This window comes from Methylobacterium sp. Leaf469 (assembly GCF_001424745.1).
GTDB lineage: Bacteria > Pseudomonadota > Alphaproteobacteria > Rhizobiales > Beijerinckiaceae > Methylobacterium.
This window is the reverse complement of record NZ_LMRE01000034.1, coordinates 1-56,866: the sequence shown is the minus strand read 5'-3', so window position 1 is coordinate 56,866 and position 56,866 is coordinate 1. Positions and strand designations below refer to the sequence as shown.

General features: G+C 70.2%; 48 protein-coding genes, 1 tRNA gene and 4 pseudogenes (1 of these 53 cut by a window edge). 33 read left to right on the top strand and 20 right to left on the bottom strand.

Annotated elements, in window-relative coordinates; genetic code table 11:
* From ASG60_RS14390 to ASG60_RS14370, 5 genes are all read left to right on the top strand, one after another.
* Positions 1-592, top strand: the 3' portion of a protein-coding gene (locus ASG60_RS14390; protein WP_056305639.1) for an anti-sigma factor. 185 nt of this gene lie to the left of the window's left edge; 592 of the gene's 777 nt are visible here — the last part of the coding sequence; its start codon lies off the left edge, out of view; it ends in the stop codon at positions 590-592.
* Between the two features lie 9 nt (positions 593-601).
* Entirely contained in the window at positions 602-1,714 is a 1,113-nt protein-coding gene (locus ASG60_RS14385; protein WP_056268160.1) for a catalase family peroxidase, read from the top strand.
* On the top strand, positions 1,711-2,256 hold the full coding sequence (locus ASG60_RS14380) for a cytochrome b (protein WP_056176837.1): 546 nt from the start codon (positions 1,711-1,713) through the stop codon (positions 2,254-2,256). Before ASG60_RS14385 ends, ASG60_RS14380 begins: the two co-directional genes overlap by 4 nt.
* Positions 2,257-2,285: 29 nt before the next feature.
* Positions 2,286-3,419, top strand: coding sequence for an NAD(P)/FAD-dependent oxidoreductase (locus tag ASG60_RS14375; RefSeq protein WP_056386314.1), 1,134 nt, complete (start codon positions 2,286-2,288; stop codon positions 3,417-3,419).
* Positions 3,420-3,744: 325 nt separating this feature from the next.
* Positions 3,745-5,037, top strand: a complete 1,293-nt coding sequence (locus tag ASG60_RS14370) for an MFS transporter (protein ID WP_082531767.1) — start codon at positions 3,745-3,747, stop codon at positions 5,035-5,037.
* Between the two features lie 56 nt (positions 5,038-5,093).
* On the opposite strand, the gene ASG60_RS14365 is transcribed toward ASG60_RS14370, so the two are convergent.
* Positions 5,094-5,537, bottom strand: a complete 444-nt coding sequence (locus ASG60_RS14365; RefSeq protein ID WP_056176846.1) for a DMT family transporter — start codon at positions 5,535-5,537, stop codon at positions 5,094-5,096.
* A 528-nt stretch (positions 5,538-6,065) separates the two neighbouring features.
* Between ASG60_RS14365 and ASG60_RS14360 the strand changes: the two genes are divergently transcribed.
* The 5 genes from ASG60_RS14360 (at position 6,066) to ASG60_RS14340 (ending at position 12,641) form a co-directional block, all read left to right on the top strand.
* Positions 6,066-6,449 (top strand): nuclear transport factor 2 family protein, encoded by a 384-nt coding sequence (locus tag ASG60_RS14360; RefSeq protein ID WP_056305645.1) that lies wholly within the window; start codon positions 6,066-6,068, stop codon positions 6,447-6,449.
* A 579-nt stretch (positions 6,450-7,028) separates the two neighbouring features.
* On the top strand, positions 7,029-7,844 hold the full coding sequence (locus tag ASG60_RS14355) for an FAD binding domain-containing protein (protein WP_056386310.1): 816 nt from the start codon (positions 7,029-7,031) through the stop codon (positions 7,842-7,844).
* Complete coding sequence (locus tag ASG60_RS14350; RefSeq protein ID WP_056386306.1) at positions 7,841-10,543, top strand: molybdopterin cofactor-binding domain-containing protein; 2,703 nt, start codon at positions 7,841-7,843, stop codon at positions 10,541-10,543. Before ASG60_RS14355 ends, ASG60_RS14350 begins: the two co-directional genes overlap by 4 nt.
* Complete coding sequence (locus tag ASG60_RS14345) at positions 10,540-11,496, top strand: antibiotic biosynthesis monooxygenase (protein WP_056386304.1); 957 nt, start codon at positions 10,540-10,542, stop codon at positions 11,494-11,496. Before ASG60_RS14350 ends, ASG60_RS14345 begins: the two co-directional genes overlap by 4 nt.
* A 122-nt stretch (positions 11,497-11,618) precedes the next feature.
* The gene (locus ASG60_RS14340; RefSeq protein ID WP_156398916.1) at positions 11,619-12,641 is read left to right on the top strand and encodes a hypothetical protein; all 1,023 of its coding nucleotides are present in this window, start codon (positions 11,619-11,621) and stop codon (positions 12,639-12,641) included.
* A gap of 41 nt (positions 12,642-12,682) precedes the next feature.
* On the opposite strand, the gene ASG60_RS14335 is transcribed toward ASG60_RS14340, so the two are convergent.
* Positions 12,683-13,639, bottom strand: coding sequence for a helix-turn-helix domain-containing protein (locus tag ASG60_RS14335; RefSeq protein WP_056386303.1), 957 nt, complete (start codon positions 13,637-13,639; stop codon positions 12,683-12,685).
* Positions 13,640-13,903: 264 nt separating this feature from the next.
* Between ASG60_RS14335 and ASG60_RS14330 the strand changes: the two genes are divergently transcribed.
* On the top strand, positions 13,904-14,233 hold the full coding sequence (locus tag ASG60_RS14330; RefSeq protein WP_056176867.1) for a multidrug efflux SMR transporter: 330 nt from the start codon (positions 13,904-13,906) through the stop codon (positions 14,231-14,233).
* Positions 14,234-14,366: 133 nt separating this feature from the next.
* Positions 14,367-15,650 (top strand): serine hydrolase, encoded by a 1,284-nt coding sequence (locus tag ASG60_RS14325; RefSeq protein ID WP_244476679.1) that lies wholly within the window; start codon positions 14,367-14,369, stop codon positions 15,648-15,650.
* A 155-nt stretch (positions 15,651-15,805) separates the two neighbouring features.
* Here ASG60_RS14325 and ASG60_RS14320 read toward each other — a convergent pair whose 3' ends face one another.
* Positions 15,806-16,318: a TetR-like C-terminal domain-containing protein gene (locus tag ASG60_RS14320; RefSeq protein WP_056360983.1), complete on the bottom strand. Its 513-nt coding sequence runs from the start codon at positions 16,316-16,318 to the stop codon at positions 15,806-15,808.
* A gap of 391 nt (positions 16,319-16,709) precedes the next feature.
* Between ASG60_RS14320 and ASG60_RS14315 the strand changes: the two genes are divergently transcribed.
* The 4 genes from ASG60_RS14315 to ASG60_RS14300 all read left to right on the top strand — a co-directional run bounded on the left by ASG60_RS14315 (position 16,710) and on the right by ASG60_RS14300 (position 24,372).
* On the top strand, positions 16,710-20,123 hold the full coding sequence (locus ASG60_RS14315; protein ID WP_056386301.1) for an acyl-[ACP]--phospholipid O-acyltransferase: 3,414 nt from the start codon (positions 16,710-16,712) through the stop codon (positions 20,121-20,123).
* Positions 20,124-20,198: 75 nt separating this feature from the next.
* A complete protein-coding gene (locus ASG60_RS14310) occupies positions 20,199-21,599 on the top strand; it encodes an MFS transporter (RefSeq protein WP_244476678.1) in 1,401 nt (466 codons plus the stop codon).
* A gap of 144 nt (positions 21,600-21,743) precedes the next feature.
* A complete protein-coding gene (locus tag ASG60_RS14305; RefSeq protein WP_056177033.1) occupies positions 21,744-22,601 on the top strand; it encodes a DUF4239 domain-containing protein in 858 nt (285 codons plus the stop codon).
* A 292-nt stretch (positions 22,602-22,893) separates the two neighbouring features.
* A complete protein-coding gene (locus ASG60_RS14300) occupies positions 22,894-24,372 on the top strand; it encodes a hypothetical protein (RefSeq protein WP_056386299.1) in 1,479 nt (492 codons plus the stop codon).
* A 75-nt stretch (positions 24,373-24,447) separates the two neighbouring features.
* On the opposite strand, the gene ASG60_RS14295 is transcribed toward ASG60_RS14300, so the two are convergent.
* Together ASG60_RS14295 and ASG60_RS14290 are read right to left on the bottom strand one after the other, a co-directional pair.
* Positions 24,448-25,692 (bottom strand): CaiB/BaiF CoA-transferase family protein, encoded by a 1,245-nt coding sequence (locus ASG60_RS14295; RefSeq protein WP_056386297.1) that lies wholly within the window; start codon positions 25,690-25,692, stop codon positions 24,448-24,450.
* A 156-nt stretch (positions 25,693-25,848) separates the two neighbouring features.
* Positions 25,849-26,850, bottom strand: coding sequence for a catalase family peroxidase (locus tag ASG60_RS14290; protein WP_082479034.1), 1,002 nt, complete (start codon positions 26,848-26,850; stop codon positions 25,849-25,851).
* Positions 26,851-27,194: 344 nt separating this feature from the next.
* On the opposite strand from ASG60_RS14290, the gene ASG60_RS14285 reads away from it, so the two are divergent.
* The 8 genes from ASG60_RS14285 to ASG60_RS14250 all read left to right on the top strand — a co-directional run bounded on the left by ASG60_RS14285 (position 27,195) and on the right by ASG60_RS14250 (position 35,467).
* Positions 27,195-27,398: a hemin uptake protein HemP gene (locus ASG60_RS14285; RefSeq protein WP_056386295.1), complete on the top strand. Its 204-nt coding sequence runs from the start codon at positions 27,195-27,197 to the stop codon at positions 27,396-27,398.
* Positions 27,395-28,282: an ABC transporter substrate-binding protein gene (locus ASG60_RS14280; protein ID WP_056386292.1), complete on the top strand. Its 888-nt coding sequence runs from the start codon at positions 27,395-27,397 to the stop codon at positions 28,280-28,282. Before ASG60_RS14285 ends, ASG60_RS14280 begins: the two co-directional genes overlap by 4 nt.
* Positions 28,275-29,324, top strand: a complete 1,050-nt coding sequence (locus ASG60_RS14275) for an iron ABC transporter permease (protein WP_056386290.1) — start codon at positions 28,275-28,277, stop codon at positions 29,322-29,324. Before ASG60_RS14280 ends, ASG60_RS14275 begins: the two co-directional genes overlap by 8 nt.
* Positions 29,311-30,147 carry a heme ABC transporter ATP-binding protein gene (locus ASG60_RS14270; RefSeq protein WP_056176887.1) on the top strand — a complete coding sequence of 279 codons (837 nt, stop codon included), beginning with the start codon at positions 29,311-29,313 and terminating at the stop codon, positions 30,145-30,147. The genes ASG60_RS14275 and ASG60_RS14270 overlap by 14 nt, the downstream gene beginning before the upstream one ends.
* Before the next feature lie 196 nt (positions 30,148-30,343).
* Positions 30,344-32,497, top strand: coding sequence for a TonB-dependent hemoglobin/transferrin/lactoferrin family receptor (locus tag ASG60_RS14265; protein WP_056386288.1), 2,154 nt, complete (start codon positions 30,344-30,346; stop codon positions 32,495-32,497).
* Positions 32,498-32,777: 280 nt separating this feature from the next.
* Complete coding sequence (locus ASG60_RS14260; RefSeq protein WP_056386699.1) at positions 32,778-34,100, top strand: dicarboxylate/amino acid:cation symporter; 1,323 nt, start codon at positions 32,778-32,780, stop codon at positions 34,098-34,100.
* Positions 34,101-34,133: 33 nt separating this feature from the next.
* Positions 34,134-34,970, top strand: a complete 837-nt coding sequence (locus ASG60_RS14255) for a bifunctional allantoicase/(S)-ureidoglycine aminohydrolase (RefSeq protein WP_056305663.1) — start codon at positions 34,134-34,136, stop codon at positions 34,968-34,970.
* Positions 34,967-35,467, top strand: coding sequence for an ureidoglycolate lyase (locus tag ASG60_RS14250; RefSeq protein WP_056268206.1), 501 nt, complete (start codon positions 34,967-34,969; stop codon positions 35,465-35,467). The genes ASG60_RS14255 and ASG60_RS14250 overlap by 4 nt, the downstream gene beginning before the upstream one ends.
* A 98-nt stretch (positions 35,468-35,565) precedes the next feature.
* Here ASG60_RS14250 and ASG60_RS14245 read toward each other — a convergent pair whose 3' ends face one another.
* Positions 35,566-36,135, bottom strand: a complete 570-nt coding sequence (locus tag ASG60_RS14245; RefSeq protein WP_056386285.1) for an AraC family transcriptional regulator — start codon at positions 36,133-36,135, stop codon at positions 35,566-35,568.
* Positions 36,132-36,515 (bottom strand): hypothetical protein, encoded by a 384-nt coding sequence (locus ASG60_RS23535; RefSeq protein ID WP_056386284.1) that lies wholly within the window; start codon positions 36,513-36,515, stop codon positions 36,132-36,134. The genes ASG60_RS14245 and ASG60_RS23535 overlap by 4 nt, the downstream gene beginning before the upstream one ends.
* Here ASG60_RS23535 and ASG60_RS14235 point away from each other — a divergent pair.
* Positions 36,472-38,712: pseudogene (locus ASG60_RS14235) on the top strand (efflux RND transporter permease subunit). The gene ASG60_RS23535 and the pseudogene ASG60_RS14235 overlap by 44 nt on opposite strands.
* Before the next feature lie 263 nt (positions 38,713-38,975).
* Here ASG60_RS14235 and ASG60_RS14225 read toward each other — a convergent pair.
* From ASG60_RS14225 to ASG60_RS14210, 4 genes are all read right to left on the bottom strand, one after another.
* On the bottom strand, positions 38,976-39,206 hold the full coding sequence (locus tag ASG60_RS14225; RefSeq protein ID WP_056360975.1) for a SlyX family protein: 231 nt from the start codon (positions 39,204-39,206) through the stop codon (positions 38,976-38,978).
* 41 nt (positions 39,207-39,247) lie between these two features.
* A complete protein-coding gene (locus ASG60_RS14220; protein WP_056268217.1) occupies positions 39,248-39,997 on the bottom strand; it encodes a rhodanese-like domain-containing protein in 750 nt (249 codons plus the stop codon).
* Positions 39,998-40,087: 90 nt separating this feature from the next.
* The gene (locus tag ASG60_RS14215) at positions 40,088-41,026 is read right to left on the bottom strand and encodes an AprI/Inh family metalloprotease inhibitor (protein WP_244476677.1); all 939 of its coding nucleotides are present in this window, start codon (positions 41,024-41,026) and stop codon (positions 40,088-40,090) included.
* Positions 41,023-42,033 carry a 2-hydroxyacid dehydrogenase gene (locus ASG60_RS14210; protein ID WP_056386278.1) on the bottom strand — a complete coding sequence of 337 codons (1,011 nt, stop codon included), beginning with the start codon at positions 42,031-42,033 and terminating at the stop codon, positions 41,023-41,025. The genes ASG60_RS14215 and ASG60_RS14210 overlap by 4 nt, the downstream gene beginning before the upstream one ends.
* A 297-nt stretch (positions 42,034-42,330) precedes the next feature.
* On the opposite strand from ASG60_RS14210, the gene leuC reads away from it, so the two are divergent.
* From leuC to ASG60_RS14185, 3 genes and pseudogenes are all read left to right on the top strand, one after another.
* A complete protein-coding gene (gene leuC, locus ASG60_RS14205; protein ID WP_056171123.1) occupies positions 42,331-43,743 on the top strand; it encodes a 3-isopropylmalate dehydratase large subunit in 1,413 nt (470 codons plus the stop codon).
* 151 nt (positions 43,744-43,894) lie between these two features.
* Positions 43,895-43,979, top strand: a tRNA-Leu gene (locus ASG60_RS14200).
* Positions 43,980-44,458: 479 nt separating this feature from the next.
* Positions 44,459-45,607: pseudogene (locus ASG60_RS14185) on the top strand (IS3 family transposase).
* Between the two features lie 10 nt (positions 45,608-45,617).
* On the opposite strand, the gene ASG60_RS14180 reads toward ASG60_RS14185, so the two are convergent.
* A complete protein-coding gene (locus ASG60_RS14180) occupies positions 45,618-46,274 on the bottom strand; it encodes a glutathione S-transferase family protein (protein WP_056171114.1) in 657 nt (218 codons plus the stop codon).
* A gap of 531 nt (positions 46,275-46,805) precedes the next feature.
* Between ASG60_RS14180 and phaZ the strand changes: the two genes are divergently transcribed.
* Both phaZ and rpsU read left to right on the top strand, forming a co-directional pair.
* A complete protein-coding gene (gene phaZ / locus ASG60_RS14175; protein ID WP_056171112.1) occupies positions 46,806-48,020 on the top strand; it encodes a polyhydroxyalkanoate depolymerase in 1,215 nt (404 codons plus the stop codon).
* Between the two features lie 229 nt (positions 48,021-48,249).
* Positions 48,250-48,570, top strand: coding sequence for a 30S ribosomal protein S21 (gene rpsU, locus ASG60_RS14170; RefSeq protein WP_056171108.1), 321 nt, complete (start codon positions 48,250-48,252; stop codon positions 48,568-48,570).
* A gap of 124 nt (positions 48,571-48,694) precedes the next feature.
* Here the strand turns inward: rpsU and ASG60_RS14165 are convergent, their stop codons facing one another.
* A complete protein-coding gene (locus tag ASG60_RS14165; RefSeq protein ID WP_056171103.1) occupies positions 48,695-49,087 on the bottom strand; it encodes a response regulator in 393 nt (130 codons plus the stop codon).
* 472 nt (positions 49,088-49,559) lie between these two features.
* Between ASG60_RS14165 and ASG60_RS14160 the strand changes: the two genes are divergently transcribed.
* Positions 49,560-50,354 carry a class II glutamine amidotransferase gene (locus tag ASG60_RS14160; RefSeq protein ID WP_056171100.1) on the top strand — a complete coding sequence of 265 codons (795 nt, stop codon included), beginning with the start codon at positions 49,560-49,562 and terminating at the stop codon, positions 50,352-50,354.
* An 83-nt stretch (positions 50,355-50,437) separates the two neighbouring features.
* Positions 50,438-51,880 carry an NAD-dependent succinate-semialdehyde dehydrogenase gene (locus tag ASG60_RS14155; protein WP_056386274.1) on the top strand — a complete coding sequence of 481 codons (1,443 nt, stop codon included), beginning with the start codon at positions 50,438-50,440 and terminating at the stop codon, positions 51,878-51,880.
* 71 nt (positions 51,881-51,951) lie between these two features.
* On the opposite strand, the pseudogene ASG60_RS22135 reads toward ASG60_RS14155, so the two are convergent.
* From ASG60_RS22135 to ASG60_RS14130, 7 genes and pseudogenes are all read right to left on the bottom strand, one after another.
* Positions 51,952-52,874: pseudogene (locus ASG60_RS22135) on the bottom strand (IS630 family transposase); the annotation flags it as partial.
* Between the two features lies 1 nt (position 52,875).
* A partial coding sequence (locus ASG60_RS23530) for a helix-turn-helix domain-containing protein (RefSeq protein WP_277996239.1) occupies positions 52,876-53,100 on the bottom strand: 225 nt, incomplete at its 3' end.
* A 181-nt stretch (positions 53,101-53,281) separates the two neighbouring features.
* Complete coding sequence (locus ASG60_RS14140) at positions 53,282-53,470, bottom strand: hypothetical protein (RefSeq protein ID WP_056267222.1); 189 nt, start codon at positions 53,468-53,470, stop codon at positions 53,282-53,284.
* A 279-nt stretch (positions 53,471-53,749) separates the two neighbouring features.
* Positions 53,750-54,403, bottom strand: a complete 654-nt coding sequence (locus ASG60_RS22130; RefSeq protein ID WP_277996238.1) for an IS5 family transposase — start codon at positions 54,401-54,403, stop codon at positions 53,750-53,752.
* Between the two features lie 58 nt (positions 54,404-54,461).
* Positions 54,462-54,530, bottom strand: a pseudogene (locus ASG60_RS23775) (hypothetical protein); the annotation flags it as partial.
* 394 nt (positions 54,531-54,924) lie between these two features.
* Positions 54,925-55,086: a hypothetical protein gene (locus ASG60_RS22870; RefSeq protein WP_156369022.1), complete on the bottom strand. Its 162-nt coding sequence runs from the start codon at positions 55,084-55,086 to the stop codon at positions 54,925-54,927.
* A gap of 8 nt (positions 55,087-55,094) precedes the next feature.
* Positions 55,095-56,012, bottom strand: coding sequence for a LysR family transcriptional regulator (locus tag ASG60_RS14130; RefSeq protein WP_056266314.1), 918 nt, complete (start codon positions 56,010-56,012; stop codon positions 55,095-55,097).
* A 91-nt stretch (positions 56,013-56,103) separates the two neighbouring features.
* Between ASG60_RS14130 and ASG60_RS14125 the strand changes: the two genes are divergently transcribed.
* Positions 56,104-56,772, top strand: coding sequence for an LLM class flavin-dependent oxidoreductase (locus ASG60_RS14125; RefSeq protein WP_056386270.1), 669 nt, complete (start codon positions 56,104-56,106; stop codon positions 56,770-56,772).
* Positions 56,773-56,866: the final 94 nt, after the last annotated feature.

The following is a 56,866-nucleotide window of genomic DNA, read 5'->3' as shown; positions in this document are numbered from 1 at the left end:
GGTTCCGGCGCGGCTGAACCTGACGCGGATCGTCGAGGCACGCCGTCGCCCGCAACGTCCAGTCTGGCAGGCGATGGCGGCCGGGCTGCTTCTTCTTCTCGGCGGGGCCGCAGGCTGGGGACTGCGCGACGTGGTCTCGCCGGTGCCGACCGGCATCGCGGCGCTGGCCCAGGCGGCGAGCATGAACTACGCGGTCTATGCCCCCGATCACACCCGGCCCGTCGAACTCGCTGCCGCCGACCGGAACGAACTCGCCGGCTGGTTCTCGGCCCGGCTGAAGCGAACGGTCGGCGTGCCGGACCTGAGCGGCGCCGGCTATCGCCTCATGGGCGGGCGCCTCGTCGCGACGCAGCAGGGGCCCGCCGGCCTCCTGATGTACGACGACGGGCACGGCGCCCGCTTCGTGATGCTCATGCGGCCCATGTCCGTGCCCGGGGACGCACCGATGCAGCCGCACACCTCCGGGACGTCGAACGGCTACGCCTGGGCCCAGGACGGGCTCGGCTACAGCCTGGTGGGAGCGGCCGACCCGGCCGTCCTGCACCCGCTCGCCGACGCGATCCGCCGCGCCACCAGCCCCAAAGCCATCTGAAGGCCCGCCATGTCCCTCCTCGACGACCTCGCCGGCGCCGGTCCGGCGATGAGACCGCGCGCCGTCATCCTGCGGCTCGGTGCCATCGCGGCTCTGGTCGCCGGCACCGCCGGGGCCTTCGCGTATGCCGGCGGCTGGCTCTCGCCGCATGACCTGACCCCGGCGCGGATCGTCGACCGCTTCGAGCGGGTCAACGGACCGCATCCGGGGTTCCGGCGCAACCACGCCAAGGGGCTCTGCCTCGCCGGCCGCTTCGAGAGCAGCGGCCGGGGCGAGCGCCTGTCGAAGGCGTCGCTGTTCGCCCCGGGCCAGATCACCCCGGTCACCGGGCGCATCGCCCTCGCGGGCGGGCGGCCCTACGCCGCCGATGCGGCCACCACGGTGCGCAGCCTCGCGCTCCGCTTCCACCTCCCAGACGGCGAGGAATGGCGCACCGGCAACAACGACATCCCGGTCTTCCCGGTGCGGACCCCGGAGGCGTTCTACGCCCAGCTCCTCGCCGCCAAACCCGATCCGGCCACGGGCAAGCCCGATCCCGAGGCGCTCGCAGCCTTCTTCGCCGCGAACCCCGACAGCGTGAAGGCGGCGGCCCTGATCAAGGCGCGGACCCTCACCGCCGGGTTCGCCGACGACACCTTCCGGGGCCTGAACGCGTTCCGGTTCGTCGCCAGGGACGGCAGGCAGACGCCGGTGCGCTGGGCGTTCGTGCCGGAGCACGCCGCAACGGCGGAGAGCCCGGCCCAGGGGGGCCGCGCGGACGAGAACTTTCTGTTCGACGGTTTCGCGTCCGCGGTCCGTCGCGCGCCCGTGCGCTGGCACCTCGTCGTCACGCTCGGCGAGCCTGGCGACCCCACGGCGGATGCGACACGGGCCTGGCCATCCGAGAGACCGAGCCTCGATGCCGGGACGGTGATCGTTTCGGAGACGGAGGCCGAGGCGGACGGCAATTGCCGCGACGTCAATTTCGATCCCCTGGTTCTGCCCGCCGGCATCGAAGGCGGGGACGACCCGCTGCTCGGCGCCCGCTCGGCGGCGTACGCGCAGTCCTTCACGCGCCGCGCCGGTGAACCGAAGTCGCCGAGCGCCGTCCACGATGCCCCCGTTGCAGGAGCCGGATTATGAGCAACACCACGCACTTCAACCGGCCGGCCCGGCTGCTGCACTGGACCATGGCCGGCATGATCCTGGCCATGCTGTTCATCGGCGTGGCGATGGTGACCTCCCTCGCGCACTATGACGCGCTCGTGGCGCTGCACCGCCCCCTCGGCATCGGCATCCTGATCCTCGCGGTGCTGCGCCTCGTCAACCGCTGGCGCCATCCGCCGCCGGCATTGCCGCCAGACCTTCCGGGCTGGCAGCGGCAGGCGGCACACGCCTCGCACCGCCTGCTCTACGGCCTGATGCTCGGGCTGCCGCTGATCGGCTGGGCGATGCTGTCGGCGGCCGGCTATCCCATCGGGCTCGGCGGCTCGGTGGTGCTCCCGCCGATCCTGCCGCGCGATCCCGCGATCTATGCCTGGCTGCGTCCGGTCCACTCGGTGCTGGCCTACGCCCTGTTCGGCCTCATCCTCGCTCATCTCGGCGCCGCCCTGATGCATGGGCTGATCCGCCGGGATGGCGTCTTCTCCAGCATGGCCCTGCGCGCGACGGCGCCGCGCTCTTGACGACGATCCGGGCAACGAGGCGAGACGGCATGGACGACAGCGCAACACGCCGGGTGCTCATCGCCGGGGGCGGCATCGCCGGCCTTGCCATGCGGCGAGCGCTGCAGCGACGCGGCCTTCCCTCGCTGACCCTGGAGCGACGACGGACGCCGGCCGATGCGGGCCTCGCCATCAATCTGCCGGGAAACGCGGTCCAAGCCCTGCGGCAGCTCGGCCTGAGCGACGCCCTGCGCAGGGTCGGCTCCCCCATCCGCCGGCGCGAATACCGCACCGGGAGCGGGCGCCTCCTCTTCGCCATCGACGAGACGGCGTTCTGGGGGGAAGAGGCATGCCCGCATTGCCTGCGTCGCGCCGACCTGCTGCGCCTCCTGACCCGCGACCTTCCCCCGGCCGATCTCCGCCACGGATCCGGGATTCACACCGTCCGGCAGGTGCCGAAGGGCGTCGCGATCGAGACCCGGGAGGGGATGGTCGAGACCGGCGGATTCCTCGTCGGCGCCGACGGCGTCCACTCGCGGGTTCGACGCGAGACGTTCGGTGATTCCGTGCTCGGCGCGGCGATGTTGGCCCCGGCGAGCTGGCGCTTCATGGCACCGAACCCGGGCCTCGGCGCCTGGACGCTGTGGGCGGGATCGGACGGATTGTTCCTGCTCATCCCCGTCGACCACGGCGAGGTCTACGGGTGGGTCTCGTTGGGCGCGGCCGCCGGACGGGGGCGGGATCTGGCCGCCTTCCGGACGGCCTTCGCGTCGTTCCCGCGCCTCGTCCGCGACACCCTCGCGTCGGTTTCGTCCGAGCCGGGCGCGCTCCATCACTCGCCCCTCGAAGAGGTCCGCATTCCGACCTGGACCCGGGACCGGGTGGTGCTGGTCGGGGATGCCGCGCACGCGACGGCGCCGGTCTGGGCCCAGGGCGCCGCCATGGCTCTTGAGGATGCCCTCGTGCTGAGCTCACTGCTCGCCGGGAGGGCGGACTGGGGCACGGTCGGTCCGGACTACGAAGCCCTGCGCCGGCCCCGCGTGGCCCATGTCCAGGCCATGACCGATCGCCTGTCCCGCACCGCACGGATGCCGAATTGGGCCAGAAGCCTCTTGCTCCCCGTGATCGGGCCGCGCAGCTACCGCGCCACTTACGCTCCCCTGCGCACACCGGTCCCGGCCTGAGCACCGGGCCACGGCGATCCCGTGCATTCCCGACGGTCCCGGACGGGGCCGGACACGGAACCAGGATACTTCCCCGACGACGACAGCCGGATCCGTCCCTCGACGTCCGGCCGCGTCCTCGAATGTCGCGAGGCGGCTCCGACGGTGGATCGGCGCGCCGGATGTCGCGCCTCTCCATCATGCGGGCGACGTCTTTCGGGCGACGTCTTGGGGTGCCACGTCTTGGGGTGCCACATCTTGGGGTGCCACGTCTTGGGGGGCGACGCTGGTTGCGTCGGACTCGGGGGCCGGCGATACCATGGGGCGGTGACCGAGGATCGAACCGATGCGCCGAAGGCCACCGAGCCTCACGTCGTTGGGCTGGCGGTTCAGCCTCTTCACGCTCCTCTACCTCTACCAAGGCGTCGTCGCGGGCTTCGCGCTGACGGCCCTGGTCAACCACTTCGCCACGGCCGGTGCCTCCACGGCGGAGGTCGGCCGGCACCTTGCGATCGTCGGTCTGCCCTGGGTGCTGCAGCCGCTGCTCTGGGGGCCGGTGATCGATCGCGCGACCCCCGCCCGGATGGGGCCTCGCCGCTTCTGGCTCGTCCTGTCTCTGGCCTGCGCGCAGGTGGCTCTCGCGGGCCTTCTCCTGCTCGGCGCGGCCCCGAGCTTGACGGCTGTCAGCGCCGTGCTGTTCCTCCACAGCCTCGCGGCCTCCCTCGCCGATACGGCAACGGACCGCATGATCGCCGGCAGCGTACCGACCGGCGAACTGGGACGCACCAGTGCTGCGACGCGGGCGGGCTTCGTCACCGGCGGTGCGGCGGGGGCCGCGATCTTCGCCTGGCTGCTCGCCGCGAACGGCTTGCCCGCAGCGGCCGGCATGCTCCTCGCCCTGACGACTCCGCTCGCCTTGGTGTCCGTTCTCGTGCGCGAGGCGCCGACCGACCGGCTTCTCTCCCTTCGCCGCGGACCCCCATCGCGGGCGCCGGACCGGGGTCGGGCGTCCGAGGCGGTCGCCTTCGCGCGTCGGCTCCTGACTGCGTTCCGGACGCGCGACGCGGCGACCCTCCTGGCGATGTGCTTCGCGATCGATCTCGGTCTCGCGGTGTTCCAGGTGCCCTTCGCCGTCGCGCTCGTGCAGGTCCACGGCTGGAACGCGGTCGATCTCTCGCGCCTTCAGGCGGGACTGGCTCTCCTCGGCGGGACCCTCGGCGCGGCGGGCCTCGGCACCGCCGTCGACCGCTTCGGGCCGCACCGTGCCCTCCGTGCCCTCCTCGTCGCCTGCGCGGGAGCGTTCGGGATCGCTGGATTGCTGATCGTGGCCGGATTGGAGGCTGCGGCGGGTCCGGTCATCCTCGGGCTGGCGAGCGTGGTGCCGGCCCTGCTCTACGTCGCCCTGCTGCCGACCGTCCTGCTGGCGAGCCGCACCGGACAGGCGTCGGCGACGCAGTTCCAGGTCTACATGGCGGCCCTGAACTTCGGCGACGTCGTCGGTTCGGCGCTGGCCGGCGCGCTCGCCGCGGTGACGGCCCCGACGATCGTCGCCCTCGGCGTCGCGGTCGTGTTCCTGATCTGCGCACGCGTCGCCCCGACCTTCGGCCGGGGGCGGTTCCAGCAGGCCGGCGCCGCGTAGATCGGTCCCGCCGAGGCGTGCCGCGACGTCGCCGCATGATCGCTCGACCGAGCGTCCTAGAACATCGCCACGATGGCGACGCCCACGACCATGATCAGAGCCCCGAGGACGCGCCATAGGCTCGCCGGATGAACCTCGAAGCCGACCCAGCCGTAATGGTCGAGCACCAGCGAGGCGACGACGCCCACGGTGACGATGATGCCGAGGAACGAGGCGGCCCCGATGGCCGGGGATGCGTAGAGCTGGGCCAGGATCAGGAGGACGCTGAGGCAGCCGCCCAACCATCCCCACCACGGGACCTGGGCGAGTTGCTGCCCGGACGGAATTTCCAGTTTGCCGAGGGCAAGGCCGCCCACGAGCATCGTCCCCGTGCTCACGAAGAGGATGATGAGCGCGGCCGTGACCGGCATGGCCAACGACTTCGAGAGAGTTGCGTTCTGGCCGGGTTGGATCGCATTCGCGAGACCGGCGAGGACCGTCAGACCATAGAGATACCACATGCTGTGACAGCGCCTCGGCAGGCCGCCAAGTTTCCCCGTTTTCGCTCCATGCGGCGTTTTGTAAGACCCGTTTGCGCGATCGGGGGCGTCCAGGGGCGCTCGAAACGAGCCGCTCCTCCGAGCGGGCGCGCCCGCGGCGGTGGCGGGGCCGGCACTACGGCGACCGGTTCACGCTCGATCACGGCACCGGTGCGGGCGCGTCCGTCCGTGTGCCGCCGACCGGGACGCACGCGATGGTGCGACGGCGAGGAACATCGACGGGCGGCGCGTGGAGACCATCCCCGATTGCCGTCGCGTCCGGGTCCCGCGCCGGCTCGGTGGCGATGGCGTGGAAAGCACCTCCGATCCGCCGAGGCTGTCCCGGCATGCGGCGGGGAGGGGCGGTCGGACCATGCCGAACCGACGCCGAACACCGCTCCGCTGTGCCGTTGTGGTCCATTGCCCTTAGGTTCGTCTCGGACGGCCACGCACGACCGCTTCCACCGGCCGTTGCCCGGCATGGGCCGGCCTACCCGATCGGGGGACAGCATGACGGACCTTTCGCGAAACAAGGCCACGGTGATCGCCTTCTACGAGCTGATGTTCAACGAAGGCCGGCCGCGCGAGGCCATCGCGCGCTATGCCGGCGACGTGTACATCCAGCACAACCCGCACGTGGCCACCGGCAAGGACGGCTTCATCGCGTATTTCGAGCGCATGGCGCGGGCGTGGCCGGGCAAGCGGGTCACGGTGAAGCGCGCCCTCGCGGAGGGCGATTTCGTCGTGCTGCATTGCCTCCAGCACTGGCCGGGCGACCACGATTACGCCGCCATGGACATCTTCCGCCTCGATGCCTCCGGCCGCATCGTCGAACACTGGGACGTGCTCCAGATCCTGCCCGAAACGTCGGCGCACGAGAACGGGATGTTCTGACGAACGACCCGCCCGAAGAACGACCCGCCCGAAGAACGACCCGCCCGAAGAACGGCCCGCCCGAAGAACGACCCGCCCGAAGAACGGCCCGCCCGAAGTACGGCCCGCCCGAAGTACGGCGCGGTCCGGGCGGGCCGCCGTGCCGGCTCCCGTGCCGGTCGGGGAAGTTCCCGCGCCGCCGCTGAATTTTTTGTTGCCGATCCGTCTCATGGCGGCGCGCGTACGACAGTGATGGCGAAACATTTCGCGTTGTCGTGACGGTCCGATCCCTTCGAGGCTCTCGATTCCTCAAGTCGAACTTTTTCGGCCAGATGTTTTCGGTAGATAAGATCCATATTTACAATTCTCGTCGCGCCGACTGAAGAAATGGCGCCGACGCATATTTTGTTTACCTGATGAACCCAAGAATGAGCCGAACGTCCTCCGGGGCAAAGCCAGGATAACGGCCGTGGGATTTCGGCGCGACGCTCCCGAGGGCGCCGTCGCGACGGGCCGTCCCGCGATCCTCGGTCGAGGGCGATGCGTGGGGGCACGGGGCATCCTGTCGGCCGCCACGATCGATTGGGTTGAGGGTCTACGATGAACATTTCGACCGTCGTCGAAGTCAAGCGGCCGACTTCGTTGAACGAACTCTCGGGCTGGCAAGATGGCTATTCCTGGCTGGCCGGCGGAACCTGGCTGTTCGCCGAGCCGCAGACTGCCGTCGACACGCTCATCGATCTCGAAAGCCTGGGCTGGGCGCCGCTGACCGCGACGGAATCCGGCCTCGAGATCGCCGCGACCTGCCGGATCGTCGACCTGCACGGGTTCGAGGGTCCGCCGGCCTGGCGCGCGGTGCCGCTGTTCCGGCAGTGCATCGACTCGTTCCTGATGTCGTTCAAGATCTGGAACGCCGCCACCATCGGGGGCAACGTCTGCATGTCGCTCCCCGCCGGCGCGATGATCTCGCTGACCGCCGCCCTCGAAGGGGTCTGCACCCTGTGGCCCCGCGACGGCGCGCCCCGCACGGTCACGGTGGCCGAGTTCGTAACCGGCAACCACGCGAACGTGCTCGCCAAGGGCGAACTGCTGCGCAGCATCCACCTGCCCGCCGCGGCGCTCGCGAAGCGCACGGCCATGCGCCAGGTCTCGCTCACCCGCTACGGGCGCTCGGCCGCCCTGATCATCGCCACCGTGGGCGACGACGGCGCCGACTTCCTCCTCACCATCACGGCGGCGACCCCGCGGCCGGTGCAGCTGCGCTTCGCCACCCTTCCCTCCGCCGACGACCTGCGCCGCGCCATCGACGCGCGCCTGGCGCCGGACGCCTACTTCCCCGACGTGCACGGATCGGCGCCCTACAAGCGTCACGTCACGCAGTACCTGGCCGAACAGATCCGTACGGAGCTCGCGTGACCCAGTATTCCATCAACGGCCGCGCCTACGCCGCCGAGCCGGCGCCGGGCCAGTGCCTGCGCACCATGCTGCGCGACCTCGAGGTGTTCGGGGTCAAGAAGGGATGCGATTCCGGCGATTGCGGCGCCTGTACGGTGCACATCGACGGCAAGCCGTTCCATTCCTGCCTCGTCCCGGCCTTCCGGGCCGAGGGACGCGAGGTCACCACCATCGAGGGGCTGGCGCCCTGCGGCGAGCGCCATCCGCTGCAGCAGGCGTTCCACGACGCGCAGGGATTCCAGTGCGGCTTCTGCACCGCCGGCATGATCATGACGGCCGTGACCTTCACGGACGCGCAGAAGGCCGACCTGCCGCACGCCCTCAAGGGCAACCTCTGCCGCTGCACCGGCTACCGCTCGATCAAGGACGCCCTGAACGGGGTCTGCAACATCGAGGCGGACGTCGCCGGCAAGGCCCTCGGGGCGAGCCTGCCCAACCCCTTCACCGACACCATCCTGAACGGCACCGCCCGCTACACCATGGACCTCGCCGTCGAGGACCTGCTGCACCTCAAGGTGCTGCGCTCGCCCCACGCCCACGCGCGCCTCGTGTCCATCGACCGCCAGGCGGCGCTCGCCGTGCCGGGCGTCGTCGCCGTCTACACCTGGGAGGACGTGCCCAAACGCCGGTTCAGCTCGGCCCTGCACGAGGATCACCTCGTCGATCCCGACGACATCCTGCTGCTCGACAACGTCGCCCGCTTCGCCGGCCAGCGCATCGCCGCCGTGGTGGCCGAGACGGAGGCCGCCGCCGAGGCCGGCTGCCGGGCCCTGCGGGTGGACTACGAGGTTCTGCCGGCGGTGTTCGACCCCGTCCTGGCCATGCGGCCCGACGCGCCGGTGCTGCACGACAAGGACGGGCTCACCGCGAGCACCAACATCTTCTGCACCCTCCAGGGTGAGATTGGCGATGTGGCCCGGGGATTCGCCGAGGCCGACGCCGTGCACGAGCAGACCTACTCGACCTCGCGCGTCCAGCACGTGCACCTCGAGACGCACGGCTCCATCGCCTGGAAGGGCGAGGACGGGCGCTGGCATGTCCGCACGAGCTCGCAGGGGCCGTTCGCCGTGCGCCAGAAGCTCGCCTACATCATGGGGATCCCGCACCGCGACCTCCACGTGTTCACGGAGCGGGTCGGCGGCGGGTTCGGCGGCAAGCAGGAGATGGTCTCGGAGGACCTCGTCCTGTTCGCCACGATGAAGCTCGGCCGCCCGGTCAAGTGGGAATGGACCCGCGAGGAGGAGTTCATCGGCGCGACCACGCGCCACCAGATGACCACCCGGGTGAAGATCGGCGCCCGCAAGGACGGGACCCTGACGGCCCTCGACGTCGCGGTGTTCTCCAACACCGGAGCCTATGGCGGCCACGGCAGCGAGACCCTGGCGGCCGCCATGGCGAGCCCGATCGCGGCCTACCGCTGCGCCAACAAGAAGGGCATCGGCCACGCCGTCTACACGAACATGACGCCGGGCGGCGGCTTTCGCGGCTACGGCGCCTCGCAGACCACCTTCGCGGTGGAATGCGCCATCGACGCCCTGGCCCGGCAACTCGGCATCGATCCCTTCACCATGCGGCGCCGGAACGTGGTGCAGCCGGGCGACAACATCGAATCCATCTGGAAGGAGCCGAGCGACGCCAGCTTCGGCAGCCACGGCATCGGCGAGTGCCTCGACATCGTCGAGCGCGAACTCGCCAAGGGCAACGGGGTCGCCAAGCCCGAGGGGGCGGACTGGGAAGAGGGCCGGGGCGTGGCGCTCGCCATGCTCGAATGCGGACCGCCGACCGAGCACCGCTCGGGCGCCGAACTCCACCTCAAGGCCGACGGCACCTACTTCCTCGCCTGCGGCTCGACGGAGATGGGCAACGGCATCACCACGGCGCACAAGCAGATCGCCGCCGCGATCCTGGGGACCCGCGCCGACGATGTCGGCATCATCAACGCCGACACCGACCGCACCCCCTACGACACCGGCACCTTCGCCAGCACCGGCGTCGTGGTCGGCGGCAAGGCGGTCCACCTCACGGCCGAGGCCATGGTCGAGGACATCCTGGACTTCGCCAGCAGGCACACGGGGGTGCCCCTGGAGCAGTGCCGCCTCGACGCCGACGGGGTCGTCTGCGGCAACCAGCGCATCACCCTGGTGGATCTGCACGCGGCGGGCACGAAGGTCGACCACCGCTTCACCGTGAGCCGCCGGGCCTACCTCTCGCCCCGGACCATCGCGTTCAACGTGCAGGGCGTGCGCCTCGCCGTGCACCGCATCACCGGCGAGATCCGGGTGCTGCACAGCGTCCATGCCGCCGATATCGGCCTGCCGATCAACCCGATGCAGTGCCGGGGCCAGCTCGATGGCGCCGTCTCCATGGGGTACGGCTGGGCGCTCGTGGAGAACATGGTCCACGACGACGAGGGCCGGATGGTCAACGCGCAGCTGCGCAACTGCCGCATCCCGACCTTCGCCGACACCCCGCGCACGGACATCTTCTTCGCCGACACGACGGACCGGATCGGCCCCCTCGGGGCGAAATCGCAAGGGGAGTGCGGCATCAACCCCGTGGCCCCGGCGGTCTCGAACGCGCTGGCCGACGCCACCGGCGTCCGCTTCGCCCACCTGCCGTTCACGCCCGACCGCCTGTTCACGCAGCTCGCCGCCCGATGAGCGACGCGGCCCACAGCGTCAGCATCGTGACGCAGACCTCCGTCCGGCCCGAGAGCGCCGAGGCGTTCGCCCAGTGGCAGGGCGGCACCAGCGCGGTGATCTCGGGGTTTCCCGGCTTCATCGAACAGCGCCTGATGCCGCCCCACCCCCCGCTCCAGGTGGATTGGGTGATCCTGCAGCGCTTCGGCAGCCTCGCCGACGCCAAGGGCTGGCTCGCCTCGCCCGAGCGGCAGGCCCGCATCGTCGGCGCCTCTCCGATGCTGGTGGGGCGCGACGATGTCCACATCGTCACGGACGACGCCAGCGCGGCCCGCACCGCGCCGGCCTCGGCGGTCATCAGCACCCGGGTGAAGCCCGGGATGGAGGCCGCCTACCGCAAGTGGGAGCAGAAGGTCGCCGCCGCGCAGTCGAAGGCCGCCGGCCTGCAGGGCTATCGCTTCGAGCCGGCGGTGCCGGGCGTGCAGGAGGATTACGTCGCGATCCTGCGCTTCGACAGCGATGCCAACCTGAGGGCCTGGCTCGACTCGCCCCAGCGCCGGGAACTGATCGAGGAGGCGGTTCCGCTGACGGCGGAATTCCACACCCGGACGGTGCAGAGCGGGTTCGAGCAGTGGTTCCGCGACGCCACGCCGGAGGGCGCCCCGCCGCCCGCCGCTTGGAAGATGAACATGATCGTCCTCCTGACGCTCTATCCCACGGTGTTCCTGTGGGGCCTGTTCGTCGGAACGCCGTTCCTCGGCCGCGTGCTGAACCTCGATTTCCCCGTCGCCCTGTTCATCGGCAACGTCTTCAGCGTGCTGGTAACGGCGCGGCTGGTGCCCTGGACCGCCAACCGGCTCGGCTGGTGGCTGTCGCCGCCGCCGGAGCGGCGCGCCGGCACCGACCGCCGGGGCGCGGCCCTGCTGATCGCCGCCTACGCGATCATGATCCTGGTGTTCTGGAAGGTTCTCTGAGCCGCCCTCAGAGGTGACCGTGTTCACACATCGGGCAGGCAGCGCGGGTCACCTAGTCTCTCGGCGTTTCGCCGGTTCGACCGAACTGACCCGTCGCGAAGACACGTTTGGGAAACTCGCACATGCTCGCGTTCGCGCCTCGCGCCGGCCGCCCGGTCCTGACGGCCCTCGGCTTCTCGGCGGCCCTCCTCGTCGCGGACGCCACCGGGGCGCACCCCATCGGGGCCGCCCGCGCGGCCGAGCCCCTGGCGGCAGCCACTGCGCTCGTCGCGCCGCCGTCCCCGCCGGGGTTCTTCAGCTTCTCCGACACCATCGTCAGCTACCGCTTCCAGGGGCCCTCGGCGGAGCCCGGCATCGGCGTGCAGCGCCCCGACGGCACGCCGACGGGCCGGCGGGAGCCCCGCGAGATCCCGAAGAACGTCGTCAACCTGTTCCATACCAACGCGTGGACCTACGGCACCAACCTCGTGTCCCTCGATCTCCTGCGCTCGGGCTCGCAGGACCCGGCCGGCAACGCCTTCGGCAGTTTCCCGGACATCGGCGCGACGGAACTGTACCTCATCTACCGGGGCACCCTGAGCCCGAACCGGATCTTCGACACCGACGTGTTCGCCATTCCGGGCCTCGTCAAGGATATCGGCCTCGCCTTCGGCGTCGACGCCAACGCCAAGAACACCACCTTCAACTCGCAGAAGCGCGCCGGCACCTTCGGCCTCAACTTCGCCTTCGACGTGCCGGCCGGATTCCTCAACCTGAAGGTCCAGGGCTACAAGGAATTCGCCCATAACGGCTTCGCCGCCGGCCGCTTCCGCAGCGTCGAGTTCCAGATGACGCCCGAGTTCGAGCTCACCTACGCGATTCCCCTGCCGTTCACGGGCCTGCCCCTCTCGCTCTCGGGCTTCAACACCATCATCCTGCCCAAGGGCCGCTACGGCCGCACCAACGAGTACGAGACGCAGCTCGAATTCGTGTCGCAGACCAATCTGGTCCTCGATGTCGGGCAGCTCGCGGGCGGCCCGGCCCACCGGCTCGAAGTGTTCGCCGGGTTCCAGTACTGGCACAACAAGTTCGGCGCCGACCCCCGGCGGACCATCAACACCGAGGAGAAGGCCCTGATCGCGGGCGTCTCCTACCACCTCCCGTAGTAGAGGCAGCCCGCCGTAGGGACGGTCCGGGCGCCCCCGCCTCAGCTCCGTCCGGCGCGCAGGTCGCCGGGGGCGAGGCCGAAGCGCCGGCGGAACGCGCGGTTGAAGGTCGGCACGTCGGCAAAGCCGCACGCATACGCGATGGTGGCGATCTTCAGCCCGTCGTAGCGCGACGCGGCGAGGCGGTGGTGCGCCAGGGCGAGGCGCGCCTCCCGGATGGCCGCCGCGATGCCGTCGGTCTCCGAGAACGCCCTATAGAGATGGGCGCGGGACACGCCCAGCACCGCCTGGATCTCGTCGGGGCCGAGGGCCGGGTCGTGCAACCGGCGCTCGATATGGGCGCGGGCGAGGGAAACCACCGCCGCGTGCGAGACGGGCACGGTCGACCGGTCGGCCGGGGCGCGGGGGAGGCCGCGCAGCATGTGGAGCACGCCCTCGACGGCGACCTGCGCCTCGCCCTCGGTCATCCACGCGACGGAGCGGGCGAAGCTGCGAAAGCATGCCTCGAACGCCGCGTTGGCGGGTTCGCCCGCGATGCAGAGGCCGGCGAAGCGGTCGACGTCGCCGATCCAGGCCTCGAAGGTCCGGCGCGGCACCGCGAGGCGGATCTCCTCGTAATCGGTCTGGGTGCCGGCGAGGAGGGGACGGCCGCGCGACAGGAAGCTGATGCCGCCGGTCGCGATCCGGGCGCCGCGATCGAGCTGCTCCTGATACCCGATCCCGTCGAGGGCGAGGCCGATCACCACCATCTCGGGGGCACTTCGATCGACGTGGCGCGACCCGACCTTCAGGCTCACCGGACTGCTCACCGTATGGGTGAGGGCCCAGTCCGCGGTGCCCACACCGAGGCGCCGGGCCCGGAACGGCCCGCGCGGCTGCACGCGGGAGACGTCGCCGAAGGGCGCCAGGGCGGTGGAGCGCCAGAAATCGAAGGCCCATTTCGATTCGACGTGATCCGTCGTTTCGACCACGCTGGGGACGATCGCCAGTCGAGACACGTTGCAAGCTCCGGTGTCCCGCCGCCGGCCGATCGCGGGTGTTCGGGATGGGATCGCGTAGCACACATTACGCCGTGCGATTTCATCCGGGCGATTTCATCCGGTCGCGAGAGGGGACGACGGTCCCGGCGGCATCGGGCGGTGCGCGGAGCGGGGTTCGTGCGCCGCGCCCACACGGGACATTAACGGCCCCGGTGGTCTTAATCCGGGCGCACGCGACATCCGGCGCTCCGTCGGCCGACCGCGTCCACGGACGCCCCAGGCATGAACCCCTACCTGCTCCTCGCCTTCGCGATCACCGCCGAAGTCACCGCGACCCTCGCCCTGAAGGCCGCCGACGGGCTCACCCGCCCGGTGCCGACGATCATCACGGTGCTGGGCTACGGCACCGCCTTCTGGCTGATGTCGCACAGCATGAACATGCTGCCGATCGGCGTGGTCTACGCGATCTGGGCCGGGGTCGGCATGGTCGGCGCGGCCCTCGGCGGCGCGCTCCTGTTCGGCGAACCGATCACCCTCCCGATGATGGTCGGCATCGGCGTGATCGCCGTCGGCGTCACGATCCTGGCCTCGGGCCAGACCGCACCCCACTGACGAGGGTTCGCAGGAGCCGCCACCGGTTCTGCGCCGAGACCCTGCGCCGGACCCGGGACCCGAGCGGGTCCGTCGTGGTACCGCCCGTCCGCATCGATAGCGCAGGGGTAGATGCGGCGGGATTCCTCTCCTGGTGATCCTTGCCCTCGTGATCCTTGCCCTCGTGATCCTCCCCTTTGCGCTCCTTCCCTTCGCGCTTCTCGCCATCGAAAAGGGTTGCCTTCAGGTGTCTGCGAAACCCGGCCCGCGCGCGCGGCTCCGCCCCCGGCTCGTCGGCGCGGCCCTCGCCCTCGGCCTCCTCGCCGGGGCGGCCTGGGCGGCGACCGCGCTCCTCGCCGTGCCGAACCCCGTCACCCTGGCGGCCCTGGCCGTCGTCGAGCCCTCCGCCGTGGGGACCTGGTTCGCGAGCCGGCCGGTGGCGGCGTCGGCGACACCGCGCATCCTGACGGTGCAGCCCCGCCCGCTGCCCGACCGGGTCCCTTGGAAGGGCGCCCTCGTGCCGATCGCCACCGTGCTGGAGGCGACGCGGACCAACGCGTTCCTGGTGTCCCAGAACGGCGTCCTCGTCCACGAATGGTACCGGCCGGGCTTCGAGGCGGCGACGCTGTTCCCGTCCTGGTCCGTGGCGAAGTCCGTGGTGTCGCTGCTCGTCGGGCAGGCCATCGCGGGCGGCCGCCTCAAGGAGACCGACCCCGTCTCGACCCTGCTGCCCGACCTGCACGGGGTGCCGGTCTTCGGCCGCATCACGGTCCGCGACCTCCTCGACATGACGAGCGGCCTCGCGGTGCCGGAGAACTACGACCCCTGGAACCCCCTCGTCGGCACCGCCGGGATGTACCTCACCCGCGACCTGCCGGCCTTCGTCCGCGCGCATGCCGCCCTGTCCTCGAAGCCCGGCAGCAAGGGCGAGTACCGCAGCATCGACACGGAGGTGCTCGGCCTGATCCTCGCCCGGGTGCACGGCAAGCCGCTGGCCGACATCCTGTCGGAGCAGATCTGGACACCCATGGGGGCGGGGGCCGACGCCACCTGGAACCTCGACGCGCAGGGCGGGACCGAGAAGGCGTTCTGCTGCCTCAACGCCGTCGCCCGCGACTTCGTCCGCCTGGGGCTGATGGTGGCCGATCGCGGCCGGGTCGGCGCGGTCGACGTCGTTCCGCCGCACTGGATCGAGCGGATCGAGACGCCGGCGCGGCGGGCCGTCGACGGCTGGCCCTACTCGGCCCAGTGGTGGCACGTGCCGGCCGGCGACGACGACATCTCGGCCATCGGGGTCTACGGCCAGTACATCTACATCAACCGCGACACCGGAACGGTGATCGTCAAGCTCAGCGACCATGGCGCCGAGCAGGACGAGGCCGACACCCTCGCGGCGATGCTGTCCCTCGCCCGCGGCCTCGCCCCGCCGCACCGGTGACGCGCGCCCGCGCCTTCCCCCTGGCCGCCGGGCTCACGGGTCTGCCCGCCGACTCGTTCAGGGGCCGCGCCCGGCCGGCGTGGACCATCACGGCGCTCCCGCTCCACGCGGGCAGGGCGATCGCATCCGAATCGCCGCTATCCCAGCAATCGCCGCTATCCGAGGAACCGGCGCACGAGGAGCTGGGCGAGGTCGCGCGGGGGTTCGGGGGTCAGCACCGCGAGCTTGCGCGAGGTCGAGAGGGACGCGAGGCCGTGCAGGCCGGCCCACAGGGTCGCCACCGCCTGCCGGCGCTCGTCCTCCTCCGGGATCATCGGCTGCAGCACCCGGTCGACGAGGTCGGTGGTGCGCGCCAGGGCCTGGGCGTACCAGTCGGGAAACGCCGAGTCTGGCGCCAGGCTGTGCTCGAACACCAGACTCCACACCTGCGGGTCCGCCTGCACGAAGGCCAGGTAGGCATCCGCCAGGGCCACCGCGTTGTCGCGCGGCGGCGCATCGGGCGAGATCGCCGTCACCAGGGCATCGTGCAGGCGCTCCAGGGTGCGGGCGTTGACCCGCATCACCACCGTGTCGAGATCGCCCACCGCGTTGTAGATCGAGTTCGGGGCGTAGCCGATCACTGCCGCGAGGCGGCGCATGCCGAGGCCGCGCAGCCCCTCCTGGCGCACCAGCCCCTCGGCGGCCTTGGTGACGAGGCTCTGGAACTCTTCCCGGTTGTGGTCGCCGCGCGGCCCCGTTCCGCGTCGTACCGTCTTGGCCAAGCCCCTGCGCTCCCCGTGTCTGTGTTGGACCCACAAAGGTTAGTCTGGCACAGAACGCCCGCTCAACCGTCGGGTTCAGGGCGGGAGCCGGCAAGGATCGGTGCGTTTTGTAAGGGCTTCCCCCTCAAGACGTACGTCCGCGTCCCGCCCGTGCGCCGGCGCACGGGCGGGACGCGGACAGTCACGGAGCGGATTGCGCGCCCCGATTTTTTGAACGACGTTCAATAAGCACGGGTCGTGGCGGGATTTGACGCTTCGCCGACCGCCGGGCAGTCATGGTGCCGCCAAGGAGACACCCATGTTCCGTACGTTGATGACCACGCGCCGGTTCGCGCCACTGTTCTGGTGCCAGTTCTTCTCGGCCTTCAACGACAATTTCCTCAAGAACGCCCTCGTGTTCCTGATCCTGTTCAAGGTCGGCGGCACCGGCGAGGGCTCGGGCATGCTCGTCACCCTGGCGGGCGCGGTGTTCATCGGGCCGTTCTTCATCCTGTCGGGCCTCGGCGGCGAGATGGCCGACCGCTACGACAAGGCGCTCATCGCCAAGCGGCTGAAATTCGCCGAGATCTTCGGCGCCGCCGCCGCCGCCGCGGGGTTCTGGCTGCATTCGGTGCCGGTGCTGTTCGTGGCGCTCGGCCTGTTCGGTACCATCGCGGCCCTGTTCGGCCCGATCAAGTACGGCATCCTGCCCGACCACCTGAAGCGCGAGGAGCTCACCGCCGGCAACGCGCTCGTGGAGGCCGCGACCTTCCTCGCCATCCTGCTCGGCACCATCGTGGCCGGCCTCGCCACCGCCATGGGCGGCGACGCCCTCGCGTTCAGCGCCCTCATCATGGTGTTCGCGGTCCTGTGCTGGCTCTCGGCCCGGGCGATCCCCGCCACGGGCGAGGCGGCGCCGGGCCTGAGGGTCGATCCCAACGTGGCGCGCTCCACCGCCGCCCTCCTGCGCGACCTCTGGCGCGACACGCGGATGTGGCGCGGCGCCGTCATCGTCAGCTGGTTCTGGCTCGTCGGCGCCGTGATCCTGGCCCTGCTGCCGGTGCTCGTGCGGACCAGCCTCAACGGCTCCGAGACCGTGGTGACCCTGCTGCTCGCCGTGTTCTCGGTGGGCATCGCGGTGGGCTCCGGCCTCGCCTCGTGGCTGGCGAGCGGGCGCATCGTACTGCTGCCGACCCCCATCGGCGCCCTGCTCATGGGCGTGTTCGCCCTCGATCTGGCCTGGACCGTCGCCCATCTGCCTCCCATCTCGGGCGCCGTCCTGGGTGCAGGCGACTTCCTCGCCACGGGCACGGGCCTGCGCATCACGGTCGCCTTCGCCGGGCTCGCGGTGGCGGGCGGCCTCTACATCGTGCCGTCCTTCGCCGCCGTGCAGGCCTGGACCGACAAGGACCGGCGCGCCCGGGTCATCGGCGCCGTCAACGTGCTCACCGCCGCCTTCATGGTGGCGGGCGCGCTCGGCCTCGCCGCCCTGCAGGGGGCGGGCTGGTCCATGGCCGCCCTCCTCACCCTCATCGGCGTGCTCAACCTCGTGGCCGGCGTGGTGATCCTCCTCGTCCTGCCCACGAGCCCGTTCCGCGACTTCCTCTCCATCGTGTTCCGGGCGTTCTACCGCTTGGAGGTGCGCGGCCTCGACAACGTCGACAAGGCCGGCCCCAACGCGATCATCGCCCTCAATCACGTCTCGTTCCTCGATGCGCCGCTGGCCCTCTCGCTCCTCGACCGGGAGCCGGTCTTCGCCGTCGATCACGGCATCGCCCAGCGTTGGTGGGTGAAGCCGTTCCTCGCCATGACCAAGGCGATGCCCCTCGACCCGACCCGGCCGCTCGCCACCCGCACCCTGATCAAGGCCGTGCGCGACGGCGAGACCCTGATCATCTTCCCCGAGGGCCGGCTCACGGTCACGGGCAGCCTGATGAAGGTCTACGACGGCGCCGGCCTCATCGCCGACAAGTCCGACGCCATGGTGGTGCCGGTGAAGATCGAGGGACTGGAGAAGACCGCGTTCTCGCGCCTGTCGAAGGATCAGGTGAAGCGCCGCTGGTGGCCGAAGGTCACCGTGACGATCCTTGCCCCGGTCAAGCTCGCCATCGACCCGGACCTGAAGGGCAAGCACCGCCGCCGGGCGGCGGGCGCCGCCCTCTACGACGTGATGTCGGACCTCGTGTTCGAGACCGCCGACATCGACCGCAACGTCATGAGCGCCCTCATCCAGGCCGGCAACGACCACGGCTGGCGCCGCAACGCCCTCGAAGACCCGGTCACCGGCAAGCTCAGCTACGCCCGCCTGGTGATGGGCGCCAACATCCTCGGCCGCAAGCTCATGCCGCTCGCCCCCGAGGGCAGGCCCATCGGGCTGATGCTGCCCAACGCCAACGGCGCGGCGGTGACGTTCTTCGCGCTCGCCAGCGCCGGCCGGGTGCCGGCGATGATCAACTTCTCCGCCGGCCCCGCCAACGTGCTGTCGGCGTGCCGGGCGGCGCAAGTCGAGACGATCCTGACCTCCCGCGCCTTCATCGAGAAGGGCCGCCTCGGCCCCCTCGTCGAAGCGATCCAGGGGTCCGTGAAGCTCGTCTACCTCGAGGACGTGCGCGCCACCGTGACCACGGGCGACAAGATCCGGGGCTTCCTCGCCCCCCGCAAGCCCCTGGTGGCCCGCCGCGGCGACGACCCGGCCGCGATCCTGTTCACGTCGGGCTCGGAGGGCGCGCCGAAGGGCGTGGTGCTGGCCCATCGCTGCATGCTCGCCAACACCGCCCAGGTGGCCGCCCGCATCGATTTCGGGCCGACCGACAAGGTGTTCAACGTGCTGCCGGTGTTCCACGCCTTCGGCCTCACGGCGGGCCTGATCCTGCCCCTCGTCTCCGGGGTCCCGGTCTACCTCTACCCCTCGCCGCTGCATTACCGGATCGTGCCGGAACTCGTGTACGGCTCGAACGCCACGGTCCTGTTCGGCACCGATACCTTCCTCACGGGCTACGCCCGGATGGCCCATTCGTACGACCTGCGGAGCTTGCGCTACATCGTGGCCGGCGCCGAGCCGGTGAAGCAGACGACCCGCAAGACCTATTCCGAAAAATTCGGCCTGCGCATCCTGGAGGGCTACGGGGTCACGGAATGCGGGCCGGTGGTGGCCCTCAACACGCCGATGTTCAACCTCTTCGGCTCCGTCGGCCGCCTGCTGCCCGGCATCCAGTATCGCCTGGAGCCGGTCCCCGGCATCGACGAGGGCGGACGCCTCCACGTGAAGGGGCCGAACATCATGCTCGGCTACCTGCGGGCGGAGAAACCCGGCGTGCTGGAGGCCCCCGTGGACGGCTGGCACGACACCGGCGACATCGTCGCCATCGACGCCATGGGCTTCGTCACCATCAAGGGCCGGGCCAAGCGCTTCGCCAAGATCGGCGGCGAGATGGTGTCGCTCGCCGCCGTCGAGTCCCTCGCCGCCGAGCTCTGGCCCGACACGCCCAGCGCCGTCGCCGCCGTGCCGGATGCCCGCAAGGGCGAGCGCCTGATCCTGTTCACCGAGCAGGCGGACGCCACGCGCGCCGCCTACCTCACCTACGCCAAGTCCCGGGGCGCCACGGAGATCGCGATCCCCGCCGAGGTGGTGGTCGGCAAGGTGCCGATGCTCGGCACCGGCAAGGTCGACGCCGTGAGCGTGAGCCGGATGGCCCGCGAGCGCGCGGGCAGCGACGCCACCGCGGCGGCCTGAGGCCGTCGTCGCCGGTTCGGGCCCCTCGTACGGGCCGGAACCGGCGCCCCCCAGGAGCCCCCCCGGAGCCGCCCGTTGAGCCAAGCCCACGTCGACACCCTCGTGCCCGATGCCGGCCGGCGCGTTCCCACGGGCGAATCCGTCGCCACGGTGGCCCAGCGCCTCGACGGCCTGCCGCTCACCCGGCTCCACGGGGCGATCCTCGCCGTCTGCACCTTCGGCCTGTTCACGGACATCGCCGAAGTCGCCCTGAGCAACGCGCTCGCGGCGATCTTCAGCGCGCCGCCCCACGACATGCCGCGCGGCGGCCTCGCCCTGCTCCTGGCGTCGGTCTTCGCCGGCGGGGCGGTGGGCGCGCCCGTGTTCGGCCTGCTCGGCGACCGGATCGGGCGTCGGCGCGCCCTCCAGGCCTCGCTCGCGCTGATGGCCGTGGGGTCGCTCGCCGCCGCCCTCAGCCCCGGCCCCGCGTCGCTCACCCTGGCGCGCGCCCTGTCGGGCTTCGCCATCGGCGGCTTCCCGCCCCTCGCCGCCACCTACCTCACCGACGTGATGCCGCCGCGCCGGCGCGGGGCGATGCTGCTGGTCTGCACCGGCCTCGGTTCCCTCGGCGGTGCCGCCGTCCTCGGGCTGGTCTACGCCCTGGCGCCGGAGCCTCCCCTCGGCGTCGAGCCCTGGCGGTGGGCGCTCGGCCTCGGCGCGGCCCTGGCGCTCTTCGGGGCCGGGCTGTTCGGGCTGATGCCGGAATCGCCGCGCTGGCTCGCCCTGGTCGGCCGCAGGGCGGAGGCCGACCACGCCTGCCGGCGCTTCGAGCGCGCGGCCCGGATCATGCCGCCGCCCGTGGCGGACGGGGCCGGACCGGCACCGGCGCCTCCCGTGCGGGCGGGGTTCGCCGCGCTCCTGGCCGACCCCGGCCACCGGCGCAGGACCGGCCGGTTCCTGGCCCTCTACGCCATCGCCCCCTGGGCGACCCTGGGGTTTCCCCTGCTCAGTACGGTGGTGATGCTGCAGAAGGGGTTCCGGATCCACGAATCCCTCATCTTCGGTGCCCTGTCGCTCCTGGGGCCGCCCCTCGGCACCACCCTCACGGCCCTCGTCGTCGACCGCCTGGAGCGGCGCGCCTGCCTCGTCGCCCTGGCGGCGGCCATGGCGGCCTTCGGCACGGTCTTCGCCGGGGCGAGCACCTTCCCGGTCCTGGTGGGGGCCGCCATCGCGTTCAACACCGCCGCGTCGATCTACGGCGGCATCCTGGCGATCTACGCGACGGAACTCCTGCCGACGCCCGTGCGGGCCACGGCCCTCGCCTGTGCCTGGGCCGGGGGGCGGGTCTCGGCCGCCCTGGCGCCCATCGTCCTGCTGCCGATCCTGGCGGCCTTCGGGGCCCACGCCATGTTCGGCGCGATCACCCTCGCCCTGGTGCTCAGCGGCCTGCTGCTGCTGCGCGGGCCGGGTGGCCTGTCCGGCCGGGCGGTGACCTGAGCGGGCCGAAGCGCCGGCGCGAACCCACCGTGTTCGGCGCGACCCCGCCGCGTCCGGCGGGGCCTCGGGGATTCACCAGCCGTTGGCGTCTTTGCACTAAGGGTCGATCCGGTGACGCGTCGCGCGGCCGGTTGGGAGACGAACATGCTCTTGGGGCTCTGGCTCGATCAGCCGATGTGGCTGATGGTGGGCCTGATCATCCTGTTCTTCGTGATCGTTTCGGGGATCATGATCGCGATCACCGCCCTGCCGTTCACCCGGCCGACGTTCCTGCGCGTCGTCGACGGGGTCGTGCCGGCCTTCTTCAGCTCGATCAGCATCCTGCTCGCCCTGCTCACCGGCTTCGTCGCCAACGACGCCTGGGAGCGCCAGAAGCAGGGCGCCCACGTGGTGGAGAAGGAGCGCGCGAACCTCATCGCGGCCTTCGACCTCAGCATCGAGACAGCCTCGAACATGGCCGGCATCCGCCAGGCGCTGCTCACCTACACCGAGCGGGTCATCGACGACGAGTGGGCGAAGATGGCGAATGGCGGCCAGAGTTCGGAATCCGCCGGCGCGGCCTTGAGCGGCCTCATGCGGATCCTCGCCGATCCCGCTCTCACGAGCGAGGCGGGAACCGTCGCCCACACGGCCCTGATGACCGTGGCCATGACCCTGCGCGACGCGCGCGGCGAGCGCCTGGCCCTGAGCGCCTCCAAGGAGGACGATTCGAAGTGGCTGACCCTGCTCTTCCTCGCCGCCCTCACCCTGGTGTCCATCGGGATGGTGCACGGCGACAAGCACCGCGCGCAGGTCCTGACGCTGTTCCTGTTCTCGGCGGCGATGGTCGTCACCCTGTGCGTGATCGCCCTGCACGAACGTCCGTTCGACGGACCCCTGGCCATCGGGCCCGGGGCGCTCGAGCGGGCCAGGCAGGTGATGCTCGCGCACCAAGCCGGCCAGATCGGCGGCCTCGCCCCGGCGCCGCTCCCCGGGAGCGGCGGCCCGCCGGTGCCGCGTTGACCGTCGTGTTCCGAACCTGCGCGTCCCGAACCCGCGCGCGCCAGATCGGCGCGCCCACGCCGACACCGGCGGAGATGGGACAGGGTGGACAACCCTCCCGCTTGCCCGGACAAGATCCCGGCAGGACATCATTCCGTCGGCGCGGGACACCGGCGGCCGCGACCCCTTCGCCGAGGGATCCGTCGCTGCGGTGTTTCTTTCGTGCGTCGCGGCGGCATTTCTTTGCTGCGTCGCGGCGGCGTGTCCTTCGTCCGTCACGTCCGGTGGCCGGCGCGCCCGGGGGAGTGTTCGCGTGACCCACCCGTCGAATCCGAGCCGCCGGAGCGAGGCCGCGCCCGGCCCGCCGCCCCTCAGCCCAAAGGAGCAGGGCCTCCTGGGCCTCGCCGCGGGGGCCCCCGCCGCCGCGGGTGTTCCGGCGGGCCGGTCCGGGGCCTGGACGCCTCGGGCCCTCCCGCTCTGGCTGCTGCTGGTCGGACGCGAGGCGGTCCACCGGCGCTGGGGGTTCGTCGCCGGCGTCGGGCTGGTGTGGACCGGGCTCGGCGGCGCCCTGGTGATCGATGCCCTCGACGGCGCCACCCACGTCCCCGATCGCTGGTTCGGCCTGCTCCTCGTGGTCGAGGCGGTGACTTCCCTCGTGCGCGGCCTCGTCGCCACCGGGGCCGCGCGCCGCCTGCGCCTGCTCAAGGCCGGCATGCTCCTCGTGGTGGCGGTGCTGACGATGCTGGCCTCGGCCTCGAGCACCTTCCTCCTCGCGATGCTGTTCGGCACCGCCTTCCTGTTCGACGGCCTGTCGCGGATCGTCCTCGCGCACGTCCTGCGCTTTCCCGGCTGGCGCTGGTCGGTGGCGTACGGGGGCCTCGGCGCGGTCCTCGGACTTCTGACCCTGCAGCCCTACCCGACTTGGTACGCCGGCACCGTCGGCTTCAGCATCGGCGCCTTCCTGGTGCTGTCCGGGATCAAGGTCACCGTCCTCGGCCTGCGCCTGCGCCGTCCGCCGGACACCCTCGGGGCCGCCGCGTCGGGGGCGGGCTCCGACACGCTCACGGTCCATGTCTGGACGCCGACCGGAACGGCGACGATCCCGGCCCGGCAACGCCTCGTCCACCGCTACGTCGTCTCGGTGAACGGGGTCGGGCACGTCTCCACCGGCCACGCCGCCCTGGAACTCGCGGGCGCGCCCGGGGAAAGCCCCCTCTATCTCAGCCACTATCCCGCCGTGGAGATCGACCGCTCGCCCGACAACCTGCGGGCGATCCTGCGCGCCGGCCCCGAGAACGACGTGCCGGGCCGCTTCCTGCCGAGCTACCGCGCGGAGGCGGACGATTGGTGCGAGGCGACCGTGACGGTCACCCTCCAGGGGGTCGACGGGGCCCGCCTGCGCGCGTTCTGGGACGGGTATCGCCGGGACGTCACCTACAATCTCGTCGGCCGGAACTGCTCGACGGGGGTCGCCAACGCCCTCGACGCCGCCGTCGAGGGCAGCTTCGCCCGCGACGGCACCCCGTGGCGCCGGCTGGCCCGGGCGGTGCTGAGCCCGGAATTCTGGGCGGCCGCCCTCATGCGCAACGGCGCCGGCGCGATGACGTGGACCCCCGGACTCGTGCTGGACTACGCCCGCGCCCTCAGCGCCCTCATCGATCCGGTCTCGCCGGTGCCGGCCATCCGCTGGCAGGGGGTCCGGCGGCGCCTGCTGCGCAACTGGCGGGCCGAGACCGTCGCGCGCAAGCGCGGACTGGTGGCCAGGACCGAGCCGGCCACCCGCGCGGCCTGAGGCGGTGGCCGCCGCGACCCGCGACCGATCCGATCCCCCGGACGCCGCGTGGGTCCCGGCGCGGTGCCGGCACCCTCAGCCGATGGCCCCGGCCGCGCGCAGGGCCGCCAGGGCCGGGGCGTCGAGGCCGAGCCAGTCGGCCAGCACCGCCCCGGTGTGTTCCCCCAGGGCCGGGGGCGGACTCGCATAGGTGACGGGCGTGCCCGAGAGGTTGAGGGGGTTCGCCACCAGCGCCACGGTGCCGGCCCGGGGATGGGGGAGATCGACGCGCAGGCCGCGGGCGATCACCTGGGGATCGGCGAACACGTCCGCCAGGGTGTTCACCGGCCCGCACGGCACGCCGACGCGCTCCAGGGCCGCCACCCATGCGGCGGTGCTCCGCTGCCGGGTCGCGGCCCCCATGAGGGGCACCAGCAGGGTGCGGTGTTCCACCCGCGCCCGGTTGGTGGAAAAGCGCGGGTCCGTGCCCCATTCGGGAAAGCCCAGCACCGCGCAGGCCCGCGCGAACTGCCCGTCGTTGCCCACCGCCAGGATCATGGCGCCGTCCTGCGTCGGGAAGTCCTGATAGGGCACGATGTTGGGATGCGCGTTGCCGAGTCGCCCCGGCGCCACCCCGGTGGTGAGGTAGTTCATCGCCTGGTTGGCGAGGCTCGCCACCTGGGTGTCGAGGAGGGCGAGGTCGATGTGCTGGCCCGTGCCCGTGCGGGCGCGGGCGGCGAGCGCCGCCAGGATGCCGATGGTGGCGTAGAGGCCCGTCACGATGTCGGTGATGGCGACGCCGGCCTTCTGCGGTCCGGCGCCCTCCGCGTCCCCCGGTGCGCCCGTGATGCTCATGAGCCCGCCCATGGCCTGGATCAGGAAATCGTAGCCGGCCCGCGCCGCATACGGGCCGGTCTGGCCGAAGCCCGTGATGGAGCAGACGACGAGGCGCGGGTTCAGGGCCCTGAGGGCGGCGTGGTCGAGGCCGTACTGCGCCAGGCCCCCGACCTTGAAGTTCTCGATGAGCACGTCGGCATGCGCCGCCAGCGCCCGGATCAGGCCCTGGCCCTCCGGCGTGGCGATGTCGACGGCCACGGATTTCTTGTTGCGGTTGGCGCAGAGGTAATAGGCGGCGACATCGGTCTCGCGGCCCTCCGCGTCGCGCAGGTAGGGCGGCCCCCAGCGGCGGGTGTCGTCGCCCTCGCCCGGCCGCTCGACCTTGACCACCTCGGCCCCGAGGTCGCCCAGGACCTGACCGGCAAAGGGACCGGCCAGGATGCGCGACAGGTCGAGGACCCGAAGCCCCGCGAGCGCCCCGCCGGGGGCCGGAATGCTGGTCATGTGCGTCGCCCCGCGCGCCGGTGTCGTCGAGGGGGCGCGCCGGCCCCCGAACGGAGGCTCGCCGGAGCCCCGAAAGCGCACCGACCGTAGCGAAGTTTCGCGCGGTCCACGACAGCGGGATGCCGTCGTGGACCGGCCGAGCCCGTGCGACCCGGGTCAGTTCGCCCGGCGCGACAGGGACACGGCGTAGGCGGGCGAGCGGACCGCGAACATCGGATCGGTGGCCGGTCCGGCGACGCCCTCGGGCAGGTCGACCACGGGATCGAAGGTGGCCGCGTCGCAGGTGGCGTCGGGCTCGATCGCCGCGATGGCGACGGTGCCGAGCTTGACCGCCTTGCGGTTCTCCTCCGGCCACGCGACGGTGGGGTCGTTCACCGGATCGTTCGGCTCGCCGAGCAGTGCCACGAGGTCGAAGCTGGCCGGACCCTTCGCCAGACGCTCCTTCAACTCGTCGGCGTAGAAGCTGTCGGGCTTGGCCTTCAGCTCGTCGTCCGTGAGGCCGAGCTGGCCGGCGCTCGCGACCCATTTCAGCTTCGCCACCGTGGCCACGCCCTTGGCGTTCGTCAGGGTGTAGGCGTGTACGCCCCAGTAATCGACGCCGGCGAAGCTCGCCGGCACCGGACGCGCGTTGAGCCACGCGCCCTGGCGCGTCGTCTCGGGGTTGGCGGCGGCGAACGCCTTGATCTTCTCGGCATCCGGCTTCCCGTCCGGGCCCGGCGCCCGCACGGTGGCGAAATCGAGGAGCTGCTGCGGGGTCTTCGTCGAGAACACCGGCGCGGAGATCACGACGAAGACCATGTCGCCCGACGGGTCGGTCATCCGCATGGCGAAGCCGCGGGTGACGGGCTTGGCCTTGTCGGAGATCTTCGCGTTGCTGCCGCCCATGGAGAAGCGGGCCGTGACCGGCACGGTCTTGGTGAAGTGCGGGGCCTTCGACAGGCCGGGCGCCTCGGCGGACGGCGTGAAGCTGCCCTTCACGCAGACGCCCTTGGCGCCGCTCGCGCGCACCTTCGGCTGGTTGCCGCCCGCCGTGACCAGGGCGTTCACGATCGCGCCCGGATCGGCGTCCTGGGCCTGCGCCGCCCCGGTGACGCCGCCGCCGGTGAGCAGGCCACCGGCCAGTACGACGACACCGAGATGGGAATACGATCGTGACATGAAATGCCTTTCCGCGACGGGATCCTGGACGCGGCCCTTCCGTTCGGGCTCGGCGCACGCGTCACCATGGAGTGATTCTAGATTGTGCGCAATTCTTCTCTGCGCGTCCGGACCGTGATTTCGTCGGACCTGGCAGGGGCGCGCCGGATCCCCTCGCTCGGGCCGCGGCGTTCGAGGCGTCCCGGTGGGACTGCAGGGCATTCCCAACGCCGATCTGCCGCCATACTGTTCGAAAAAGTCTTCGTTGCTTGTCGTCATGGGCGCGGAAAGGTTTTATGGTGGCGTGACGATGAAAGCTCTTTAGATCGATTGAAAAATAGGTTCGAACTTGGAATGATGACAGTATGTCCGACGTGAGCGCCGCCGGCCGTGGCGACCCCGGCGCTTCGGGCCGGACGGAGGGGCAGCCCGGACAGCCGTCCCTGCCGGAGGGCGGCATCCCGTCGGCGGCCCTCCTGCAGGGCCGGCGCGAGATCGTCATTCTCCACGCCGGCTCCCTCTACCGCCTGCGGGTGACCGCCAACGACAAGCTGATCCTCACCAAATGACCGGGCCGCACCTCATCCCCCCGTCCCGCCGCGCGGTGCTCGCGGGCGCCTTCGGCTGCGCCCTGGCGGGCCGGCCCGCCATGGCTGCGACGCCGGCCACCCGCATCGCTTCCCTGGGCGGCGCCGTGACGGAGATCCTGTGGCGCCTCGGCGCCGGGCCGCGCATCGCCATCGTCGACACCACCAGCGTCTACCCGGCCGAGGTCCTGCGCGAACGGCCGAATGCCGGCTATCTCCGCGCCCTCTCGGCGGAAGGCCTGCTCTCCGTCGGCCCCGATCTCGTGCTCGCCGCCGAGGGTGCCGGGCCGCCGGCGGTGCTGGCCCTGCTGCGGGAGGCCGGCGTGCCCGTGGAGACGATCCGCGAGCCGTCGACCGCCGAGGGCGTCCTCGACAAGATCGCCACGGTCGGCCGCCTCGCCGGGCTCGAGGCGCCGGCCGAGACCTTGAGCCGGGCGGTCGCCGCCCGCTTCGCGACCCTCGCCGGGCAGCGCGCCCGGGTGACCCGGCCGGCCCGGGCCCTCGTGGTGCTGTCGCAGACCGGCGGGCGCGTCATGGTCGGCGGGCGCGGCAGCACGGCGGACGGCATCCTGGCGCTCGCCGGCCTCGTCAATGCCGCCGAGGGCATCGAGGGCTTCAAGCCCATCACCGACGAGGCCATCGTCGGGGCCGCCCCGGACGCCGTGATCATGATGGTGACCGAAGGGCGCACGCCGACGCCCGAGGGGGTGTTCGCGAACGGCACGGCGCTGGCCCAGACGCCGGCCGCCGCCCGCCGCGCCCTCGTGACCATGGACGGCCTCGCGCTGCTCGGCTTCGGCCCGAGGACGCCGGAGGCTGCCGCAGACCTCATGCGGGCGATCTACCCCGATCTGCCGCGTGACTGAGTCCGCCCTGCCGAACCGGCCCGGCGCCCTCGTGTTCGCCGGTCTCGGCGTTCTCGTGCTCGTGGCGATCCTGCTCTCGCTGGGGCTCGGGGCGGTGCGGATCGCGCCGGCCCGGGTTCTCGAGATCCTGACGCCCGGCGCGGCGGAGGCGGGGCGGGATGGCCTGGTGGTGCTCAACATCCGCCTGCCCCGCACCCTGCTGGGCCTGATGGTCGGCGCCGGCCTCGCCGTCTCGGGCGCCCTGATGCAGGGCCTGTTCCGCAATCCCCTGGCCGATCCGGCCCTCGTCGGCGTCTCGGCGGGGGCGGGCCTCGCCGCCGCCGCCGTCATCGTCGTCGGCGACCGCCTCCTCGCCGGACTGGGGCTGCCGGGGCCGCTGCCCTACGCGGCCCTGCCCGTCGCGGCCTTCCTCGGGGGCCTCGGCGCCACCCTCGGGCTCTACCGGATCGCCACGCGGGCGGGCCGCACCTCGGTGGCCACCCTGCTCCTCGCCGGCATCGCGCTGGGCGCCCTCAGCGGGGCGCTGACGGGCCTCCTCGTCTACGCCAGCGACGACCGGCAATTGCGCGACCTCACCTTCTGGTCCCTGGGCAGCCTCGGCGGGGCGACCTGGACCAAGGTCTGGGCCACGGCGCCCGCCCTGCTGCCGGTCCTCGTCCTCGTGCCGTTCCTGGGGCGCGGCCTCAACGCCTTGGTGCTGGGCGAGGCGGAGGCGTTCCACCTCGGCGTGCCGGTCGAGCGCCTGAAGCGCCTCGCCATCCTCCTCGTCGCCGTGGCGGTGGGGGCCGGGGTCGCGGCGAGCGGGGTGATCGGCTTCGTCGGCCTCGTGGTGCCGCACGCCCTGCGCCTCGTCATCGGCCCGGACCACCGGCGCCTGCTGCCGGCCAGCGCACTCCTGGGGGGCGCCTTCCTCGTCCTGGCGGATGTAGCCGCCCGCGTCGTCGTCGCCCCGGCCGAACTGCCCATCGGCATCGTCACCGCCTTCGTCGGCGCGCCGGTCTTCCTGTGGCTGCTGCTGGGGCGGCGACATGGCGTTGCCTGACGTCGCCTCCAGGGATGAGCCTGCGCTTCTGGCCGCCCGCGACCTCGCCTACGTCACGGGCGGTCGCCGCCTCATCGACGGTGTCTCCCTCGACGCCACGCCCGGGACCCTCCAGGTGATCGTCGGCCCGAACGGGGCCGGCAAGTCCACCTTCCTGAAGCTCCTGAGCGGGGAGCTCAAACCCACCCACGGCACCGTCGCGTATGCGGGCGAGGCCGTGGCGGCGATTCCGCCCTGGCGGCTCGCTGGCTTACGCGCCGTGCTGCCGCAGGCCGCGCACCTCGCCTTTCCCTTCACCGCCGCGGAGGTGGCCCGGATCGGCCTCGACGGGATCGGCCGGGGTCTCGGGCCGCGCGACCGCGCCGCGATCCTGGCCGAGGCCCTGGCGCGCGCCGACGCCACGCATCTCGGGCCCCGCGCCTACCCGACCCTCTCGGGTGGCGAGCAGGCCAGGGTGCAGTTCGCCCGGGTGCTGTGCCAGCTCGCCGCCGGGCGCACCCTCGCGCCCGCGCAGGTGCTGCTCCTCGACGAACCGACGGCCAGCCTGGATCTGCGCCACCAGGGCGCGCTCCTCGACGCCGCCCGCGACCTCGCCCGGCGGGGCACCGCCGTGATCGCGATCCTGCACGACCTGAACCTCGCCGCCGCCTATGCCGACGCGATGCTGGTGCTGGAGGACGGCCGCCGCGTCGCCCACGGGCCCCCGGCCGCGGTGATGCGGGACGACCTCATCGCGCGGGTGTTCGGCGTGTCCTGGCCCGTCGGCCGGGTGCCGGAGGGCGACCAGCCCTTCCTGTTGCCGCGCCGGACTGTTGCGGGCTAGCAACGTCCTCGCGTCTCGTCTTGCCAAGTCTAGAACTGCTTCAGGTCAGCGCGACGCTAGATTGGATTTCCAACAATCTAGACCTCCGCCGAGGCCGTTGACCCCGCACCCTCGCGCGCGGCACCTGCGGATCAGCCAGCCAGCCCCATCGCCAGCCAGCCACTCGTCTCGACTGTGCTCTCTGGCGGATGCGTCCATGTCCCGATCGTCCCACCGCGCCTGGCTGGCGCTCGGCTGCTCCCTCCTCACCCTGTCGGTTGCGCAGGCCCAGACGCAGCCCCGGACCGCGTCGCCGGTGCGCCCGGCCGCGCCCGACGCCGATGTCAGCCTCGACACCATCTCGGTGACCTCGACCAAGACCCCGGGCAGTGCCGTCGACGCGCTCTCGGGTACGAGCGTGGTCACCCGCGAGCAAATCGAGCGCCTCCAGCCGAGCCGCCTATCGGACGTGCTGCGCGACGTGCCGGGCGTGACCACCCAGGAAAACCAGAACGATCCGGCGCAAGCCATCAACATCCGCGGCCTGCAGGATTTCGGACGCGTCAACGTCCTCGTCGACGGGGCGCGCCAGGACTTCCAGACCTCGGGCCACAGCGCCAACGGGGTGTTCTACCTCGACCCCGAACTCGTCGGTGGCGTCGACATCACCCGCGGCCCCACGGCCACCATCTACGGCTCGGGCGCCATCGGCGGTGTGGCGGCCTTCCGCACCCGCTCCATCGACGACATCCTGGCCCCCGACGAGGTGGCGGGCGCCGTGCAGAAGCAGGGCTTCGGCACCAACGGCCAGCGCTTGCTCAACTCCACGGCGCTCGGCGCCCGCATCGGCACGGCGGCGGACGTGTTCGGGCAGTTCGTGTTCCGCAACAACGGCCCCTACCGCGACGGCCTCGGGACCCTGGTGCGCGACACCGGCAACGAGCTCACCTCGGGCCTCGCCAAGATCAACGTCAGGCCCGCCGACGGGCACGAACTCAGCGGCACGGCCCTCGTGCAGCGCTTCGACTTTGCCAATGCAGGCACCAGCAACGCGGGCGCGCGCTTCGCCAACGCGGTGCAGGCCGACACCTACACCCTGGGCTACCGGTTCAGTCGGCCGGACGTGCCGCTCGTGGATTTCAGCATCAAGGGCTATTCCACCACCACGCACAACGACCTGACGTTCCTGCAGGACACGGCGAGCGGCCTCTACGGCCGCCTCGGCACCCGGGCGGGCGACCGGCTCACCTACGACATCGGGACCACGGGCTTCGACAGCCACAACACCGCCCGCTTCGACACGGGGGCGCTGGGCCACGCGCTCACCGTCGGCGGCGATGTCGTCCGCAACGATGTCCGCACCACCGACAATGCCGGCGGCTTCGGCGGCGCCTTCACGCCGTCCGGGCAGCGCTCGCTGGCCGGCGCCTTCGTGCAGGACGAGATCCGCTACGCCGGCTGGCTCCGTGTCATCGGGGCGCTGCGCTACGACACCTACGATCTCTCGGGTGGGGCCTTCCGGTCGAGCGGCGACCGGCTCTCGCCGAAGATCACCGTGGGCGTGTCGCCCTTCGCCGGCATCGAACTCTACGGCACCTACGCCGAGGGCTACCGCGCGCCCTCCATCACCGAGACCCTGGTGCAGGGCATCCATCCCTTTCCCGCCTTCACGATCCTGCCGAACCCGACCCTGCGCCCCGAGGTGGCCCGCACCGTGGAGGGCGGCATCAATCTCAAGGTCAACGAGGTTCTCGTCCCCGGGGACGTGTTCCGCGCCAAGCTCAACGTCTTCCAGAGCGAGATCGACGACTTCATCAACATCCAGGCTGTGGGGCCGACCTTCTTCGTGCCGGCGATCCCCGGCATCCCGGCCTCGATCTGCGCCCGCATTCCCGGGCGCTTCCCGTGCGTGATCCCGGTCCAGTCGTTCCAGTACCTCAACATCGCCCGGGCCGAGCTGTCGGGCGTCGAGCTGGAGGGGGCCTACGATTGGGGCGGCGGCTTCGTCTCGCTGGCTGCCACCCACACGCAAGGGCGCGACCGGGCCACGCGCCAGAGCCTGATCACCGTACCGCCGGACCGGATCAGCACCACCTTGGGTCTGCGCTTCCTCGACGACCGCCTCACGGTCGGAACCCGCCTCAACCTCGTCGACGCCCGCACCGACGTGCCGCCCGGCGCCACCATCCTGGCGACCAAGGCCTACGCGTTGGTGGATGTCTTCGCCTCCTACCGCGTCAACGACCGGATCAAGGCGGACTTCATCCTCCAGAACGCCTTCGACAAGCGCTACACCCAGTATCTCAACGCCCTGCCGAACCCGGGCCTTGTCGCCAAGGCGGCGATCAGCATCAAGTTCGCCACGCGTTGAGGAGCCGTGGAGCGGGGGACATCGCCAAGGCAGGGCGCGATCCGATGCCGCTCCGACATCGGGCCCGCCTGTTCATACGAATTTCGTATCGATCGAGACCCAGGAAATATTTGACGTCTCAATATGCCTGACGGATCGTGCGAGCCGGTCCCACGAGGTCGGCTCGTCGCACCGCGCAGGAAGCGTGGCGCGGCATTTGCTGATCTCGACGGGACTGCCGACGCACCAGGGCCGGGCGTTCGGGCAGGATCGTGGCCTTCATAACCAGTGGGAGGTTCGCATGAGACGCTTCTTCGCGTCCCTGTTCGGGCAAGTCGTGGCCGCCCTCGTGCTGGGCGTCGTGCTCGGCATGGTCTGGCCGACCTTCGCGGTGCAGCTGAAGCCGCTCGGCGATGCCTTCATCAAGCTCATCAAGATGGCGATCGCGCCCCTGGTCTTCGGCGTCGTGGTGCACGGCATCGTGGGCGCCGGGGATCTGCGCAAGGTCGGCCGGGTCGGGCTCAAGTCCCTGATCTACTTCGAGGCCGTCACCACCCTGGCCCTCGTGCTCGGCATCGTGCTGGCCTACGCGTTCGAGCCCGGGCGCGGCATGAACGTCGATCCGGCCAGCCTCGATGCCAAGGCCCTGGCCGGCTACACCGACCGGGTCGGCCAGGTCACCGGCACCGTCGACTTCCTGATGAAGATCATCCCCACCACGGTGTTCGACGCCTTCGCCAAGGGCGACATCCTGCAGGTGCTGATCATCGCCATCCTGTTCGGCTCCGGCCTCGCGCTCCTGGGCGACCAGGGCAAGCCGCTGGCCGACAGCATCGAGCGCATCACCAACGTGCTGTTCAAGGTGATCGGCTTCATCGTGCGCCTCGCGCCGCTGGGCGTGCTGGGCGCCGTCGCCTTCACGGTGGGCAAGTACGGCGTCGGCTCCCTGAAGCAGCTCGGGATGCTGGTGGCTTTGTTCTACGCGGGCGTCGCGTTCTTCGTGTTCGTGGTGCTCGGCGCCATCCTGAAGGCGGCGGGCTTCAGCATCCTCAAGCTCCTCGTCTACCTGCGCGAGGAGCTCATGGTGGTGGCCGGCACCGCCTCCTCCGACAGCGTGCTGCCGCAGGTGATGCGCAAGCTCGAACGCCTCGGCATCAAGGATTCCACCGTGGGTCTCGTGATCCCGACGGGTTACTCGTTCAACCTCGACGCCTTCTCGCTCTACCTGACCCTGGCCACGGTGTTCATCGCCCAGGCGACCAACACCGACCTGTCCTTCGGCCATTTGCTCCTCATCCTCGGCATCGCGCTGCTGACGTCGAAGGGCGCCCACGGGATTCCGGGCTCGGCCATCGTGGTGCTGGCCGCGACCCTCTCGGCGGTGCCCGACATCCCGGTGATCGGCCTCGTCCTGGTCCTCTCCATCGACTGGTTCGTCGGCATCGCCCGGGCGCTCGGCAACCTCATCGGCAACTGTGTGGCCACCGTGGTCATCGCCGCCTGGGAGGGCGATATCGACCGGGCGCAGGCCCACCGGGTGCTGGACGGCGATGTCGCCGTCGACACGAAGACGGCCCTCGACGCCCCCATCGCGGCCCCCCGGGCGGCCCCTCGGGCCGCCTGAGGCCATACGCCCGCGACACATCGGAGACACGCCATGAGCGCATCCGCCTACAATCCGCCCTGCGGCGGCCTTCCGCCCCAGACCGCGCTGATGACCGGGCGGGCGGTGTTCACCGAGGCCTACGCCGTGATTCCCCGGGGGGTGATGAGCGACATCGTGACCTCCGTGCTGCCGTTCTGGGAGGGCGCGCGGGCCTGGATGCTGTCGCGTCCGCTCTCGGGCTTCTCCGAGACCTTCGCGCAATACCTCATGGAGGTGGCGCCGGGCGGCGGCAGCGACCGGCCCGAGCCCGACGCGCAGGCCGAGGGTGTCCTGTTCGTGGTGGAGGGGCGCCCGAGCCTCGTCCTGGAGGGGCAGAGCCACGGCCTGCGGCCCGGCTCCTACGTCTACCTCGCGCCCGGTGCCGCCTGGTCCCTGCGCAACGGGGAGGCCACCGCCGCGCGCTTCCACTGGATCCGCAAGGCCTACGAGCGGGTGCCGGGCCTCGACGCCCCCGACTCCTTCGTCACCCACGAGAGCCGGGAGGATCCCGTCGCCATGCCGGGCACGGACGGGGCCTGGGCCACCACCCGGTTCGTCGCCGGGGACGACGTGCGCCACGACATGCACGTCAACATCGTCGCCATGCGCCCCGGCGCCTCGATCCCGTTCGAGGAGACCCACGTCATGGAGCACGGCCTGTTCGTGCTGGAGGGCAAGGCGGTCTACCGGCTCAACCGCGACTGGGTCGAGGTCGAGGCCGGCGACTTCATGTGGCTGCGCGCCTTCTGTCCGCAGGCCTGCTACGCGGGCGGCCCCGGGCCGTTCCGCTACCTGCTCTACAAGGACGTGAACCGCCATGCCGGCCTGACGCTCCGGGGCGCCCGGTGAGCGAACGCCACGTCGTCGCCGAGGCCCTCACGGCCGAGGCCTTCGCGCCCTTCGGCTCGGTCATCGACCGAAGCCAGGCGGCGGCGCGGCCCATGAACGCCGGCAAGGCGCGCCGCTTCCACGACCTGGCGGAGATTCCCGTCGCGGGGGAGGGCGCCCGCGTCGTCGTCGGCCTCGTCGAGGCCGAGCCCTACCCGATGCCCCTCGCCGTGAGCCTCGTCGAGCGCCATCCCCTGGGGGGGCAGGCCTTCGTGCCCCTGAATGCCAGCCCGTTCCTCGTGGTGGTCTGCCCGGACGAGGACGGCCGCCCGGGCCGGCCCCGGGCCTTCGTCACGGCGCCGGGCCAGGGCGTGAGCTACGCCCCCGGCACCTGGCACGGGGTGCTCACCCCGTTCGGCGCCCCCCAGGATTTCGTGGTGATCGACCGCGGCGGTCCGGGCGTGAACCTCGAAGAGCACGGGTTCGACGCGCCGTGGACGATCCACCTGCCCGGGTGAGCTCGAAGCCTGGCGGCGTCCGCACACGCCGTCGCCCCCGCCCGCCAGGATGACGTTGACGAAGACGTGGTCCATCGGCGGTCCTGTCGAGGGCCGTATCATTGGCGATCTCGCCCGCGGTACGAGCCCGAGGGATTGTAGCCCGTGAGGCGTCGCATCTGGCCGGCGAGCCGGCTCGGACTCCTGATCCCGACCCGGAGGGCGGCTTGTGCGATCGTCACGGGCTCGTTCCGCAGAATCGCGATCGCGCGGCGAATGCGTCGCTCGCTGATGAAGGCGGAGGGCGTCAGCCCGGTCGCCGCGCGAAAAGCCCGGTGGGGATGCCCGGTCGATACGGCCGCGACATCCGCAAGATCCTGGACGCGGATGCCGTCGGTCATGTGCGCCTCGACGTACTCGGTGATCCGTCTGAGCTGCCAGGCCGAGAGGGGGATCGAGCGTGTCTCGGCGGCCGTGCCGTAGCGTTTGCCGATGTAACGGCCCATCGCGTGCGCCATGTCCTCGCAATAGACCGGCTCCAGCGCGTCCGCCGAATATTGACGAAAGAATTCGGCGGCCAGACCGTGAAGGAACGGATCCTCGCCGTTCGTGAAAGGACGGATGCCGAGATTCTTCCCCGAGGTCGGGGTCCAGCTGATCGAGGCCCACAAGGCCGCGACCCCCTTCATCCGCAAGCGTCGCTCGCATGCAGTCGCAGTCGACGCACGACGGCAGCTTCAGCCTCACCGTGACGTTCCGCGTCGGCGCCGATCTCGATAAGGCGCAGGTCCTGGTGCAGAACCGGGTGGCCCTCGCCCAGCCACGCCTCCCGGAGGTCGTCCGCCGCATCGGCGTGACCGTGGCGAAGAACGCCCCCGACTTCCTGCTCGTCGTGCAACTCGTTTCGCCCGATCGGAGCCGGGATCGGCTCTATCTGTCGAACTATGCGCTTCAACGCGTCGTGCCGGTGCTGAGCCGGCTGCCCACCGTCGGCAGCGTTCAGCCGGTGGGCGCGCGCATACGCCATGCGGATATGGCTCGATCCGAACAAGGTCTCGGAGATGGGCATGTCCGCGATGGAGGTCGTGGACGCGCTCCGCGCGCAGAACGTCCAGGTCGCCGGCGGCGTGCTCGCGCAGCCTCCCGCGCCCTCCGGCCGGGCGTTCCAGCCCTCGATCACCGTGCAGGGCCGGTTCCGGCAGCCGGAGGAATTCGAGAATCTCATCATCCGCAACACCGACGGCGGCCGCGTCGTCCGGCTGAGGGATGTCGGCCGCGCCGAACTCGGCGCACGGAACTACGGCACCAACGCCTACATCAACGACTCGGCCGCCGTCGCCCTGCTCGTCTTCCAGCGCCCGGGCACGAACGCGCTCCAGGGCTCCGAAACGATCCAGGCCACGGTGGCGGCGCCGGAGCGCGATCGGCCCTCGGGCGTCGAATTCCGAATGACCTACAATCCGACCGAGTTCTTCGTACGCACGTCGATCAAGGCGCTCGAAGTGACGATCTACGAAGCCATCGCCCTCGTCGTCCTCGTGGTCATCGTCTTCCTGCAGAACGTGCGCGCCACCGTCATTCCGCTGCGCGCGATCCCGGTGTCGATCGTCGGCACGTTCGCCGCCATGGCGATGCTCGGCTACACCATCAACACGCTGACCCTGTTCGCCCTGGTTCTGGCCGTCGGCATCGTCGTCGACGACGCCATCGTCGTGGTCGAGAACGTCGAGCGCTACATCGTCGAAGGCCTGTCGCCGAAGGACGCCGCCCGAAAGACCATGGACGAGGTCGGCGGAGCCCTCATCTCCATCGCGCTCGTGCTGACCTCGGTCTTCGTGCCGACGATGTTCATCGTCGGCATCTCGGGCGAATTCTTCCGGCAGTTCGCCGTCGTGATCTCGGTCGCGACGCTGATTTCGGCGTTCAACTCGCTCTCGCTCAGTCCGGCCCTGGCCGGCCTCCTTCTCAAGCCGCATCACCCCCACACCGGCGGCAAGGCCACTGTCTTCGCGAGGCTGCTCCGGTCCGGCGAAGTCCGCGGCGTCGATCCGGGCCGAAGTGAACAGACGCGTCGCCGACATCACCGGCGCGCAGATCACCGTCATCGCCCCACCGACCATCCGGGGATCGGAGCCTCGGGCGGCTTCTCGCTCCGAGTTCAGGACCTGAACAACAACGGCCCCGTCGCGCTGGCGCGCGCGACCGACGACCTGCTGGCGGCGCTGAAGGCGGATCCCCGCATCCTGCTCGCGTTCACGCCGTTCTCGACCAACGCGCCGCAATTCTTCGTCGACGTCGATCGCACCAAGGCCGAAATGCTGAGCATGCCGGTTCAGAACGTTCATTCGACCCTCGAGGCCTATCTCGGCAGCGCCTACGTCAACGACTTCAATCTGTCCGGGCGGACGTATCAGGTGATCGCCCAGGCCGAGGGACTGAGCCGCCTCGACGTCGAACAGATCGGCCGTCTCAAGGCCAGAAGCGACACCGGCGCCATGGTGCCGCTCGACTCGGTCGCGTCGTTCAGCACGCAGAGTGCGCCGGATCGCGTGCCGCGGTACAATCTGTTCCCGACCGCCGAGATCATAGGCTCGGCCGTCCCGGCGGTCAGTTCCGATGCGGCGCTCACCCTCGTCGACGAGATCGCCGCCCGAACGTTGCCGGAAGGGTTCGCGATCGAGTGGACGGAGCTGTCCTATCAGCAACGCCTCGCCGGAGGCGGCATCGTCACCTTCCTGTTGAGCGTCGTCTTCGTCTACCTCGTCCTCGCGTCGCAGTACGAAAGCTGGACGTTGCCGCTCGCCGTCGTCCTCATCGTGCCGATGTGATTGCTGTCGGCCATCAGCGGCGTCCTGTGGATGGGACAGGACAACAACATCCTGACCCAGAACATCCTGACCCAGAACATCCTGACCCAGGTCGGCCTCGTCGTCCTCGTGGGCCTCGCCGCCAAGAACGCCATCCTCATCGTCGAGTTCGCCCGCGACCTGGAGAACCAGGGGCGATCGATCGTCGACGCCGTCGTCGAAGCCGGCCGCCTGAGATTGCAACCGATCCTGATGACGTCCCTCGCCTTCATCCTCGGCGTCGTCCCCCTGATGATCGCCAAGGGCGCCGGAGCCGAACTGCGCCACGCCATTGGAACGACCGTGTTCTTCGGCATGGTCGGCGTCACCGTCTTCGGACTGATCTTCACCCCGATCTTCTACGTGTGCCTTCGCGACCTGGCGAAATCGAAACTGACGGCTCGCATCTTTGGCCCCTGAGACGACCTCCGTCGCGATCGATCGAGGCCGGTGCCCGTCCCCTCCGGGGTGGGGGGCTCTGCCCGGCGATCGGCACGCGCAGGACCGCCCATGTGGATCGCGCCTCGCACGGCGTGCCCGCCCTCGCGGACGGGCGCCCATGGAATCCGTCACCGAGCATGGGGTCCGTCATCGGGAAGGTGTCGCCCGTACGCATGAGCATGGGTTCGGGCCCAATCGACGAAGGGATCCGTCTCGCGAAGGACCGGTGCGGGAAGGCGCGCTCAATAATGCGGCGGCGGTGGTTCCGGCGCGTTCGAACCGGGACGATGGCCCGCTTCCTCGATCTCCTCGACGAGTTTCGCCATCCGCCGCGACAGGGCATCGATCTGACGCCACTGCGCCGTGATGGTGGCGTTGAGGTCGTCGATGACGGCGTCCTGCTCGGTCAGGCGCATCTCGAGGGCGTCGATGCGGGTGCCGAGATCGGGCTCGCTCGTCGCCGGGTCGCGCATCGCCGGGTCGCTCATCGCCGGGTCGCTCATCGCCGGGTCGATCATCGCAGTGTCTCCGGAGCGTGGTCTGGCCTTTCGACCAGGGCGGGGCCGAGGGCGATGCGACCGTCGAAGACGAAGCAGTCGCCCGTCCAGCGGTTCTGCGCATCCGGCACCGTTTCGAGGTAGCGCAGGATCCCGCCCGCCAGGGTGTGGACTTCGGAAAAGCCGCGCGCCCGCATGTAGGCTCCGGCCTTCTCGCAGCGGATGCCGCCGGTGCAGAACATCGCCACCTTCGGGTGCGCCGCCGGGTCGAGACCGTCCACGTAGGCGCGAAACTCGCTGAACCGCCTCGTGCCGGGATCGACGGCCCCGGGAAAGCTTCCAAGGGCCACCTCGAAGGCGTTGCGGGTGTCGATGAGCAGCAGCCCCGGCGTGTCCAGGAGCGCATTCCAGGCCTCGGGGGCCACGGGACTCGCCGGCGCCAGGGCCGGATGGGTGGCTCCGCCGTCGAAGGTCACGATCTCGGGTTTCACCCGCACCTTGAGGCGCCCGAACGGTGGGGCCTCGGCCGAGGACATCTTGACCTCGACGGCGCCGAAATGCGCGCCGAACGGCGCTCGGGTGCGCAGGGCGTCGAGGAAGGCTTCGATGGCCGGCGCCGCCCCCGCCACCGTGCCGTTGATGCCCTCGCGGGCGAGCACGAGGGTGCCGGTGATCCCGAGGCTACCGCACAGGGCTTCCAGGGGGGCACGCAGCGCCAGCGGATCGGGCAGATCGACGAAGCGATAGAGGGCGGCGACGGTGAGCATCGCGTCGGCATAATCCGGGGCCGCGCACGGGGCAAACCCGTGCGGCCTCCTCACGGGGCCGCGACCCGGCTCACGGGGCCGCGACCCAGCTCACGGGGCCACGACCCGGCGCAGGATGAAGGTGGTGCCGACTTCCGGGTCGCGGCGCCAGCGCCCGTCGCCCGTGGGGATCAGCGTGACCGTATGCCCGCGCCGGGCGGTGAGGGTGAGCCGCCCCCGCGCGAACTGCCAGGACACGGGATCGAACACGCCGAGCCCGGTGTCGCGGCATCCCTCGAGGATGCGGACCGGGGCGGGCGGCTGGGCCGGCGTCAGCTCCAGCCGGCAGGTATCGGGGTCGCGGTACCGGTCGAGGGTATAGATCCCGGCCGGCGGCGGCTCGCCGCCCAGGTCCGTCTCCGGTGCCGCCGGACGCTGGGCGTCCGACCGGGACGCGGCAGATTCCGGTCTCGCCGGCACCGGCACGGCCGGCACCGGCACGGCCGGCAGCATGGCGAGGATCTGGAGGGGGACGAGGCTGTACTGCTCGCCGGATTCGGAGGTGGCGGCGAGGCTGCGCGCGTCGGGCCGGCGGGTGAAGGGCAGGACCGGCCGCACGTTCCTGTCGACGAAGCGCAGGGTGCCGTCGGTGAACAGCCAGCCGGCGACGCCGTTGAGCACCGGCAGGGCCCGGCGGCACCCGGCGGGGAAGGACAGCCGCCGCCCCGCCTCGCCGCTCTCGCTCGACAGGGTGATGACGCAGCGCCGGGTGCTGCCGTCCCGCGACAGGTCCCAGGTGCCCGGCACCCCGGCGATGTCCTTCGGCAGGCTCTCGACGAAGGGCGCGGCGGGCGCGACCTCGGGCGCGGCCACGCCCTGCGGATTCTGAGGGGGGGAGGCCTCTAGCGGCGGCTGCGGCGGTTGTGGAGCCTGCGGCGCTTGCTGAACCTGCGGTGCTTGCTGAACCTGCGGTGCTTGCGCAAACACCGCGCCGCCCACCGTGAGGACCGAGAGGAAACCGAGGATGCGGGCCGGCGCGCGGGGGCTCACGCGCCCGCGCTCCGAAACGTCTCCGGCCCCGGTGTCTCCCGCCCCGCTGTCTCCCGCACTGGCGTCTCCGGCACCGGCGTCAGCGGTCCCCGGCCGTCGAACCAGTGAAGCAGGTTGTCGACGACGAGGCGACCCATGGCCTCGCGGGTGTGGACGGAGCCCGAGCCGACATGGGGCAGGAGCACCACGTGATCCAGGGCGACGAGGTCGGCCGGCACGTGCGGCTCGCGTGCGAAGACGTCGAGCCCGGCCCCGAGGATCGTCCCGTCGCGCAGGGCCGCGATGAGGGCGGCCTCGTCCACCACGCTGCCGCGCGCCACGTTGATCAGGATCCCCTCCGGACCGAGGGCGGCCAGCACGGCGGCGTCGACGAGGCCGTCCGTCTCCGGTCCGCCGGGCGCCACCACGAGGAGCACGTCGACGGCCCGGGCCATGTCGAGCAGCGTGGCGTGATAGGTGTAGGACACTTCCGGCTGCCGGCGGCGGCCGTGATAGGCGAGGGCGACGCCGAAGCCTTCGAGCCGCGTCGCGATGGCCCGGCCGATGCGCCCGAGGCCGAGAATGCCGATTGTGCGCCCGCGCAGGGTGGGGGTGAGGGGGTAGGGCCGGGTCGGCCAGTGGCCCGCGCGCAGGTAGCGGTCCGCCTGGGGGATCTGGCGCAGGGTGGCGAGCAGCAGGCCCATCGCGAGGTCGGCGACCTCGTCCGACAGCACGTCGGGCGTGTTCGTCACCACCACGCCCCGCGCGGCGGCCGCGGCGGTGTCGATGGTATCGTACCCGACGCCGAAGCTCGCCACGATCTCGAGGTTGGGCAGGCGCGCCAGGAGGGCGTCGTCCACGGGCGCCTGCGCGCCCGTCGCCATGGCACGGATGCGCGGGCCGACCTCGGCGTAGAACGCCTCCGCGTCCGGAGCCGTGTCGGCCCGGTGCAGGGTGAAGCGCGTCGCCAGGGCTTCCATCACGCTCGGCTGCATGGGTTTGAGCAGCAGCAGATCGACGGGCGTCATGGCGGACCTTCGGGACTCCGGTGCGCGACCCCGGCGGGGTGCCCTTCCGCTTTAGGACTTGGGCCGGGACCGGTCCAGTGAGCCGGCGCGGGTCCCCACAGCCGACGCCCGCCGCCCCACCCCGGCATCGTCCGAGCCGATATGCGAAAACCGCGCCGCAGCCATCCGCCAGAGGGGACGGGCGCCCCACTTTCGCCGGACGGTCTGGAATACTACTAAAGGGAGAACCGGGTGCCCAAGCCCGTCTTCCAAGCCCGTCTCCCAAGCCCGTTCAGAAAACGCGAAGACAGCCCGATCATGACCGCGCCGCGCACCCTCTACGACAAGATCTGGGACGACCACGTCGTCGATGTCGAGCCGGATGGCACCAGCCTCCTCTACATCGACCGCCACCTCGTCCACGAGGTGACGAGCCCGCAGGCGTTCGAGGGGCTTCGCGTCGCCGGGCGCCGGGTGCGCCACCCGGAGAAGACCCTGGCGGTGGTGGACCACAACGTCCAGACCTCGGACCGCAGCTTCGGCATCGAGGACCCGGAGAGCCGCATCCAGCTGGAGGCGCTCGCCGAGAACGTGCGCGACTTCGGCATCGAGTTCTACGACGCCCTCGACCGGCGCCAGGGTATCGTCCACGTGATCGGCCCCGAGCAGGGCTTCACCCTGCCGGGCCAGACCATCGTGTGCGGCGACAGCCACACCTCGACGCACGGCGCCTTCGGGGCGCTCGCCCACGGCATCGGTACCTCGGAGGTGGAGCACGTGCTCGCCACCCAGACGCTGCTGCAGAAGAAGGCGAAGAACATGCGCGTCACCGTGGACGGCACCCTGCCGCCCGGCGTGACGGCCAAGGACATCATCCTGGCGATCATCGGCGAGATCGGCACGGCCGGCGGCACCGGCTACGTCATCGAGTATGCGGGCTCGGCCATCCGCGCCCTCTCGATGGAGGGCCGGATGACCATCTGCAACATGTCCATCGAGGGCGGCGCCCGCGCCGGCCTCGTCGCGCCCGACGCCACCACCTTCGCGTATGTCGAGGGGCGTCCGAAGGCCCCGCGGGGCGAGGCGTTCGCGCGTGCGCGCGCCTATTGGGAGACCCTGGTCTCGGACGAAGGCGCGCATTTCGACCGCGAAGTGCGGCTCGACGCGGCGAACCTCCCCCCCATCGTCAGCTGGGGCACGAGCCCGGAGGACGTGGTCTCGATCTCCGGCGCCGTGCCGGACCCGGCGACGATTCTCGACGAGAACAAGCGCCAGTCGAAGGAGAAGGCCCTCGACTACATGGGGCTGGTTCCGGGCACGAAGATCACCGACATCGCCATCGACCGGGTGTTCATCGGCTCCTGCACCAACGGCCGCATCGAGGATCTGCGGGCCGTGGCGAAGGTGGTGGAGGGCCGCCAGGTCCACGCCAGCGTCTCCGCCATGGTGGTGCCGGGGTCCGGCATCGTGAAGGCCCAAGCCGAGGCGGAAGGCCTCGACCGCATCCTCAAGGCGGCGGGGTTCGACTGGCGCGAGCCGGGCTGCTCCATGTGCCTCGGCATGAACGCCGACCGCCTCAGCCCCAACGAGCGCTGCGCCTCGACCTCCAACCGCAACTTCGAGGGCCGTCAGGGCCACCGGGGCCGCACCCACCTCGTCTCCCCCGCCATGGCGGCGGCGGCGGCGGTGGCGGGTCACTTCGTCGATATCCGCGACTGGCCGAGCGCCTGAGGGCAGGCGACACGGCGCGGCGACCGCAGGGACGCCGCGCCCCGACGCGGACCGGACCGACCGTTTCGTGCGCCACCTCAAAATCACGATTGACGGGTGCCCCCGCGCCGCCTAAACGAACCCACGTCGGCGCCGCACGCGGCCCCGACAGGCCCAGGTGGCGGAATTGGTAGACGCGCTGGTTTCAGGTACCAGTCTTGCAAGAGGTGAAGGTTCGAGTCCTTTCCTGGGCACCATCAGTCGGCTAAGCCGCTGATCCGCAAAAAGCATTTGATCTTGAAGGGTTTTCTCCGCATCTGACTGTTCAACAGATGCGTTCAACATGCCCCTTCGGATGCCGCGCCCCATGAAGCGGCAAGGCAGCACCACCCACCAACTCATCCAGCGCATCCCGGCTGACGTGCTGCCGAAGGTTCGCGGACGGCTTCTCGCTATTCCAATGGGGGATAGCGTGGTCGAGAAGACCATCACGGCCAAGGATGCGGATGTTCGCACCTCCCTGCGGACCCGAGACCCTCAAGAGGCGAAGGCTCGTCAGGCGGTAGCCGTTGCGTACCCGGAGGGTGTTTGGCGTTCCGTGCGCGAGGGACCAAAGCGGCTCACCCACAAGGAGACGGTGGCGCTCGCTGGGGAGGCGTATCGAACCCTCGTAGTGGCCTGCCGCCGGTTCCGTGGACACCCAGTCTGGGTGTCATGATGGAAGCGGAGGTGTGGGATGCAGCCTCGCAAGTTTGGTCGAGAGTTCAAGGTCGAGGCGGTTCGGCTGATCAAGCAGCGGGGCGTTTCGGTTGCGCAAGCTGCCCGTGATCTGGACGTGCACGAGAACGTCCTGCGCAAATGGATCAAGGAGTTCTCGTCCGATCCGGCCGAGGCGTTTCCCAATCCTGGGCAGATGAAGGCCGAGCAGGTCGAGATCGAGCGCCTCCGTAAAGAGGTCGCCCGTCTGAAGGTGGAGCGCGATATCCTAAAAAAAGGCCCCGGCGTACTTCGCGAGGGATGCGATATGAAGTTCGCCTCCGTGGTCAAGCATCGCTCGATCTGGCCGGTTGCGTGGATGTGCAACGCCCTCGACGTCTCCCGGTCCGGCTTCCATGCTTGGCTCACCCGGCGGGCAAGCCGGCGAGTCCAGGACGACGCCGCGATCCTGTCGAAGGTGCGGGCGAGCTTCGCGGCAAGCGACCGCACCTATGGAGCGCGTCGGATCTGGCACGACGTGCTCGCGGACGGCATCAACTGCGGGCTACATCGGATTGAGCGGCTCATGCGAGAGAACGCCTTGCGGGCCCGGCCATGACGGCGCTGCCTGCCCAAGGATGATGGTGAGCGCTCCGTCGTCTCCCCCAACATCCTAGATCGACAGTTCGAACCGGATTGGCCGAACCAAAAGTGGATCGCCGACTTCACATACATCTGGACGGCGGAAGGTTGGCTTGACGTGGCGGCCGTCATCGACCTGTTCTCACGTCGGGTCGTGGGCTGGTTGATGCAGGCCAGCATGACAGCCCAACTCGTCACCGACGCTAGGCTGATGGCTGTCTGGCGCAGGGGCAAGCCGAATCCCCTGCTGCATCACTCGGATCAGGGCAGCCAGTATACGAGCGAACCGTTCCAGCGCCTCATGGCGGATCACGGCATCACCTGCTCCATGAGCCGATCCGGAAACGTCTGGGATAATGCCGCGATGGAGAGCTTCTTCTCGTCGCTGAAAACCGAACGGACGGCTCGAAAGACATACCGCTCGCGGGACCAGGCTCGGGCCGACGTGTTCGACTGCATCGAACGCTTCTGCAATCCGGCCCGCCGGCACTCGACCCTCGGCTACGTCAGCCCGATCGAGTTCGAAAAACAGGCCCAATTAGCTTAGGGTCCGGACCCTAGAACTCCATGTCGAGTTCTTCGATCTCGTCGGGCTCGGCCAGGGCCGAATCCAGCCATTCCTGCATCAGGGGCCAGGCGAGGATGGTGTCGCGGTAGGCCGCGGTCGCGCCAGAGACCGGGACGTCGTAGGTCACGAACCGGGTGCAGACGGGGGCCAGCATCGCGTCGGCCAGGCTCGGCGTCTCCCCGAACAGGTAGGGGCCGGAATAGCGCGACAGGCACTCGTCCACGATGGTGACGATCCGGTCGATGTCGCCGCGCGCGCCGTTGAAGATCTTGAACCCGGTGTGGCGGGCCTTGAGGTTCATCGGCAGGGCCGAACGCAGGTTGATGAAGCCGCCATGCATCTCGCCCGCGATGGACCGGCAATGCGCCCGCGCCACGGCGTCCTTCGGCAAGAACCCGGCCTCCGGTCGAATCTCGTTGAGGTATTGGGCGATGGCCAGGGTGTCCCACACGACGATCTCGCCGTGGCACAGGCGCGGCACCAGGAAGGACGGCGAGAGGTGGAGCAGCTCCGCCCGGGTCGAAGCATCGTTGCCCGAGAGCAGTTCCGTCTCGAAGTCGAGGCCGGCCATCCGGCACACCAGCCAGCCGCGCAGGGACCACGACGAATAGTTGCGACTCGAGATGGTGAGTGTCGCCGCTGGCATGGGGGTCCCCCGGTGTTTCTGGTCGACCGCGTGCGGAGCATAGGGGCCGAGGCTGGTGGCGATCCAAGACTCGTGCCGAACCGCGAGAACGGCAAGCCGATCGGGCCACGGAGTGGAGATCGTGCCTCGCCGGCCCCGATCCGGGCAAAAGCGTGAGCGCTTCGGCAGGGTGAGCCGCCGAGATGTCATGCCGGAACCGAGATGTCATGCCGGAACCGAGATGTCATGCCGGAACCGAGACGTCATGGCGGATCCGCGCTGCGCCGCCGTGCAATGCTCGCACAATCGAACGGGCACTATGGTGCGGGAGTGCACTATTTTTCTGCCCGGGCGTCGAGGGGCGGGATCGGTTCGGACCGGAGGGCGTCGGTGATGCAGGTGTACAACAGCCCCGGGGGATCGCTCGGCAGGCCCGTTGCGTTGATCGCTCGCCTGGCTCAGCCTAGCGCCCCATCGGTGGCGGGCCTTTTGCCTGGTCCGTCCTCTGCGGACGTTCCGCGATCCGGTCGTTCGTGTAGGAGTTCAGGCTTCATGCTTTATCGTGCCTTCGATGCCCAGACGGATCTGGCCGAGCAGACCCGTGCGTGGGGTCGACTCGTCCACGACGCGGTCTCGCCCTGGACCGCCGCCGGATACCGCGAGCCGATGAATTGGTGGTCGGCGGGCGCCCGCATGATGATGCGCGCGGGCTTGACCTTCACGCGTCCCGCTTACGGCATCGACACCGTCACGGTGGGCAACCGCGAGGTCGCCGTGACCGAGGAGGCCGTCTTCGCCACGCCGTTCGGCACCCTGTTGCGCTTCCGCAAGGACGTCGACACGCCGCAACCGCCGGTCCTCGTGGTGGCGCCCCTGTCGGGCCATTTCGCCACCCTCCTGCGCGGCACCGTGCGGACGTTGCTCGCCGACCACGACGTCTACATCACCGACTGGCACAACGCCCGAGACGTGCCCCTCGAAGCCGGTGCCTTCGGCTTCGACGACTACGTCGATCACCTCGTGCAGTTCCTCGGCGCCATCGGCGAGGGCGCCCACCTCGTCGCCGTGTGCCAGCCGGCCGTGCAGGCTCTGGCCGCCGCCGCCGTGATGGCCCAGTCGAAGGATGTCGCGCACCCGCGCAGCATGACCCTCATGGCCGGACCGGTGGATTGCCGCATCAGTCCGACTTCGGTGAACCACCTCGCCACTTCGAAGCCCATCGCGTGGTTCGAGAAGAATCTCATCGCCACCGTGCCCCAGCGCCACAAGGGGGCGGGCCGACGGGTCTATCCCGGCTTCATGCAGGTCTCGGCCTTCGTCTCCATGAATGCCAAGCGCCACATGCAGGGTCACGCCGATCTGTTCTGGCATCTCGCCAACGGCGAGACCGAGAAGGCGCAGCAGATCGAAACGTTCTACGACGAGTATTTCGCGGTCCTCGATTTGGCCGCGGAGTTCTATATCGAGACCGTCCGGACAGTGTTCCAGGATTACACCCTGGCCAAGAACGAGCTCACCTACCGGGGCAACCCCATCGACATGCGGTCGATCCGGCGTACCGCGCTGATGACCGTCGAGGGCGAGCGCGACGACATCTGCGCGGTGGGCCAAACCATGGCGGCTCACGACCTGTGTACGGGTCTGCCGCCGCACATGAAGAGCCATCACCTCCAGGCGGGCGTCGGCCATTACGGCGTGTTCTCGGGCCGGAAGTGGGAGAGCCAGACCTATCCGCTGGTGCGCAACTTCATCCAGTCGCACGCCTGACACATCGGCGTCGGAATCGCGTGCCGGCGGTTGGAAGTGGCGGAGGCTTCGTGTATGAGCCTCACCCAAGTGCAGTTTCTGCGCCGATTCGAGGCCGTCCGACCGACGTCCCGCCCGGAAGAGAATTCCGGGTCCGGGGCATTTGTCGGTTCCATCCTCCTTCCAGGACCGCGATTGGCCCCGGGATCGGCGCTGTTCAACAAACCTATGTCTCAGAGGATCTAGACCGTTGCAGGTACTCGTTCGCGACAACAACGTTGATCAGGCTCTCCGCGTCCTCAAGAAGAAGATGCAGCGCGAGGGCATCTTCCGCGAGATGAAGCAGCGCAAGGCTTACGAGAAGCCCTCCGTGCGCAAGGCTCGCGAGAAGGCAGAGGCCGTCCGCCGCGCCCGCAAGCAGGCGCGCAAGACCGCCATCCGCGAGGGCCTGATCGCCGCTCCGAAGCCGAAGCCCCGTTTCGGTGCCGGTGCGCCGCGTCGCCCGGGCGGTTCGCCGTTCGCCCCGACCGCCCCGACCGTGCTGCCCCCCGTCGGCGGCGCCGCATCCTGAGATCCCGTCGGTCCGATCCCTTCAGGATCGGACCCGGTCACGAAAAAGCCCGGCCGCCTCGCGGTCGGGCTTTTTCGTTGTCGGAACGATGCCGCCGCAGGGATGCGCGGCGGTGCGTGAGAACTCAGGCTGCGCGGACCGCCACGGTGGCGTGCTCGGCCTGGACCAAGACGTCGAGGGCGCGCCAGGGCTTCTGCATGTAGACCGCCCGGCTCGGGATACGCCCGGCACCCTTGGCGTCGCCGCCGGAGGTCAGCACCACCCGCACGTCCGGCCACCGGCGCCCGACGGCCGTGGCGAGGTCGATTCCGTCCATGCCGGCGCCGAGGCGTACATCCGCGAACAGCAGGGCGACGTTGCCGCCGGAGCGTTCGAGCACGGAGATCGCCGCCTCGGCGCTGTCACAGGCGATGACATCGAGGTCGCTCTCTTCGAGCACGGCCGTCGCGAGGTCGCGCACGGCAGCGTCGTCCTCGACCACGAGGGCGATCGGACAATCCGGCAGGGGCTGGGCCATGAAGTCTCCTTCTCTGTTGAAGCGAAGTCGGGCTCTGTTGAAGCGAAGTCGGGGTTGAATCGAAGTCAGGTCGTCGGCGCGACGGCGTGCGTTGGTACCGATCGAGGAGACAATCGGTTCGAGCGCTGATTCTCTGTGAGTGATGCTGCGCTGCCACGTCTTGTTGGACAAGGGTCGCAAGTGCGAATTCGGCTATGCGGTTCCCGCAACCGTCGATCCCGGTCGGGCATCCGTGGTCCTTCGCGCCGCCGTCATCGTCTTCTCGCCACGGTGTGGGTCCATCGCAGGGATGCGGTGCGTCTCTTGCATCGAAGCGGCACAGCCTCGGTCCGGCGGCGGGTTAACGTTCTGTTCACCACGATCGCCCGAGTGTCGGGGCTTCGATGACGAAACGGCAGGTGCGCGAAGCGGGGTCGCTCACCGGCGGATGGGAGGCGCCCCGCCCGAATCCCACAGGAGGTGTCTGCCTGCCATGTGCCGTTTTCTCGCCTATTCCGGTGACCCCGTCTTCCTGACCGACCTCGTCTGCGCGCCGACGCATTCGCTGGTCCACCAGTCGCTGCACGCGACGGAGGCGAAGACCGAGACCAACGGCGACGGTTTCGGCATCGGCTGGTACGGCGAGCGGGCCGAGCCCGGCCTCTACCGCGATGTCTGCCCGGCCTGGTCCGACGAGAATCTCGTCAACCTGTGCCAACAGGTGCGGGCGCGGATGTTCTTCGCCCATGTCCGTGCCTCGACGGGCACGGCGACGACGCGGGCGAACTGCCACCCCTTCGCCCATGGCCGGCACCTGTTCATGCACAACGGGCAGATCGGCGGCTACCACAAGATCAAGCGCCGCCTCGAAGCCCTCATCCCCGACGATCTCTACGACGTCCGGCGCGGCACCACGGATTCGGAGGCGATCTTCCTCCTGGCCCTCGCCAACGGCCTCGCCGAGGACCCCGTCGGTGCGATGGCCCGCACCCTCTCGATCGTGCGCGATCTCATGCAGGCCGCCGAAGCGGCCGAGCCCCTGCGCTTCACCGCCGTGGTCACGGACGGCGAGACCCTCACCGCCTATCGCTGGGCCTGCGACGGACGACCCCCGAGCCTGTATTACCGCCAGACCGAGACCGGCCTCGTGGTGGTCTCCGAGCCCATCGACGGGTGCCGCGAAGGCTGGAACGTGGTGCCGAAGGGCGGTACCCTCCAGGCGACGCGCGGGGGCAGCGTGGTTCTGCGCGGACCCGATCAGGCCGTGGCCGAGCGCATGGCGGCCTGACGTCCGGCGCGGCGCCGCACGGGTTGCGGGCGGCGCGCGAAGGGCGGACAACCCGCGCAGGTCCAACTGCGCGGGAGCCGACGATGACGTATCCGAACGTGAGCCTGCACATCGCTGGTGCCTGGGCCCAGGGCGCCGGCGGCGAGACCCTGCCGGTCCTCAACCCGGCCACCGGCGAGACGCTCGGCACCTGCGCCATCGCCACCCCGGCCGATCTCGACCGCACGCTCGCGGCCGCCGCACGCGGCTTTGCAGCCTGGCGTCGGGTCTCGGCGTTCGAGCGCGGCAAGACCATGCGCAAGGCCGCCGATCTCCTGCGTCAGCGCGCCGACGGCATTGCCCGCATCATGACCCTGGAGCAGGGCAAGCCCCTGGCCGAGGCGCGGATGGAAACCCTGGCGGCCGCCGATGTCGTTGACTGGTTCGCGGCGGAGGGGCAGCGCGCCTACGGCCGCATCATCCCGGCCCGCGCCGACGGCGTCGTCCAGATGGTCCTGCGCCAGCCCGTGGGGCCGGTGGCGGCCTTCACCCCCTGGAACTTCCCCATCAACCAGGCCGTCCGCAAGGTCTCGGCCGCCCTCTGCACCGGCTGTCCGGCGATCCTGAAGGGACCGGAGGACACCCCGGCGAGCTGCGCCGAACTCGTGCGCGCCTTCCTCGATGCCGGCGTGCCGGGCGACGTGCTCTCGCTCGTCTATGGTGATCCGGCTGCGATCTCGGGTTATCTCATCCCGCACCCGGTCATCGCAAAGATCTCGTTCACGGGCTCGACCGCGGTCGGCAAGGAACTCGCGGCCCTGGCCGGGCGCCACATGAAGCGGGTGACGATGGAGCTCGGCGGCCATGCCCCGGCCCTCGTCTTCGCCGACGCCGACATCGAGCAGGCGGTGGCCGTCCTCGGCGCCAACAAGTTCCGCAATGCCGGACAGGTCTGCGTCGCACCGACCCGCTTCCTCGTCCACGATTCGATCTATGAAGTGTTCCGCGATCGCTTCGTCGCCTTCAGCGAGGCACGCAAGGTCGGCGACGGTCTCGATCCCGAGACCACCATGGGGCCGCTGATCCATGCCCGGCGCCTGGAGGCGATGGAATCCCTCTGCGCCGACGCCGTCGCCCGCGGGGCGGACCTGCGGACCGGGGGGCACCGCATCGGCAACCGCGGCAACTTCTTCGCCCCCACGGTGCTCTGCGACGTGCCGGTCGAGGCCCGCATCATGAACGAGGAGCCGTTCGGGCCCGTCGCGCTGATCCAGCGGTTTTCCGACGACGAAGCGGCATACGCCGAGGCCAACCGCCTGCCCTACGGTCTCGCGGCTTATGCCTACACCCGCTCCGGCACACGGGCGACCGAGGTCGCCGCACGGGTTCACAGCGGGATGATCGGCATCAACCACCACGGTCTGGCCCTGCCCGAGACGCCGTTCGGTGGCGTCGGCGATTCGGGCTACGGCAGCGAAGGCGGCTCGGAGGCCATCGAGGCCTACCTCACCACGAAGTTCGTGAGCCAAGCGAGCGTAGGGGGCTGAGGGCGGGACTTCGGAGCTGCGCGTCCCTCCGCTGGGTCGGTCGGATGATACGTAATACCAACTCCCATTGATCAGCACGCATGTGCCCATTGGCGCAATCCGATGGAGGTGATGCGCCAGGGCTGGGCGATAATCCTGTTCCAGGCGTCGCAACAGTGGTCGAGGATGTCGGCATAGGATCGGAAGATGCGATTGCCGACCCAGTTGTCCCGCATGAACTGCCAGAGGTTTTCGACGGGGTTGAGTTCGGGTGAGCGCGCCGGCAGGGGCAGTAGGATGATCTTGTCGGGGACGGGCAGCGTCCTGGTGGTGTGCCAGCCGGCCTGATCGAGCAGGAGCACGGCGTGGGCACCCGGAGCGACGGTCGCAGCGATCTCTTCGAGGTGATGGGCCATGGCTTCGGTGGTGCAGCGGGGCATGACCAAGCCTGCGCCGACGCCCCGGGCCGGACAGATCGCTCCGACGATGTAGGCCGAGGCCGTGCGCTGATCCTTTGGGGCCGAGGGACGCGTTCCACGCTTGGCCCAGCGTCGGGTGAGCGTGTTCTTCTGGCCGACACGGGCCTCGTCGCAGAACCAGATCTCTACGGGCTTAGCCCCGACAGCCTGCGCGATCTGCGCCAGACGGTCGGGGAAGCCTTTTTGAAAACGGCGGCGGCCTCGGGGGCCTGGGCATGATGGCGCGGGCGAGCCGAGAGTTTGCGGTAGCCCATCGCCCGCAAGACCCGGCTCAAGGTCTGCTCGGAGACCGATACGCCGTGATTCTCGCACAGGATCTGGTCAGATCGCACAAGCGCCAGCGGACCGCGCCGTGGGCGGCGGGTGTCGGCCCCCGTTCGACCAGGGCCCTGAGAACCTCCCGCTGGTCGGCGTTCAGGCGCGGACGGGCACCCGGGGCCTTGCCGTCGATCAGCCCGTCCGGGCCATCGGCGTTGAAGGCCACGACCCAATCACGCACCGTCTGCAACCCGACCCCGCCGATCTCGGCCGCCTCCNGTCGATCAGCCCGTCCGGGCCATCGGCGTTGAAGGCCACGACCCAATCACGCACCGTCTGCAACCCGACCCCGCCGATCTCGGCCGCCTCCGAGCGCAGACCGCCCGCGGCGATCACCGACAGCGCTAACAGGCGGCGGGTCTGGGCCGGGTCACGTGAACCCTCGACCAGGACGCGCAGGGCCTCGGCATCAAAATCCGTCCGCAGCGGCACCGGAGCAGCCATCGCATCCTCCCCAGGCTCCAAAACCAGAGGACGGAATCATGGCCCAGATCGCGACGCTACCCCGCGTGAGTCTCGCTCAACGAGGCTTGGTATAACGTGTCGCGCGCGGTGGCACGACGATGCTGAAATCACCCCACGAACGCTCGCTCGGTATCAGTGGGGTTTCTATTGTTCGCCTCGGCTAATGGTGGGCGGCGCACACTCGATACTGGCGCTGTGTAGCCGGAATGATGCGATCCGTGTCGGCGCTCGAGACGAACGGCTTCGGGTCTCCGTTGCTCTCGGCGATGAATCGCTCGCTGCCTGCCGCGACTGCGACCATGGCCTGCCAGATCGACACCACGAACTCGAACCAGAGGGCGCACGCCATGACCGCGGTCGCAGCGCGGATGTGGGAACGTTCGGAACGTCCCATTGATGCCGAGGCCGAGCAGGCGCGTGCAGGAGATGGCTGCATGATCGCGCCCCACGTTTCCTCGGGCAGATGCGCCGCTATCACTGTCCAGGCGGCGGATAGAGGAAACGACGCGGGGGGCTGACCAGGATCTACCCAATTTAGAGCAGCAAGGCGGCCGCGAACCATTCGGTGCTCCGCGTCCTGAAGTAGTCGGTGATCCCGGCGGTGATGCGTTGGACCCTGGTGAGCATGTCACGGCGCCTTATAGCCTGTGCCCATCGCGCGAAGGCAGGGTCGAGCAGTGACAAGGCGTGCATCATGGCGGTCTCCGCCGACGGGCAGGTGGTTGGGGCATCCCCGTCTGGTCTGATTGAGGGTGATGATGCAGGCGGCGAGGGTTGTGAAGGCTTGGTAGATATCGGCGCGGCGCTCGTAGGGGACGGGCAGGCGTCGGAAACGGTTGAACCAGGCGTGGGTATGCTCGACGACCCAGCGGTGAAGGCCGAGCTTCTCGCTACTCTCGATCCCGCGTCGGGCGATGCGCGGCACGATCCCACGGGCGCGGCACTCCTGGCGACGGGCACGGGTGTCGTAGGCCGTGTCGGCATGAAGCTTGTGGGGACGGCGGCGTTGGCGACCGCGCCGGCCGCTGCGCACAGGCGGGATCGCATCCAGGGTCGGGGCCATCATCGCGCTGTCATGGCGGTTGGCTCCCGTGAAGGTCAGGCCGAAGGGTGTGCCGCGGGCATCGACGACGCGGTGACGCTTGGTGCCTGGCTTGCCGCGATCCGTCGGGTTCGGGCCGGTCGCAGGCCCCCTTTTTGGCCGGGACAGACGCGCTGTCCAGGCTGGCCCGGCTCCATTCGAGCTGATCGGCTTCGTGAAGTCGCCCCAGCAGCACCCCATGCAGGCGGACCCAGACGCCCGCCGCCTGCCGATCCCGCAGGCGACGCCAGCACGTCATCCCCGAGTTACAGCCCATCTCGGCCGGCAGCATCTCCCGGGGCAATCCCGAGCGCAGCACGAACAGGATGCCGGTCAGGGCCGCACGGTTCTCGATGGAGCGTCGCCCGCCCTTCGGACGCGGCCGGGGGGTGGACGTAGTGGTGCGATCTCATGCCAGAGATCGTCCGGAAGAAGACAGCGACCCATGCAACACCAACGCACGACCGCCCTCACGGCACCGTTCTGTTGGGCGCTCTAAGTGCCTTGCAGCGACCCAATGGTCAGTGGCCAAGCGCGCCATATCACTATCTGATCACGCCATTCGATCGGGCGACCGCTTCCCAAAGGTCGGGCATCCATCTGCCGGACATTTCCGATTGTCGATCGATTCCGAAAACGCGTCCCTCGTCTTTATCGGAGTTCCTTTCCGGGAAAGCGTGGCCAGCACGCCACATTGTGACGTGACCCGAAGCGCCGGGGGCCTACGCCGTCTGAAAACAGCCTGCCCGGATCGCGAAGGCAGGCGTGGGATAATCCGGTGTTCGAAGACGATCACCTGCGATGGCATCGTGCTGGCCGATCAACCAAGCCATCGCTGCATGCCGGATCAGGTCGGACGGGTTGCCGTCGATATCGAGCGGCATGGTGGCCGTCAGGCGTAAAAGGGAGAGGGCCGCATCTGAGCATGCTGTCGAAGCATCGCCACGATCACCCGGATGGCGGGGCGCACGTAGCGGGACCGGGGCCAGACAGCATGGATCGGCATTTCCGCACCGGCGTGATCGTCCAGCACCGTGCGGAGCCCACCGCTCGCGAGGTGTTCGGCCAACAGCCAGGTCGGGAGCTGGCACAGGCCACCGCCGGCGAGCGTCGCTGCCACCATCGCCTCGCCGTCGCTCAGTTCGTGACGCGCGCGCACCGGGACGGATGTGATGGTCCCATCCGCCTGCCGCAGCAACCAAGCGGGGTGCCCGTCCCGCCGCCAGCCGGTAATGCAGTCCCGCGAGGCGAGGTCGGCCGGCATCGATGGCGTACCATGTCCGGCGAGGTAGGAGGGTGACGCACAGATCACAAGCCGCTGGCGACCGAGCGGGACGGCGACCAGATCGGCGTCGTCCGTCAGCCGTCCGATCCGCACCGCCAGATCGACCCCTTCTTCGACGATGACGGCGGTCCGCTCGCTGAAATTGATCGACAGGTCGAGGCCCGGATGCCGAAGCACCAGTTCCTGCAGGATCGGCAGCACATGGCGTCGCCCGAACGCACCGGGCAGGTCCAGCCTGACACGGCCGACCGGCTCGCTGCGCCCGGTCATCAGCCGCTGTTCGACATCGTCGAGTTCCTCCAGAGCGCGGACGCAGCTTTCGTAATAGACCTCGCCCTCATTGGTCAGCGTGATCCGCCGAGTCGTGCGGTGGAACAATTTGGTGCCGAGGCGGGCCTCCAGCCGCGACACGCTCTTGCCAACCGCCGACCCGGTCAGCCCCAGCGTGGCAGCGGCGGCGGTGAAACTGCCGGCCTGCGCCACCCGCACGAACTCGATCAATCCGGCGAGGTCCTGCACGTCCATTGTGGAATGCTAGGACGGAGTGATCGTCATACGCAAACATTATCGTCCGTGAGCGAGGCTCTAGATAGAGGCGGGACGAAGGAGTTATCCGATGCCTGCCGCTTCCCTATCCCGTCACCCCGGCCACCACAGCCTGTTCGCGCCCAAGGCACTGACGCTCGGCCTCATCATGCCGCTGGAAACCTACCCCGATGCGCCCGCGCCGACGATGCGCGGCCATATGGCTGCGGCGATCGCGGCCGATGCGGCGGGGCTGAGCGCGCTGTGGATGCGCGACGTGCCGTTCTACGATCCCGGCTATGGCGATGCGGGTCAGGTGTTCGAGCCGCTGACCTATCTCGCCGCGATCGCATCGGTCACGACGTCGATCGCGTTGGGAACGGCCGGCATCGTCCTGCCGCTGCGCGAGCCCAAGCTGCTCGCCAAGCAAGTGGCGACCGTCGATCGGCTGTCGGCAGGTCGCATGATGCTGGGCCTGTCGTCGGGCGATCGTCCGTCCGAATATCCGCTGTTCGGCATCGATTTCGCCACGCGCGGCGAACGGTTCCGCGACGCGTTCGACGTCTATCGGGCGGTGATCGGGACCGACTATCCGCACTTTGCCTCGCCGCGCTTCGGACGCGGCGACGGCCGGCTCGATCTAGTGCCCAAGCCGGCATTCGGACCCATCCCGACGATCGCCATCGGCCGCGGCCAGCAGTCGCTGGAGAGGGTGGCGGCCAACATGCAGGGCTTCATCGCGCCGTCGCCGTCGATCTGACCTGACCGGTATTTTGGACCGAGCCAATTGGAAGGCTACTGCATGGTGGCGGCCATGGGTAGCCGGAAGGCCAGATCCGGGAGGGTGACAGGCG

Excerpts from the sequence above, each read along its gene's own strand:
- ASG60_RS14385 (WP_056268160.1), top strand. The coding sequence starts at position 602 with ATGTCCCTCCTCGACGACCTCGCCGGCGCCGGTCCGGCGATGAGACCG.
- ASG60_RS14380 (WP_056176837.1), top strand. The coding sequence starts at position 1,711 with ATGAGCAACACCACGCACTTCAACCGGCCGGCCCGGCTGCTGCACTGG.
- ASG60_RS14375 (WP_056386314.1), top strand. The coding sequence starts at position 2,286 with ATGGACGACAGCGCAACACGCCGGGTGCTCATCGCCGGGGGCGGCATC.
- ASG60_RS14370 (WP_082531767.1), top strand. The coding sequence starts at position 3,745 with ATGCGCCGAAGGCCACCGAGCCTCACGTCGTTGGGCTGGCGGTTCAGC.
- ASG60_RS14365 (WP_056176846.1), bottom strand. The coding sequence starts at position 5,537 with ATGTGGTATCTCTATGGTCTGACGGTCCTCGCCGGTCTCGCGAATGCG.
- ASG60_RS14360 (WP_056305645.1), top strand. The coding sequence starts at position 6,066 with ATGACGGACCTTTCGCGAAACAAGGCCACGGTGATCGCCTTCTACGAG.
- ASG60_RS14355 (WP_056386310.1), top strand. The coding sequence starts at position 7,029 with ATGAACATTTCGACCGTCGTCGAAGTCAAGCGGCCGACTTCGTTGAAC.
- ASG60_RS14345 (WP_056386304.1), top strand. The coding sequence starts at position 10,540 with ATGAGCGACGCGGCCCACAGCGTCAGCATCGTGACGCAGACCTCCGTC.
- ASG60_RS14340 (WP_156398916.1), top strand. The coding sequence starts at position 11,619 with ATGCTCGCGTTCGCGCCTCGCGCCGGCCGCCCGGTCCTGACGGCCCTC.
- ASG60_RS14330 (WP_056176867.1), top strand. The coding sequence starts at position 13,904 with ATGAACCCCTACCTGCTCCTCGCCTTCGCGATCACCGCCGAAGTCACC.
- ASG60_RS14315 (WP_056386301.1), top strand. The coding sequence starts at position 16,710 with ATGTTCCGTACGTTGATGACCACGCGCCGGTTCGCGCCACTGTTCTGG.
- ASG60_RS14305 (WP_056177033.1), top strand. The coding sequence starts at position 21,744 with ATGCTCTTGGGGCTCTGGCTCGATCAGCCGATGTGGCTGATGGTGGGC.
- ASG60_RS14295 (WP_056386297.1), bottom strand. The coding sequence starts at position 25,692 with ATGACCAGCATTCCGGCCCCCGGCGGGGCGCTCGCGGGGCTTCGGGTC.
- ASG60_RS14290 (WP_082479034.1), bottom strand. The coding sequence starts at position 26,850 with ATGTCACGATCGTATTCCCATCTCGGTGTCGTCGTACTGGCCGGTGGC.
- ASG60_RS14285 (WP_056386295.1), top strand. The coding sequence starts at position 27,195 with ATGTCCGACGTGAGCGCCGCCGGCCGTGGCGACCCCGGCGCTTCGGGC.
- ASG60_RS14280 (WP_056386292.1), top strand. The coding sequence starts at position 27,395 with ATGACCGGGCCGCACCTCATCCCCCCGTCCCGCCGCGCGGTGCTCGCG.
- ASG60_RS14270 (WP_056176887.1), top strand. The coding sequence starts at position 29,311 with ATGGCGTTGCCTGACGTCGCCTCCAGGGATGAGCCTGCGCTTCTGGCC.
- ASG60_RS14265 (WP_056386288.1), top strand. The coding sequence starts at position 30,344 with ATGTCCCGATCGTCCCACCGCGCCTGGCTGGCGCTCGGCTGCTCCCTC.
- ASG60_RS14260 (WP_056386699.1), top strand. The coding sequence starts at position 32,778 with ATGAGACGCTTCTTCGCGTCCCTGTTCGGGCAAGTCGTGGCCGCCCTC.
- ASG60_RS14255 (WP_056305663.1), top strand. The coding sequence starts at position 34,134 with ATGAGCGCATCCGCCTACAATCCGCCCTGCGGCGGCCTTCCGCCCCAG.
- ASG60_RS14245 (WP_056386285.1), bottom strand. The coding sequence starts at position 36,135 with ATGAAGGGGGTCGCGGCCTTGTGGGCCTCGATCAGCTGGACCCCGACC.
- ASG60_RS23535 (WP_056386284.1), bottom strand. The coding sequence starts at position 36,515 with ATGCCCATCTCCGAGACCTTGTTCGGATCGAGCCATATCCGCATGGCG.
- ASG60_RS14225 (WP_056360975.1), bottom strand. The coding sequence starts at position 39,206 with ATGCGCGACCCGGCGACGAGCGAGCCCGATCTCGGCACCCGCATCGAC.
- ASG60_RS14220 (WP_056268217.1), bottom strand. The coding sequence starts at position 39,997 with ATGCTCACCGTCGCCGCCCTCTATCGCTTCGTCGATCTGCCCGATCCG.
- ASG60_RS14210 (WP_056386278.1), bottom strand. The coding sequence starts at position 42,033 with ATGACGCCCGTCGATCTGCTGCTGCTCAAACCCATGCAGCCGAGCGTG.
- leuC (WP_056171123.1), top strand. The coding sequence starts at position 42,331 with ATGACCGCGCCGCGCACCCTCTACGACAAGATCTGGGACGACCACGTC.
- ASG60_RS14180 (WP_056171114.1), bottom strand. The coding sequence starts at position 46,274 with ATGCCAGCGGCGACACTCACCATCTCGAGTCGCAACTATTCGTCGTGG.
- phaZ (WP_056171112.1), top strand. The coding sequence starts at position 46,806 with ATGCTTTATCGTGCCTTCGATGCCCAGACGGATCTGGCCGAGCAGACC.
- ASG60_RS14165 (WP_056171103.1), bottom strand. The coding sequence starts at position 49,087 with ATGGCCCAGCCCCTGCCGGATTGTCCGATCGCCCTCGTGGTCGAGGAC.
- ASG60_RS14160 (WP_056171100.1), top strand. The coding sequence starts at position 49,560 with ATGTGCCGTTTTCTCGCCTATTCCGGTGACCCCGTCTTCCTGACCGAC.
- ASG60_RS14155 (WP_056386274.1), top strand. The coding sequence starts at position 50,438 with ATGACGTATCCGAACGTGAGCCTGCACATCGCTGGTGCCTGGGCCCAG.
- ASG60_RS14140 (WP_056267222.1), bottom strand. The coding sequence starts at position 53,470 with ATGGCGTGCGCCCTCTGGTTCGAGTTCGTGGTGTCGATCTGGCAGGCC.
- ASG60_RS22130 (WP_277996238.1), bottom strand. The coding sequence starts at position 54,403 with ATGGGGTGCTGCTGGGGCGACTTCACGAAGCCGATCAGCTCGAATGGA.
- ASG60_RS22870 (WP_156369022.1), bottom strand. The coding sequence starts at position 55,086 with ATGCCGCTCGATATCGACGGCAACCCGTCCGACCTGATCCGGCATGCA.
- ASG60_RS14130 (WP_056266314.1), bottom strand. The coding sequence starts at position 56,012 with ATGGACGTGCAGGACCTCGCCGGATTGATCGAGTTCGTGCGGGTGGCG.
- ASG60_RS14125 (WP_056386270.1), top strand. The coding sequence starts at position 56,104 with ATGCCTGCCGCTTCCCTATCCCGTCACCCCGGCCACCACAGCCTGTTC.